This is a genomic window from Pannonibacter sp. Q-1, assembly GCF_054073275.1.
In genome coordinates, this window is sequence record NZ_JBSXNB010000002.1 from 453,129 (window position 1) to 508,422 (window position 55,294).

The window sequence follows — 55,294 nt, forward strand, 5'->3', positions numbered from 1 at the left end:
CTCTTCCGCGTTGATCATGGCGTAGAGGCTCCACTTCACCAGATCGAACCACTGGTCGTCGCCATGACGCACCACCGGGCCGAGCGGCTCCTTGGAGATGATTTCCGGCAGCACGACGTGGTCGGCCGGGTTGGCAAGCTTCAGGCGCTCGGCGTAGAGACCGGAAGCGTCGGTGCTGAACACGTCGCAGCGGCCGGCGTCATAGGCCATGATCACTTCGTCGGCCTTTTCGAAGGCCACGACTTCATACGGCATGTTGTTGGAGCGGAAGTAGTCGGCGATGTTCAGCTCGGTCGTGGTGCCGGTCTGGGTGCAGACCGAAGCGCCGGACAGTTCCAGAGCGGAGGTCACGCCCAGCGACTTGCGCACCAGGAAGCCCTGACCGTCATAATAGGTCACGCCGGTGAAGTTCAGGCCGAGCGAGGTGTCGCGCGAAGAGGTCCAGGTGGTGTTGCGCGACAGGACGTCGATTTCGCCGGACTGCAGGGCGGTGAAACGCTCCTTGGCGCTCAGCGGGGAATACTTGACCTTCTCGGCATCGCCGAAAATGGCGGCTGCAACGGCGCGGCAGATGTCGACGTCGAGGCCGCTCCAGTTGCCCTGTGCATCCGGATTGGAGAAGCCCGGCAGACCCTGGCTCACACCGCACTGGACAAAACCCTTGGCCTTGACGTCGTCAAGCGTCGCTGCAGACGCAGAGGTCGCAGCAGCCGCAGCGACGGTCGCGCCGAGCATCATGGGAATGAATTTCGCTTTCATGGATTTGCAGCCTTTTTTTGTTACCCATCTGTGTTTTGCATCAGGACCCGGATGTTCCGCATGCGCTTTTTCCAGCTGCTGGACCCCCTGCCCGGCCGTGCCGGGCTCCAGTCCTCCCTCACGCAAAACGCGAAGTCGGAATAGCGCCGCTACCCGAGCCCCAATGTGGCCATTCGATGGCATTTGACGCGACGGGTCAAGAGGCCGCAGAGTGGTAAAACGATTATTTCATCGTGATACCCGCCCCTCTTCCACCTCCCGCTGCATAGAAAGTCAACACGAGTAACAAAATGGCAGAGATTGATCAGAAACTGGACACCGTGCTTGTTCACGCAGGCCGGCATCCGGATGACTTTCACGGATTCGTGAACCCGCCGGTGGTCCATGCCTCCACCGTCCTTTTTCCCAATGTCGAGGCGATGGCACCGGGTGCGCAGAAATATTCCTACGGCCGCCGCGGCACACCCACGACCGAGGCCCTGGAAGAGGCCATCGCCGCCATCGAGGGGGCAGCCGGCGCCAAGCTCGCCACATCCGGCCTCAATGCGATTTCCCTTGCCTGCCTCTCCTGCCTGAAGGCTGGCGACCACTTCCTTGTGGCAGACACGGTCTATGGTCCTACGCGGCATTTCTGCGACGCCATCCTGCCGCGCTACGGCATCGAGGTGGAGTATTTCGAACCCTGGGCCGGCGAGGGAATCAGGAAACGGTTCAAGGCCAATACGAAGGCGGTCTTTCTTGAAGCGCCCGGCTCACTCACCTTCGAGATGCAGGACGTGCCGGCCATTGCCGCTGCGGTCCGCGAAATTGATGCTTTCGTGCTGATGGACAACACCTGGGCGACGCCGGTGTTCTTCCAGCCGCTGGCCCATGGGGTCGACCTGTCGATCCAGGCCGGAACCAAATACATCGTCGGCCACTCGGACGTGATGATCGGCACGGTGGCAGCAAGCGCAAGGGCCTGGCCGGGCCTCCTAAACATGCACGGCAACCTTGGCCTGCATGTGGGACCGGATGATGTCTATCTCGCCCTGCGCGGCCTCAGGACCATGTCGGTTCGCCTTGAACGGCACATGCGCAACGCGCTGGACGTGGCAAACTGGCTGGCGGAGCAGAGCTGCGTGGCGGCAATCCGCTACCCCGCTCTGCCGCAGGACCCCGGCCACGCCCTGTGGAAGCGCGATTTCAAGGGCGCCTGCGGGCTCTTTGCCTTTGATTTCACGCCGGACGTCACGGAGAAGCAGGCGGTCGCTTTCCTCAATGCGCTGAAGCTGTTCGGCCTTGGCTATTCCTGGGGCGGCTTTGAAAGCCTGGCCATCCCGGTGAAGCTCAAAGGCCTGCGCACGGCTGGAACGCCGGTGCCGCTCAGCCAGAGCGTGCGCCTGCATATCGGCCTTGAAGACACGCGTGACCTGATTGCAGACCTGGCGCAGGCCATGGCGGCGATGAAGGCCTGATTCAGAAGCGAGCGGCTGCCGCGATCTGGCGGCAACCGCTCCTTCTTGCAGCAAATGGAGGTGGACCAGCCGGCAGGAAGCCCCGCTCAGGCGATCTTCACATCCGCCTCTTCCAGCAGCACCGCCCATTGCGCGCCGTGCATGTCGCGGTCATTCGCGCTGCCCTGCACCACCGGGCGCGGGAAGCTGAACTTGATGACCGACAGATCCTCGATATCGAAGCGCTTCAGCAGCTGCGGTTCGGTGTGGAACAGCGCCGCCACATCCGCCGTCTTCAACGACGGCACAACCCGCCTGAACACCTCGCCGGAGCCGCAGAACACGTCGACGGTCACCCAGAAGGGACCGGCATTCTTCGAACGGACCTTCAGGACAGTATCACCCAGACGCGCCATCTCAAATCTCCGTCACATCAATGCGGAAGGCGGACATGGGGTCGTCCAGTTCCAGCACGTGGTTGAGGGCAAACTCGTAGAGTGCACCGCGGTCCGACTGGGCCGGAGAATAGGGAAACGCAAACGTCGGCAGTTCCTCGTTGTCCGTCAGCGGATAATGCAGCACGAAGGGATTGATGAGCTTGCCGATTTCAGAGGCAATCGCCTGCGTTTCAGCGGTCACGATACCCAGAACGCCGATCTCGACCGGATCGCCCTTGCGGTTTTCCATGGCCCCCAGCGCGCCGTCCACACCGATGAGGCGGAACTGCAGGTCATAGGCGCCCAGCTCCAGCCCCATGCGGGAGCGGATTTCGCCGGTGAGAAAACCGGTGAGACGGTCCACCCAGGCGCGGGCCTCGCGCACATAACGGTCATTGCGCAAAATGGCCATGATGGTGGTCTGGTAGCCAGCCACACGGGCGCCCTCCAGCTTCACCGTATATTGCCCCTCGACCCAGCGCGAACCCTCGACCCGCACCCTCCGCTCATCCAGCGCCGTGTAGCGCGAACCGCGCACATCGAGATAGCCGCCCGGCTCATAGAGCTGATAGGGATCGGAATTCTCGTAGAGCATATGGGCGGAAACGGAATGGGGCGTGCAGGCGGCATTGTCCGCCAGCGGCTCGACCGTGAAACCATCCTTGTCGAAGTCCACCATGATCACGCCGGAGGTGGGATTGGTGGAGCAGAGCGCGCCGCATTCGGCGATCTTTGCCCCATGCCAGGCCCCGCCCGGATGTTCACCGCGGGCAAGCGGCAACGCGCAGATGGTCGCCGTGTCGGTGGTGCGTCCGGCGATGACGATATCGGCACCGGTCTCAAGCGCGGCCTGGATCTGCTCGGCACCGGCCAGCGCCACGATGTTGGAGAGCGATCCGATCAGGTCTGCGGAAATCTCCGGCGCCGGTGTGAGCGGCCGGATGCGGCCCTCTGCCAGCGCCTTGAGGATGCGCTCTTTCGGCTGGGAGGAATAGACCCGTGCGATCTTGAGGCTCTGGCCAAGTTCGGCCGCCAGTTCGCAGGTGATCTCATACATCCAGTCCACGGTTGCATCGGCACCGCAGGTGCCGGCCGTGCCGATGACGAGAGGAACGCCCGCCTCGGCGCGGGCCTTCATCAGGTCGCGCCATTCGGCCTTGGTGGCGGCGCGGGAGTATTTGGAGACCCCCGCCCCGAGTGAGAAGGGGCCACTGTCGGTGGACCCGCCATCAATGCAGATGATGTCGGGGCGGAGACGCACGCCGCGAGCCAGCGCCTCCCGGTCAAACCCCAGTCCGAGGACGCCTGAAGGCACCAGCACGCGGGTGGTCATGTCTTAGTCCTTGTCTGCCGCTGCTGCGTCAGCAACGGCCGTTTCACTGTCCGGCAGCGGCTTCTTGAGGAAGCGGCGCAGGAAGATGGGGGCAACGAAGCCCAGCACGGCCGCAGTCCAGAGGCCAATGGCAATGCCTGAAGAGAACAGGTAAGTCCAGTCCCCATCCGACAGCACCATGGCGCGGCGCAGGTTGTCTTCCATCTGGTTGCCCAGCAGGATGCCCAGGATCACCGGCACGGTCGGGATGTCCAGCTTGCGCAGGATGTAGCCCAGGGCACCGAAGGCAACCATCATCAGCATGTCGAAGGACGAGCCGGTCAGCGAGAAGATGCCGACGAAGGCAATCATCGTCACGCCGGGCAGCAGGATGTAGCTCGGCACCGACAGAATCCGCACGAAGATCTTCACCATCGGGATGTTGAGGACCAGGAGCACGAAGTTGCCGATGAAGAGCGAGGCGATCAGGCCCCAGACGATTTCCGGACGATCCGTGAACAGCAGCGGCCCCGGCGTGATGTTGAGCGTCAGCAGCAGGGCCAGCAGCACCGCCGTGGTGCCGGAGCCCGGAACGCCGAGGGTCAGCATCGGAATCAGCGCACCACCGGCAGCGGCGTTGTTGCCCGCTTCAGGTGCGGCGATGCCCTTCGGATTGCCGGTGCCGAAGGTGTGCTTGTCCTTGGCAATGGCCTTTTCGCCGGCATAGGCAAGGAAAGAGCCAAGAGACGCACCAGCCCCGGGCAGAACGCCTGCAACGAAGCCGATGACAGTCGACCGCAGCATGGTCCAGCGGGTCAGCCAGATATCCGCCCACGGAATCCGCGTGGAGCCGAGCTTCACGCCGATGGCGCTGTTCTTGCCGTGGCTCTCGATGAAGAAGAAGATTTCCGAGACGGCAAAGAGCCCGACGATGGCGACGAGGAAATCGATGCCATCCATCAGATGCAGTTCACCAAAGGTGAAGCGCGGCATGCCCGTGGTCTTGTCCAGGCCGATCATGGCAATACCCAGCCCCATGGCAGCGGCAAGGGCCGCCTTGGCCTGGTTGTTCGACCCCAGACCGCCGAGCGTGCAGAACGCCAGCAGATAGAGGGCGAAATACTCCGCCGGACCAAACTGGAAAGCCACGCGTGCAAGCAGCGGCGACATGACCATCAGGCCAACGGTGGCAAGGAAAGCGCCCACGAAGGAGGCCACGGCCGAAATCACCAGCGCATCCCCTGCCCGGCCCTTGCGGGCCATGGGGTAGCCGTCCAGCGTGGTCATCATCGCCGGCTCGTCACCGGGAATGTTGAGCAGGATCGACGAAATGCGCCCGCCATACATGCAGCCGTAATAGACCGAGGTCAGCAGCACCAGCGCCGACATGGCGTCAAGGCCGAGCGTGAAGGAAATCGGGATCAGCAGCGCAACGCCGTTTGAGGGGCCAAGGCCCGGCAGCGCACCGATGATGGTGCCGAGGAAGCAGCCGACGATCGCCAGGAACAGCGTGGTCGGCGTCAGCGCCACGGAGAATCCGAGCGCCAGATTAGACAGGATATCCATGATGTTGTCCCCTCACCCAAGCAACCCGCGCGGAAACGCCACGAGGCCGAGACCGAGCACGAACTTGAAGAGTGTAAAGAGGCCGATGGAAAGCCCTGCGCCGGTCAGGAGTGCCGGGACAGGCCGGGGCTCGATCTGATAGCTGATGATGCCGGCAACGATGAAGGTCGGAATGATGAAACCGAGCGGGCGGATCATCATTGCATAGCCAATCAGCAGAAGCAGCGTGAAACCCAGCTTCGCGAGCATCAGGCCATAGGGCCACTCGACGTCCGGGTCCGGACGCAGCATCATCGTGAGGGAGGCGAGAATGGTCACGCCGCCGATCATGTAGGGAAAAATCCGCGGACCGATCGGGTCCGAGATGAAGCTGGTCTCAATCTGTGTGGCGCTGGAGAGATACCCCAGCGCCACGAGGATCATGACCAGACCGAAGATCCGGTCACCCTTCATTACTTGATGATCCCGATCTCACGGGAAATCTCCTGGATTTCCGCGATGTTGTTGGCAACCCAGCCTTCGAACTCGCCGCCGATCAGGGCGTAGGGAGCAAGGCCGTTGTCAGCCATGACCTTCTTCCACTGCTCGGACTCGGCGACCTTCTGCAGGCGATCGACCCAGACGTTGAACTCTTCGTCGGAGATGCCCTTCGGGACATAGAAGCCGCGCCAGTTCATGGCCACGAGATCAAGCCCCTGCTCCTTGGCCGTCGGAACGTCCGGGAACGCCTCGACCCGCTCTTCGGCAAAGACGGCCAGCGCACGCACATCGCCCGACTTGATGAAGCCGGAGATCTCCGAGATGTCGCCGGTCATCGCAGCGGTAAAGCCGCCCACGGTCTGGGTGATGGCATCAGCGCCGCCATCCACGCCGATGTACTTGATGGCGCGTGCGTCGGTGAAGCCGGCACGGTCCATCATCATCAGCACCTTGAGATGGTCGAAGCCGCCCACGGCCGAGCCGCCTGCGAAAGCGTTCTTGGCGGGATTGGCCTTCACGGCCTCGATCAGATCATTGAGGGTCTGATAGGGGCTGTCCTTTGCCACGACGATGACACCGGCATCGCCGCCAAGGGTGCCGAGCCAGCGGACCTGATCAGCCGTCATGCCTGCAAAGGCGTTCTGGGCAAGACGGGTGGTCGTTGCCGAGGAAGCGGCCACGAGGAGGTCAGCATCCGTGTCACGCTGCCCCACGACATGGGTGTAGGCCACACCGCCACCGGCACCGGCCATGTTGGTGACCTGGATGGGGTTCGGCACAACGCCGATCTCATACATGATCTGGGAGACCTGACGGCAGGTGAAATCCCAGCCGCCGCCGGGGTTTGCCGGTGCAATGCATTCCGTCGCAGCAGCAACGGTGGACATGCCAGCACCGATCATGACGCTGAGTGCAAGCGCCTTAAGCGTAGTTTTCATCCCTGGTTCTCCTCCCTGGGGCATTGGTATCAGTCCGCAAGGCCGATCCGGACCTCTTGCGCCCGGCCATAGTTTCGTCCAAACCTGACACAAACCTGTCACAGGTATAAATTCTGGGGGGGATGGCCTTGCGGTTCCTGCTTGTCGAGGACAATGGTGACCTTGCGCGTTCTGTTCGCGAGCGCCTGACGCTGGAGGGCCATGCCGTCGATCACGCCCCGGATCTCGAAACCGCGAGATCCTGTCTGGCGTCAGCCGATTACGATCTCATCCTTCTCGACATCATGCTGCCTGATGGAGACGGCCGGGCGTTTCTCGCAGCACAGCGCCAGAAAGGCGATGCGACACCGGTGATCGTCATGACGGCACGGTCCGCCGTTTCCGACCGCGTGGGCACGCTCGACATGGGCGCCGATGACTACATCACCAAGCCTTTCGACTTCACCGAACTGGAAGCCCGGTGCCGGGCGGTTCTGCGCCGCCGCGGCGGCACGCCCAATGCGCAGCAGCGCTTTGCCGATGTGGTGTTCGATCCGATGGCCGGCCAGGTGATCGTTGCGGGCGAGAGCCGGGAACTGCGCAGCCGCGAACTGCGGCTTTTCGAGGTTTTCCTGGCCGCGCCCGGGCGCATCCTGTCAAAGGACCATCTGTGCGACCGGCTGTTCTCCTATTCCGAACCGGTCACGGACAATGCCATCGAGGTCTATGTGGGGCGTCTGCGCAAGAAGCTGCAGGGCAGCAGCCTGCGCATCGAAACCCTGCGCGGCCTGGGCTACCGGCTGACCACCCCATGAACCGGCCCATGAACCGGCCTATGGACCGGCCCCGCAAAGGCAGAGCAGGCGGGCAAAACGCGGCCCCTTACTCCCCTTCCCTGCGGCGCCGGCTGGTCACCCAGCTCCTGGGTCTTTCCGCCATTCTCGCCATCGCCCTCTTCTTTGCCGTGCGCATCAGTTCCGAACAGGCCTCGGAAGCAACTCTTGACGGCATTCTGGGCGCGGCGACCATCGCCATTGCCGAGGAACTGCGCAGCGTCGATGGCGGCCCGCTGGTGGAACTGCCCTCCGGCACTTTCTCCATCCTCTCGGCCATGGGCGAGGAACGGATCTTCTACCGGATCATGATCGGCGGGCGCGATCTGACGGGCTACGAGGATCTGCCTGCTCCCGCAAAGGCCCCCTCTTCGCTGGAGCCGGTTTTTTACACCGCCCTCTACCGCGATGCCGAACTGCGTATCGCGGCTGTCGCCCGCAATCTGGTGATTGACGAGGGGCCGGTCCGGCTGCTGGTCATGGTCGGGCAGACACGGGAAGCGCAGAATGCCATTGCCGCGCGGCTTGCCAACCGGGCAGCCGCGCTTGGCCTTGCCGTGTTTCTCGCCGCCATTCCCCTGTCGCTGCTGGCAGCCTCGCGCCTGCTGCGGCCCATCGAAAAGCTCGCCGCAGCCATGGAGCGGCGCGGCCCGCGCGACCTGCGTCCGGTGCGCCACCCTGCCCCGGCCGAGCTTGTGCCGCTGATCTCTGCGCTCAACAGCTTCATCACGCGGCTGCGCGGCACGCTGGCACAGACGGAAACCTTCATTGCCGAGGCCGCCCATCACATCCGCACGCCGCTGGCCACCATCCGCAGCGAAGCGGAACTGGCCTTGCGCCTTGCTTCCGATGAAGCCATGCGCCAGCGCATGCGCGGCCTCATCCGTGCCGTTGACGAGGGCTCCCGCTCGACCGGCCAGTTGCTGGACCATGCGACCGTCGCCTACCGCGCCGGCCAGCAGAGTTTCAGCGAGATTGACCTCGGCCGGGTGACCGCTGCACTGGCCGAGCGGTACCGGACGGCGGCGGATCTCAAGGATATTCACATCCGGCTGTCTTGCCCGGAAGAACCACTGACCACCTTTGGCGACGCCGTGCTGCTGGAGGCCGCCATCCGCAATCTCATCGATAATGCCATCAAGTATTCTCCGCCGGACACGGACATTCACCTGACGCTGCAACGGAAGAACGAGATGGCCGAACTGACCTGCCGCGACCACGGGCGGGGCCTTGACGGCCAGAGCGGCGGCACTCTCTCCGGCCGTTTCCAGCGCGGCACCAATGTCGATGACGTGATAGGCTCGGGCCTCGGCCTGACCATTGTCAGCGAGGCGGCGGCTGTCATGGAGGGCCAGTTCAGCCTGGAGGCTGCCGAGGGAGGCGGCGCGCTGGCAACGCTGCAGCTGCCGCTTCTGGCGCAGCAGGAGGAAAGATCATGATACCTGCCCGTGATGCTGCGGCTTCCCGCGATGAGCTCAAGCGCCTCATGAGAACAGGACTGCAACTCCTTGCAGTAGCAACAATCTTTCTGATGCCGCTTAGTCAGGCCCAGGCGATGACCATCGAAGCGGAGCGCCGGTTCGGACCGGCCTCGGCGCCCAATGAAATCCGCATCGTCTCAAGCACGGACATCGAGGTGTTCCAGCCGGTGATCGAGGGCTATGTCCGTGAGCATCCCGCCGTGGCGATCCACTATATCGTCTCGCCCAGCCAGGGGCTTTACGATGCGGTGGCGACGGAACAGGAGAGGTTTGATCTGGTCATCTCTTCCGCGATGGATCTGCAGATGAAGCTGGCAAATGATGGCCTCGCGCAGCCGCTGCACGAGGAGATCATAGCCGCCCGTCCGCCCTGGGCGCGCTGGCAGGACCGGCTGGTGGGCGTGGCGCAGGAGCCGGCCGTCGTGCTCCTGGCTGACGAAGCCCTGGCGGGCGGCCTGCCCCTGCCGGGCACCCGGCGGGACCTGATCAACCTGCTGCGCGACAATCCGGAGCGCTTCCGCGGGCGCATCGGCACCTATGATCCGGCCGTTGCGGGCGTCGGCTATATGTTCGCGGCTCAGGACGCCCGCATGAGCGACACCTTCTGGCGCCTTGCCGAGGTGATGGGCCGGCTCGACGCAAAGCTCTATTGCTGTTCGGGCGAGATGATCACGGATGTGCAGACGAAAAAGATCCTCATGGCCTACAATGTGCTGGGCAGCTACCTGCCGCGTGACAAGATGGAACGCGAAGGATTCGAGGTGATCGAGCTGCAGGATTTCACCATCACTCTGCTGCGCACGGCGCTGGTGCCTGCCAACGCGCGCCAGCCGGGCCTCGCGCAGGACTTCCTCGCCTTTCTCGTCTCGCCCGAAGGCCAGAACCTGCTGACCGAGCGGACCGGGCTGCCGCCGATTGATCCGGGCGTCTATGCCGAGCGTCCGCATCTGCGCCCCATCCGCCTGGATCCCGGCCTGCTGGCCCAGCTCGACAAGCTGACGCGCGCCCGCTTTCTGGAGGAATGGAACGCGGCCATGGAACAGCCCTGAGGCTGCCTCAGCCCCCGAAGAGCGAGGCAATCGTCAGATAGACCGGGATGAAGAGCGGCGGCAGGCCGAAGAAGGCATCGCCGAACAGCACGATTTTCAGGAAGAAGAACAGAAACGCCCCATAGAGCGCGGCGGCAAAGGGCATCAGAAAGCCCGGCGTGATCGGGGCCACCAGAGCCAGAAACGGATTGGTGACCTTTCGCAGCACCACGAAGAAGGTGATCTCGCGCTCGCCGAACACAAACTCCAGAAGCCCCCTGGCAAACAGGAATGCGGCGATCGCCGACAGGGCGTAGGTGCCCCCGAGATAGACGGCGACGATGCCGGGCGCCCCGCCCGCCAGAAAGGTGACGACCGCCAGAAGATAGGTGCCGGTCAGATAGAGGACGCCGTTAAGGGCGGTTGCCTGCTGCTGCATGAGTGCTTCCCGATTCTCCTGCGTCCTGCCGCAAAGGCGAGCGGCAGAGACAAAAAAAGCGCAGGGTCCAAAGACCCTGCGCCATCTTCTCTTTTGGCAGATCAGTGCCCTGCGACCATCATGGTACCGCCTTTCGGCAGACGCAAGCGGTCAACGAAGTCCTGCATCTCCTGGCTGGGGGCAGGCGTGACCAGCGACACCACATAGGTGACGACGAAGGCCACCGGCACGCCGAAGATACCTGCCGAGATGGCCTTGACGCCAAACCAGCTGATCTCGTCGCCCGTGCCCTTGACGAAGTCAAAGCCGTACACGTTGCCGATCAGGTAGTACATGGTGACACTGAAGCCGGCGATCATGCCCATGATACCGCCCAGATTGGTCGCACGCTTCCACCAGACGCCCAGCACCAGCGGCGCAAACAGACCCGCAGCGGCGATGGAGAAGGCCCAGGCCACCATGGACAGGATGTCCGACGGCTTGGTGCGTGCCAGGAAGGCAGCAGCCAGAGCGACGACGACAAGAAGGATCTTGGAGATCATCAGGCGGCGCTTTGCGTCGGCCTTCGGATCGATCATCTTGTAGTAGACGTCGTGGGACAGGGCGTTGGCGATGGCGAGCAGCAGGCCATCGGCGGTCGACAGGGCTGCAGCGAAGCCGCCGGCACCGACGAGACCGACAACCCACACCGGCGTGCCGGCAATCGACGGGGTCGAGAGCACGATCATGTCGTTGTTGAGCCGGAGTTCGCCATAGGGGAAGCCGTTGGCAAAGCCCTTGGCCTCGCAGGCCGTCTGGATGGCTGCGATCGTTTCAGCCTTCACGCCGCAGATCGTCACCAGCTGGTGGCCGGCGATCGAACCCCATTCCAGCATCCACGCCGGGATGGCGGAATAGGCCAGCTGATACTGTGCTTCCGCCCCTGCCCCGACGAAGAGACCCATCAGGTTGAACTTCGAGAAGGCAGCGTAGGCCGGTGCCGTGAAGTACAGCAGGAAGATGAAGAACAGCGACCAGCCCACCGACTTGCGGGCTTCACGCACCGTCGGCGTCGTGAAGAAGCGCATGAGGATGTGCGGCAGAGAGGCCGTGCCGACCATCAGACAGAAGATCAGGCTGAAGTAGTCGAGCGGCGTCAGGTTGACGAAGGGTGCCACGTGCGCCTTGGCAACGCCAAGGATCGCCTCGTACTCGGCAATCTGGGTCAAGGCGCCGCCATAGGTGAGCTGCGGCAGCGGAATGCCGAATTGCACCGTCGACATCCATACGGCCGGAAGCAGATAGGCCACGATCAGCACGATGTACTGGGCCACCTGCGTCCAGGTCACAGCCTTCATGCCGCCCAGCATGGAGCAGACGAGAATGCCGGCAAGGCCTGCAAACACCGCGTACTGGAAGTCGATGCCCAGGAACTGCGAGGCGATGATGCCGGAGGCATAGACCTGTGCGGTGATGTAGGTGAAGGAGCAGGCGAACAGCACGACGATGCCGACGAGGCGTGCCGCGTTGCCGCCATAGCGGGTGCCGAGGAAGTCCGGAACCGTGTAGGCGCCGAACTTGCGCAGGTAGGGTGCCAGAAGCACGGCCACCAGCACGTAGCCGCCGGTCCAGCCCAGAACATAGGCAAGACCGTCATAGCCCAGCACGAAGAGCGTGCCGGCCATGCCGACGAAGCTGGCGCCGGACATCCAGTCGGCGCCGGTCGCCATGCCGTTGTAGATGGCCGGAACGGAGCGCCCGGCGACGTAATATTCCGAGACCTGCGCCGTTCGCGACATGATGCCGATGAAGGCATAGATGCCGATGGTCGCCGCCATGTAGCTCCACATGATGAAGCGGTCGGGAACACCCAGCGCCTCGAAAATGGCCATCAGGACTACGAAGAACGCAAAGCCGCCGACATAGACCGAATAGATCTTGCCGAGGTTGTCGGTGAAGTCACCTTTCATGCTCAATGCCATGGTGCAGCCCCCCTCAGTCTTCGGCGACGCCGAATTCCTCGTCGATGGCGTTCTGGCGGCTTGAGAACCAGAAAATCAGCACGACGAAGATGATGAGCGAGCCCTGCGCAGCCATGTAGAAGCCGAGCGGGAACCCAAGGATCACGACGCTGTTCAGCGACGTTACGAAGATGTGGATCAGGAAGCTGAAGACAGCCCAGATCGCAAGCGTGGTCCACATGAGACCGCGTGTCTTGCTCCAGTGGGCTGCTGCAACTTCCGGCGGCAGCTTGTCGGTCAAGGTCATTCCTCCCGTAAACGCATCAGAGGCCGCCACAGCCAGCATGCCGGAACGGCCCGTACCCCTCACGCAATATTCCCCTAGACTAAAGTCTAATACTTCAAGCTTTTCGCAAGAGCAGCAATTTTCTATATTGCAGTGCGGAGATACTTGCACCTTGAGACTATTCCCTTCACACTCATCATGTGAAGTTATCCTAAAGACTAATTCAGCAGGTAAACAATAGCTGAAACACGGGAGGATCGCATTCAAGTGCTTGATTTCATTGGATCCATCCTGCCGAAACGGCAGCGTTCAGACTGGGCTTCCGCAGTGGAAGCCATCCGGGCAGGCGCCGCCTTCCTGGCGCAAGGTGCCAGCTACTCCTACTTGCGGGCCCGTTCGCTGCTGGCAGGGCCGAAACTTTTCCAGGATGCGGATTTCGGATTCGCGCTGCAGATCTGCAAATGGGAAGGCTTTGCCGTTGCAGCGCAGGATATCATCCTGATCATCGAGGCGGAGGTGCGCCCCCTGCTGCCGGCGCCGCCGCAGGAGCGGGCCGCCATCCTGTCCCGCCTCTACCGCGAGGTGCTGGCCAGCGAAGACCTGCCGGAGCACCGTAAGGACCGGGGCTGGGGAGATGTGGAAGCAGAGTTTGACGCCCGGCTTGCCCACCTGATGGACAAGACGCCACTCTCGCCCGACGCCATCACCACGGCGACGGCGCTGCGGCTGCTGCAGCATGCCCCCATCACCGATGATGTGCGCGCTGCCGACAAGATGATGGTGGTCAACAACGTGGCCTTCCGTTTCATCGACTATCAGGCCACCTTGCGCAAACGGATCGACCTTCCTGCCTTTGCCCGGCAGCTCTGCGCCCTCACCGGGGAGAAGGCCGCTTGAAGCAGCCCGTCAGCCCGGTCACGCCGCTCATCGCACTCAACACCGTGGTCCTCGACACCGAGACCACGGGGCTGGATGTGCGTTCCGACCGGGTGGTGCAGATCGGGGCCGTCCGGCTCTACGGCCAGGAGATCCAGGACGAGGCGGTCTTCAACGTCATCGTTGACCCGCATATGCCGATCCCGGAAGTCGCCCGGCGCATCCATGGCCTGTCTGATGCGGATGTATCCGGAAAGCCGGGCATTGCCGAGGTTCTGCCGCAACTGGCCGCCTTCATCGGCGATGCGGTGGTGGTGGGTCATTCCATCCATTTCGACCTTGCCATCCTGCGTCACGAGGCGGAACGGCACGGGGTAAAATGGACAGAGCCCAAGGCGCTCGATGTGGCGCTGATCGTCGCCGGCCTTGACCGCGCCCTGATCGACACCTCGCTGGACAGCCTTGCCCTCAGTCTCGGCATTGCCATTGAGGGCCGCCACACGGCGCTGGGCGATGCGATGGCGACGGCCCGCGTCTATGCGGGCCTGCAGAACCGGCTGCTGGCCAGCGGCATCCGCACGCTGGCGGAGGCCGAAAACCTCTGCCGCAAGCCGCAAAGCCTGATTGCCCGCCAGGAGGAAGCCGGCTGGTTCGACCGGCCGCGCGAACAGCACGACTTCTCCCGCCTCGCCCTGAAACAGGGCACCCAGCGGGCCATCGACAGCTATCTCTACCGCAACCGGCTGGGCGACGTGATGAGCAGCCCGCCGATTTCGATCAGCGAGACCGCCGATCTGCACAGTGCCGCCCAGCTGATGGCGGCCTGCCACATTGGCTGCCTGATCGTGACGCGGGAGGGCGGAGAGCCGGGCATCCTGAGCGAACGCGACGTGCTGCATGCGCTGGCGGCGCGCGGTGCGGAGGCGGGCAAGCTGAAGGTTGGCGCCCTGATGAGCTTTCCGGTGATCAGCGCCCCGGCCGACACCTTTCTCTACCGCGCCCTCGGGCTGATGGCCCGCAAGAACCTGCGCTATCTCGGGGTGAGCGATGACGGCGGACGTCTGGCCGGCATTTTCACCCTGCGCACGCTCCTGCGCGAGCGGGCGCTGGCAACACTCACCGTGGGCGACGAAATCGCCATGGCCGGGCGCCCGCGCGATCTGGCCAAGGTGCAATCCGCCCTGCCCACTCTGGCGACCGGACTTCTCGCCGACGGGCAGGATGCGCGGCAGGTCTGCGCCATCATCTCGGCCGAGAACAAGGCCATGACCGCCCGCGCCGCCGAAATAGCCGAGGCCGAGCTGGAGGCCGCCGGGGCGGGCCCTGCCCCCGCCGCCTATGCGGTGCTGATGCTGGGCTCCGGCGGACGCGGGGAAAGCATGCTGGCCCCCGATCAGGACAATGCCCTGCTGATTGCCGATGACTACACCGGCGACCTGACCTCGCCCGATGACTGGTTCTTCCGCTTCGCCACACGGCTGAACGAAATCCTTGACCGGGCGGGCATTCCCTACTGCAAGGGCGGTGTGATGGCGCGCAACATCGAGTGGCGCCGCCGCCTGGGAGAATGGCAGCACCAGGTGGAGGAATGGGCCCATCACCCTTCTCCGCAGGCGCTGCTCAATGTGGATATTTTCTACGACTTCACCCCCGCCCATGTGTCCGGCAGCACCGGCGCGCGGCTGGCGGAGACCCTGCGCCACTTTGCGGCGGATACCGCGCGCGGCTCGCTTGCGCTGGTCAGGGCGCTGGGCGAAACCGCCGCCTCGCATGCCCCGCCGCTGGGCCTCTTCGGGCGCATCCGCAAGGATGATCAGGGGCGGGTCGATCTCAAGTCCGGCGGGCTTCTGCCCATCGTCGCCGGGGCCCGGGCGATTGCGCTGCGCCACGGGGTGACGGCCCTTTCCACGCCCGAGCGTATCCTGCAGGCCGCACATCACGCCGGACGCTCGCAGGCAGACGCGGAAATCCTCGCCAACATCCACGGCTTTCTCATCCGCCTGATCCTCACCCAGCAGATCAACGATCTGGAAGGGGGAATCGCGCCGTGCAACCGGGTGGAAGTTGCGCGGCTGAACCACCGGGATCAGGACGAGCTGCGCGAAGCCCTCGGGCGCATCGACCTCATCACCCACATGCTGCGCGACCTGCTGCAGGGGATCTGAGTTTTACAGCCGCCCCTGGCTCTGAAGAGACGTGACGCCGGCATGGACCGCTGTCATGCTGGCGAAACAGGACTCGGCTATTCGCGGCTCTCATGAAAATATCTCCCTCGACCCTTGGTCTGGGTGTTTCCATGACCATCGGTTACGGAACGCTCTATTACTCCTTCTCCGTTCTGGCGCCCGAGATAGCCCGCGCGTTCCGCTGGACGGAGAGTTTCGTCTTTGCGATCTTCTCGGCCGGGCTGTTGGCCGGGGCCGTGTCCGCCCCCGTCATTGGCCGGATGATCGACAGATATGGCGCCCGGCCGGTGATGAGCCTCGGGTCGGTCTTTGCCGCACTGACCCTCGCCCTGATTTCCGTGATGGAAAACGCCTGGCAATTCATCGTCATCGCGCTGCTCGCCGAATTCGTGGCCATTGCCGTGCAATATGATGCAGGCTTTGCGGCCCTTGCACAGCGTTATGGCCGCGATGCCCGTGCCGAAATCACTCTTGTCACCCTGATCGCGGGTTTTGCCTCCACCCTGTTCTGGCCGCTGCTGCAGTGGCTGCTGACGCTGATGAGCTGGCGGGAGGTCTATCTGGTGCTGGCCGCGATGAACCTCGTCATCGCACTGCCGATTCACCTGACCATGCCGAAGGGAAGACAGGGGCCGAAGGGAAAACAGGGCCAGCCGGACCGGCCGGAGCCGCTGGCCTCCTCTTCCCCTCCCCTGGCTCCGCAGATCTTGCAGGCGGCCTCTCCACGGCTGGGTCCCCGCCCGATGGCGCTTCTGGCCATCAGCTTTGCCAGCGGCGGCTTCGTCATGTCCGCCGTCGGAGCGGCGCTGCTGGTGCTGCTGGGGGACCTTGGCTTTGCAACGGCGACGGCCATCGCGGCGGCCAGTTGCATCGGCCCTTCGCAGGTCGCCGCCCGTTTGATTGAATATCTCCGGCGCAATCTATTTTCACCGCCAGCGACCGCCGTCATCGCCGCCTTTGCCCTGACGCTGGGGCTTGTGCTTCTGGCCGGAACCGTGTTCGCGCCGGCACCGGTCCTGCTCTTTGCCTTTGCCATCACCTATGGTGCCGGCCAGGGCCTCACATCCATCGTCCGGGGCATGCTGCCGCTGCATTATTTCGGGCCGGAAGGCTATGGACGGCGCACCGGCACGCTCTCAGGCATCCGCATGGTTCTGTCCGCGGCCGCGCCCTTCACGGTGATCTTCCTGAAGGAGCAGCTTGGCACTTCCGCCGCCCTTGCCGCCCTCGTGCTGGCAGCGCTCGTCTCCACGGTGTCGGTGCTGGCGCTGGTCCGCCTCATGGCGAAAGCCGAGCCAATCTGAGCTGCAGTACAGAGGCGGTCAGCCGGCGATGATCCGCCTCGCTTCCTCATATTCGCGGATCAGCCGGGCCACGAGGTCCCCGGCAGGCAGAATGTCGTGGATGCCGCCCGCGCCCTGCCCGGCAGACCAGACGGTCTTCCAGGCCTTGGCCTCATGCTCGAGGTTCATCTTGCCCGCCTGCGGCAGGTTGTCGGGATCGAGCCCGGCGCGGATGATACTGGGCTTGAGGAAGTTGGCATTCACGCCGCTGATGGCGGGCGTATAGAGAATGTCGCTGGCATCGCTTTCAACGATCATGTTCTTGAAGTCCGGCTCGATCGTCGCCTCCTGCGTTGCCAGAAAGCGGGTGCCGAGATAGGCCATGTCGGCGCCCATGGCACGGGCCGCGAGCACCTGCGCGCCGGTGTTGATGGCACCGGCCAGCACCAGCGTGCCGGACCAGACCGAGCGGATTTCGGAAATCAGTGCAAAGGGATTGAGCGTCCCCGCATGGCCGCCCGCACCGCAGGCGACGGCGATGATGCCATCCACCCCGGCCGCCGCCGCCTTCTCGGCGTGGCGGGCGTTGATCACGTCATGGAAGACGAGCCCGCCGTAGGAATGCACAGCATCCACCACATCCTTCACCGCCCCCAGCGAGGTGATGACCAGCGGCACCTTGTGCTCCACCGTCTTCGCCAGATCCGCTTCGACGCGGGAGTTGGACCGGTGGACGATGAGGTTGATGCCGAAGGGCGCAGCGCCTTCCACGCCATCGAGCCGCGAGGCGATTTCCTCCAGCCAGGCGGCATAGCCTTCCGTTGTGCGCTGGTTCAGCGCCGGAAACGTGCCGATCATGCCGCCCTTGCAGGTTTCCACCACCAGATCAGGGCCGGACGCCAGAAACATGGGCGAAGCAATCGCCGGGATCTTGAGACGGCCCTGGAGACTTGCGGGCAACGGCATGGCAGCACCTTTCGCATCGGATGGGAGAGCGAGAGTGCTGCGGATTTCCGTTTACGTCAAGGGAATGACGGCGCCTTACCCTACTCCCTTTGGAGGAGAGCGCCGCCCTGCCAGACGGCGGCAAGGCTGAGATCATCCGTCAGATGCAGCACATCGGCGCGGCGTCCTGCTGCCAGCGCACCATGGCTGGCGCCAAGCCCCGCCACTTTCGCCGGGCGGCTCGTGACCATGGCGAGCAGCGCCTCCGGCGGCAGGTCCGTATGCGTATTCAGATAACGCAGCGCCTGCGGCAGGCTGACATCAGCCCCCGCCAGCGTGCCATCCTCCAGCGTCAGCCGGCCAACACGGCGCAGGATCTTCCGCCCGCCAAGGGTGAAGCTGTCAAGCTCCGTCCCGGCCACGGCCATGGCGTCGGTCACCAGAAACAGCCCCTCGTCCTGTTTCGCCGCAAGAGCGATGCGCAGGGCAGGCGCGCTGACGTGGACGCCATCGGCAATGATCCCCGCCGCCACCGGCCGGTCCAGCACGGCCCCCACCAGCCCCGGCGCCCGGTTGCCAAGCTGGCTCATGGCATTGAACAGATGCGTCGCGCAGGTGACGCCATGGTCGAAGGCCGAAAGCGCCGTCTCATAAGCGCAATCGCTGTGGCCAATGCTGAGGATGGCACCGGCTTCCTTCAGCCGGACGATCTGGTCCATGCGCACGGCCTCCGGCGCAATGGTGATCATCAGCACCGGCAGATGACGGGCGGCATCGCACAGAAGCTCAAGATCGGCGTCATCCATCGGGCGGATCAGCGCAGCGTCGTGAGCACCCTTGCGCCGCACATCGAGATGCGGGCCTTCCAGATGCAGGCCGAGAAACCCCGGCAGTTGCTTGCGCGCCGCCCGGATGCCGGTTTCGATCACCGCCCGTGTGGCTTCCCGCGTGTCCGTGATCAGTGTCGGCAGCAGGCCCGCAGTGCCCAGATGGCGGTGGGCATCGAGAATGCGGGTCAGCTTGCCCTCGTCCACAGAGCCATCCAGCATCAACCCGCCGCCGCCATTGACCTGCAGATCGAGAAAGCCGGGGGACAGGATACCGCCGGGCAGTTCCACATGGGAGCCATCCAGCGACCGCGCTTCCGCCTCCGGCGCCAGCGCCTCGATTGTTTCACCGGAAAGGACAAGGCTCATCCCCTCCCGCAGGCGGGTGCCGTCAAAAATCCGGGCGCCGTGAAGAACTGTCCGCATCAGTGCGTTTCCGTGACCTTGTTGAGATGGGGCGGCACATCCGGATTGAAGCCGCGCCGGAGGGCAAAGCCTTCCACAAACCGGTAGAAGGCAGCAATTTGCAGCAGCGGCGCCGTCAGGGGATGCACGCCGTCCAGAACCGGCAGGCGGTTGCAGCCGGGCGCATCAAAGCCGGTTGCGAACACATCCGCCCCCTGCCCCGCCAGCCGCTCCGCCGTCGCCCGCGCGTGGGGCAGCGCCGCATCATCCACACCAAGCGCCAGCACCGGGAAGCGGCCGCTGGCAATCGCCGCCGGGCCGTGCAGCACTTCGGCCGAGCTGTAGGCTTCGGCGTGAAGGCCAGAGGTTTCCTTGAACTTGAGCGCCATTTCATTGGCAATGGCAAGGAGAGGCCCGCGGCCCAGCACATAGAGCGACTGCGCCCGCACCAGACGGTCAGACAGGGGCGTCCAGTCCAGCTGCAGCGCGGCGGCTAATTGCTCCGGCAGGCGGGCAACCGCCTCCCGCAAAGCTGCATCTTCCTGCCATTCGGCCAGAAGGGCGAGGCCTGCCAGAACGGAAGTGACATAGGTCTTGGTGGCAGCGACGCTCTTTTCCGGCCCGGCGCAGATCGCAAGGGAATGATCCGCCGTCTCCGCCATGGGCGAGGCGGCATCATTGGTGATGGCCAGCGTCAGCGCGCCGCCCTCGCCCGCCCGGCGCAGCATCTCGACAATATCCGGGCTGCGGCCCGACTGGGAAATGCCGATGGCAGCCGCCCCCTTCAGACGCAAGGTGCGGCCGTAGATGGAGGCAATGGATGGCCCGACGGAGGCGACCGCCAGCCCGGCCTGCAGTTCCACCGCATATTTGAGGTAAGAAGCCGCGTGATCGGACGAGCCGCGCGCCACGGTGACGAGAAAATCCGGATCCCGCTGCCGCAGCGCCGCCGCAGCCGCTGCAATGCTGTCACGGGCTTCACGCAGGAAACGCTCAGCGGCTACGGGAATTTCGGCGACCTCGCGGGCCATGTGGGTTGTGCTGGTCATCATGCGTCTCCCGCCTTCAGTTCAACGGCAAAATCATAGGCGTCCCCCCGGAACAGGGAGCGGGTGAATTCCACCGCCTTCCCGCCGGGCAAATAGGCCACGCGCTCGATCTTCAGTCCTGCCGCGCCGGGCGCCATCTGCAATAGGTCAGCCTCGGCCGCCGTCAGGTTCACCGCCGACATGCGCTGCACGGCACGGACGGGCAGAAGATCGCGGGCGCGCAAGTAAGCATAGAGCGAACCGCCCATGGCGGACGGGTCCGGCAGGACTTCGGCAGACAGAACCGATCGCTCCAGCGCCATCGGCATGCCGCCGGACCAGCGCACGCGCTCGATCCGCGCCACCTGTTCCGCCGCGCCCAGCCCCAGCGCCATCATTTCTTCGGGTGAAGCAGGGCCGGTTGCGGCGGAGAGGATCTGCGAGCAGGAATCGCGCCCGCGCCGGGCCATGTCGGCAGAAAAAGACGTGAGCTGCGACAGACCCATCTCGAACCGCTCCACCGGACGGGCCACATAGGTGCCCGAGCCGCGCCGCTGGACCAGGAGCCCCTGACGCACCAGATCGGCAATGGCGCGGCGCACGGTCACGCGGCTGAGGCCGGTGCGCGCGGCAATTTCCCGCTCCGCCGGCAGGCTGTCACCGGGCTTCAGCCTGCCCTCGCGGATTGCCGCCTCAATCCGCCCCTGCAGCACGGCATAAAGCGGGCCTGCTCCGGCAACAGGCGTGAAGACGTCATCCATGCGCTGCCAGATCCTCCGCCGCCATCCACATGGCCCCGTCGAGCGCGGAACCCAGCGGTTCGGCCTGCGGCCACTCACCGGCCAGCGCCTTTGCATAGGTCACACCCAGCCCGCCGAGGAACACCACAGGCACCTCGCCGCCCTGCTGCAACAGGGCAATCGCGGCGCGAACCTCCGCCACGCCGGCCGCCAGCACCGCCTCTGCCGCCGGGTCCCCCGCCCGCGCTGCCGCCAGAATGAGCGGCACCAGCGCGGCAAATTCGTCGGGCCGTGTTGAGGGCGCATTACGGACAATCGCCTGCGCCCCGCCGCCATGTTCCAGAATGTCACACAGGAACGGCGTGATGAGGTGGAAGCCGTCGATGGCCTTCAGTGCCCGCAGCACCGCATGGCGGCCGAGCCAGGAGCCGCCGCCCTCGTCGCCCATCACGTAAAAGCCCCAGCCGCCCACCTGCCGGATGACGCCCTGCCGCTGCACGGCGAAGATGGAGCCGGTGCCGATGGCCGCCAGAATGCCGTCGCCGCCCCTGAGCGCGCCCCTTATCGCGGCGATGCCGTCATTGACGACGCGGACGGTGGTGAAGGGCACCCGCTCCCGCAGGGCATCTGCCGCCGCAGGCACCCCGCCCCCGGCAACGCCCAGCACGGCACAGACCGGCAGCGACGCCTCTGCGTCCATCACACTCCGGCCGAGCACAGGTGCCAGCAGCGTATCAGCAGCCGCCAGAATGTTGGCGCGGGCCTGATCTGGATTGCTGACGATGTTCGCTGGCCCGCCGGAAACTTCCCCCAGCACCGTGCCATCTGCCGCCGCCAGCCGCACCCGGCACCCGGTTCCGCCCCCATCCACACCCAGAAGATACATGCTGCCGTCTCCAGATTTGATGCGGCTGAGATAATACCAAAATAAGACCAAAAGCAAGGTAGGGAGGTGTTTTCCGATAATCGGCGAACCCGGCAGTCGATGGACCATCAGTGCCAGCCGGAGAGCAGCCAGAGACCTCTCCATCCGGCATTCCCTTTCCATCGTCATCCCGGCCAAGCGTAGCGCGAGCCGGGACCGGTGAGCCACAGCATAAATTTTTCAAAAGATTAAGCTAACCCAGAGGCCTTGGCTCACCGGTCCCGGATCTCCGCTTCGCTCCGTCCGGGATGACGATGGAGAGGAAACAGGGCAGATGAAATGCCGCAAAGCAGAGCTCCAGACACCCCGGCGATCCGCGTAGTTTCTCACATCCCGCTCAACCCGGTCCCTACCAATTCAATCAATCACCAGAATCTCCGGATCATCCACATAGACCTCGTCCGGCCCGTCGCGGCTGTCGAGGCGGTAGCAGGAGGGGCTGGCGCCGAGGTGCTTCTTGAACAGGCGGGAGAAGTAGTAGGGATCGGCGATGCCGACCATGGCCGCCACTTCCTTCACCTTGCGGCCGGAGGACAGCAGGTTCATGGCCATTTCCATGCGCTTGCGCTCCTGGAATTTCTGCGGCGTCAGGCCGATGCGGGCGCGGAAGGCGCGGCGGAAATAGTCGCCGTTGAAGGGCACGGAGCCGAGCGCCTTTTCCAGCGCGGCAGCGCTCAAGGGATCGGCGGCGATGCGGGCCGCCACCAGCATGATCTGCACCGACAGCTGATCGGGACTGTCCAGCGCCCCGCCCGCCCCTTCCTTCCAGCCGAGAAACGCGCTCTCGATATAGGCGAGCAGGATCACCATGAAGAGGTGATGCTGCGCCAGCGTTGTCATCGAAAGCGGCGCCATGTCGCGGTAATGCGCCACCATGGCGCTGATCACCTGCCACTGGCGGAAGGCGGCAACGGGCCGGAGATTCATCTGGCCGATGAGATCCACCGAGCCGAACAGCGTCAGCGTGAAATGCTGGGCGACACCGGTGTAAAGCTCGTCCGAGAGCGACTCGCCAACGAAGCGGCTGCCGGCCGGGATCAGCATGGCCATGCCCGGAGCCAGCGACTGTTCCACCCCGTCGAGCTCGTAGCGCGCAGACCCGGTCAGGCAGATCACCAGATCATGCACCGCGTTGGACTTGTCGACGCGCCAGGCGCGCGAATGCTGCATCTTGATCGCCGAACGGGCCAGAGCCAGCGTCAGCGCGGCGGGCGACAGACCGGCGAGTACATCACCTACGTTTTTGTCCATCTTTTTATTTCAGTCCGTCAATTTCGGCCAGCTTGCCGGTTAGAATATCGTCTCTGTCACGAAATGACTATCGCAACCCTTGCGAGACGCACCATGGGAGGAGGCGGCTTTGCGGGCGGGAGCCCTGCGCCCTTGCGCAGCCTTGCCCCTTCGCCGGATCGGCATTTGAAAACATCAGAAAACCCTATCAGAATGGCCTGTTCCGGCGTGAATCTGACCGCTCTTGCGGCAGCAGATGCAGCGTCAGGTCTTGCAATACGGGCTACAACCAGAGCGGAGGCCATCTGACATGGGTGGAGAAAACCGCTTCCTCGGCCTGGCCTATGTCACGCCCTATGTCTTCGGCCTGCTGCTGTTCACGGCCGTGCCCTTCGGCGCGTCGCTCTATCTCGCTTTCACGGATTACAATCTCGTCAGCAGCCCGAACTGGGTCGGGATGGACAATTTCGAAAAACTGTTCACCCGTGACCGTACCTTCACCCGCTCGCTGAATGTCACCCTGCTCTACGTGGGGCTGACGGTGCCGCTGAAGCTGGCCTTTGCGCTCTTCATCGCGGTCATCCTCAATTACAAGCTGAAAGCCATCAACCTGTTCCGCACGGCCTATTACGTGCCGTCCATTCTGGGTGGCTCAATCGCCATCGCGGTGCTGTGGCGCTATCTCTTTTCCACCGAAGGCCTCGTCAACATGGCGCTGGCGGTAGTGGGGCTCGGCCCGGTCAACTGGTTCGGCGACCCGGCGAATGCGCTCTTCACCATCACGCTCTTACGCATGTGGCAGTTCGGCTCGGCCATGGTGATCTTCCTCGCCGCGCTTCAGTCCATCGACAAGTCGCTCTATGAGGCGGCGGCCATCGACGGCTCGGGCCCCTGGTCCACCTTCCGGCACATCACCCTGCCGCTCATCACGCCGGTGATCTTCTTCAATCTGGTCATGCAGATGGTCCAGGCCTTTCAGGAGTTCAACGGCCCCTACATCATCACCCAGGGCGGCCCCCTCAAGGCCACCTACTTCCTGCCACTCTACATCTACGAGCTGGCCTTCAAGAAGTTCGACATGGGCTATGCCTCCGCTGTCGCCTGGGTCCTTTTCATCATCATCATGGCGCTGACCCTCGTGGCCTTCTGGTCCTCGAAGAAGTGGGTCTATTACGCCGGCGACAAGAGGAGCTGAGATGTCCCCATCCTTCGTCGCCCCCGATGCAGGCGCGGCCGCCTTTGCCGCCCGCCAGCACCGCAGCCAGCGGATCTCGGCGATCATCCGCTACACATTGCTGACGCTGGTCGGCGTGCTGATGCTCTATCCGCTGATCTGGCTCATCGGGGCCTCGTTCAAGCCCAATTCCGAGATCTTCTCCAGCGCCGGGTTCTGGCCGCAGAACCCGACCCTTGATGGCTACATCAAGGGCTGGCAGACATCAACGCCCTACACCTTCGGCCATTTCTTCCTGAACACGGCCTGGATCATCATCCCGAAGGTCATCGCCACGGCGGTGTCCTGCACAGCTGTGGCCTACGGCTTTGCCCGCTTCGATTTTCCGGGCAAGAAGATCCTGTTCGTCACGCTGATCGCCACGCTGCTGCTGCCGAATGTGGTGACCCGCATCCCGCAGTACCTGCTGTTCCGCGATTTCGGCTGGCTCGACAGCTACCTGCCGCTGTGGGTGCCCTCGGCCTTTGCGGGAGACGCCTTCTTCGTCTTCATGCTGATCCAGTTCCTGCGGGCGATCCCGCGCGACATGGAAGAGGCGGCCCGCGTCGATGGCGCCAACTCCCTGCAGGTGCTCGTCTATATCGTCGTGCCCATGCTGGCCCCGGCGCTCATATCGGTCTGCCTGTTCCAGTTCATGTGGACGATGAACGACTTCCTCGGCCCGCTGATCTACCTGTCCTCCATCGACAAGTACCCGATCAGCCTGGCGCTGAAACTGTCCATCGACACCTCGGAAGCATTCGACTGGAACCGCATTCTGGCCATGTCGGTCCTGGCGATCACGCCCGCGCTCGTCGTGTTCTTCCTCGCACAGAAACATTTCATTGAAGGCATCTCCAGCGGTGGGGTGAAAGGCTAATGGCACGTTTGCAGATCCAGAACCTGGAAAAGGTCTATGGCAGCGGCTTCAAGGCGGTCCATGGCATCAACCTGGATGTGGAGGACGGCGAGTTCATGGTGCTGGTCGGCCCGTCGGGCTGTGCCAAGTCCACCACCCTGCGCATGATCGCAGGCCTTGAGACGGTGACGGGCGGCGCCATCCGTATCGGCGGCCAGACCGTCAACGACCTGCCCCCGGGCAAGCGCGGCATCGCCATGGTGTTCCAGAACTACGCGCTCTACCCGCATATGAAGGTGAAGAAGAACCTCTCCTTCGGCCTGCGCCTGCAGAAGAAGAAGACGGCGGAAATCGATGCCGCCACGGACGAGGTGTCCGGTATTCTGGAAATCGGCCAGCTGCTCGACCGGCTGCCCAAGCAGCTGTCCGGCGGTCAGGCCCAGCGTGTGGCCGTGGGCCGGGCGCTGATCAAGAAGCCGGAAGTCTTCCTGTTCGACGAGCCACTGTCGAACCTCGACGCCAAGCTGCGCGCTTCCATGCGGGTGCGCATCACCGACCTGCACAAGCAGCTGAAGGCAAACGGCCAGTCCTCCACGGTGGTCTATGTCACCCATGACCAGACCGAAGCGATGACCATGGGTGACCGGATCTGCGTGATGAAGGACGGCCACATCATGCAGGTGGCCGATCCTCATACGCTCTACAACCGGCCCGCCAATGCCTTCGTCGCCGGTTTCATCGGCATGCCGGAAATGAACCTCGTCCCCGCCACGCTCGGCGGCAGCGGCGACGGGGTGACGCTGACGCTGGCTGGCCAGACGCTCGGCTTCGGGCCGGAGCTCGCCCGCCGCCTGACGGCCAAGGCCGGGTCCGTCACCCTCGGCATGCGCCCGCAGCATCTCGGCCTGCTGCCCGCCGGCACGGAGAATGCCGTAACAGGCACAGTGCAGACCATCGAGTTCCTTGGCCATGAAATGAACCTGCACATCGACCTTGGCGGCACCACGCTGGTGGCCGTGCTTCCTGCGGCGGAGGTACCGCAGGGCCTGAAGCGCGGCGATGCGGTGGCGGTGCGGCCCATCGAGAGCAACCTGCATATTTTCGATGCGCAAAGCGGCGAGAACATCTCGCTGGCCCCGCTCGGCTGAGGCCGCAGCAAGTGATCAAGCCTTTCCGGAGCGGGGTTCAGACGCCCTGCTCCGGCGGAAAACGGGAGGAGAAAACCATGAGAAAGACAGCAACTGCCCTTGTGAGCCTTGCGCTCGCCTCGACCTTTGCCACGCCCCTGCTGGCGGCGGACCTGCGCATGTCCTGGTGGGGTGGCGACAGCCGCCACAAGGCGACGCAGGAAGCGCTGAAAGTCTGCGGCGAAAAGCACGGCCACACCATCGCGCCTGAGTTCACCGGCTTTGACGGGCACCTTGAGAAGCTGATGACGCAGATCGCCGGCCGCACGGAAGCCGACATCATGCAGGTGAACTGGCCCTGGCTGCCGCTGTTCTCGATCAAGGGCGACGGTTTTGCCGACCTGAACGATTTGAGCGAATATATCGACCTCAGCAACTGGACGGAGGACCAGCTGGCGTCGGGCAGCATGAACGGCAAGCTGAATGGTCTGCCCGTTTCCACCACGGGCCGCGTGTTCTTCTTCAACACCACCTCGTTTCAGAAGGCCGGGCTGCCCCTTCCCGCCACCTGGGATGATCTCTTCGCCGCCGCCAAGGTGCTGAAGGAGAAGATCGGCCCGGACGCCTATCCGATGAACGCCATCAAGGAGACGGCCGTTCTGCTCGTCTCGCTGCGTGCCACTCAGGCGACCGGCAAGGACCTGATCGACCCGGAGACAACGACCGTCGCCTGGACGCCGGAAGAGCTGGCCGCAGCCATCGATTTCTACGGCAAGATGGTCGAAGGCGGCGTGGTGATGTCGCAGAAGGATGCGGCGGCAGAGGGTAACATCAACCTGTTTGAAAGCCCGAAGTGGGCCGACGGCCGGATCGCAGGCTCCTATGAATGGGATTCCACCTATTCCAAATTTGCCGATCCGCTGCAGGAGGGCCAGAAGCTGGAGGCCGTCAAGCTGCTGGCCAGCCCGGATGCCAGGACCGAAGGCGTCTACCGCAAACCCTCCATGGTGTTCTCGATCTCGAAGAACTCGAAGAAACCGCAGGCTGCGGCCCAGATCGTCAACTGCCTGCTGAACGAGCCGGAAGGCATCAAGGCCCTTGGCAGCTCGCGCGGCCTGCCCGCCAGCAAGACGGCGGCCAAGGCTCTGGCTGATGCCGGTTCGACCGAGATGGAACTGATCGTCGCCAACGCAATCGTCACCGCAGGCGCCGGACCGACCGTATCGCCCTTCAACGAGCACCCGGAAGTCCGCAGCATCTTCATCGACGCCCTGGAGGAATTCGCCTACGGCCAGATCGATGCGCAGACCGCTGCCGAAGAGATCATCGACGGCATCAACGGAGCCTTGAAGAAGTTCCGGTCCTGAGGGGAAAGGCCGCCGGGAGTTAGCTTCCCTGGACTGCCAGTCAGGCTCCAACTCCTCTCCCCCCTTGAGGGGGAGATGCCCCCGGCAGGGGGCAGAGGGGGGTAGCGGACTGTCCATTCATACGAGAAGCAGAGCCTTGCTGAAGCGCTGATACCCCCCTCTGTCTGCTGACGCAGACATCTCCCCCTCAAGGGGGGAGAGGGGCGCTGCGGCGAGACGGCGGGCGCTTCGGGAAAAGCTCCGGCAGCCGGTAAAGCCGCGCTTCATCACAAAAACTGCCGGGAGGCATCAGGTCTCCCGGCCGCCACAACGCAGGAATACGCCCGCCATGTCCACCGAACCCGCAACCGGCTCCCTCTGCCTCAGCGCGATTTCCCCGCGGCATATCACGCTGCGCTATCACGTGCCGGGTGCGCGCTATCACCTGCCGGGGCCCGCTGCCTGGGTGCTGACGGACCAGGGCAGCGGCGAAACACGGCAAGGGGTTACCGACAGGGCGGTCTTCTCGATTTTCGGCCTTACACCCGGCGCAGACTATGTTCTTGCCATTGAAGGCGTAGAGCCTCTGACCATCCCCATGCCGAAGTGCTTCGGTCTGGTTGACGCCCGGGACCATGGCGCCGACCCGGCCCTTGCGGACAACGGCGCTGCCCTTGCCCGGGCGATTGCAGCAACGCCCTCCGGCGGCACGCTGCGCATTTCCGGCGGCACCTACCGCACCTCGCCGCTCATGCTGAAGTCCGGCATGACCCTGCAGATCGATGCAGATGCAGGCCTTGCCGCGATCCACGACCGCAGCCGCTGGCCCATTCTGCCTGCCCGGGATCAGGATGGTCTGCCCCTGTCCAGCTGGGAGGGCGTGCCGGAAGCGGCCTATGCCAGCCTTATTACAGCAACCTCCTGCACATGGCTGACCATCTGCGGCGAAGGCTTTCTTGATGGCGGCGGTGCGGAAGGCGACTGGTGGAGCTGGCCGAAGGAAACCCGCAACGGCGCGCGGCGCCCGCGCACGCTTTTCCTCAGCCGCTGCACCCATGTGACGCTGGCAGGAATCACGGTTCGCAACTCCCCTTCCTGGACCGTGCATCCGCTGTTCTGCAATGGCGTGACGGCGGCAGACCTCAGGATCTGGAACCCGTCCGACTCCCCCAACACCGATGGTCTCAACCCGGAAAGCTGTGAGGACGTCTGGATCGAAGGTGTGCATTTCTCGGTCGGCGACGACTGTATCGCCATCAAGGCCGGCAAGCCGGAGCCGGAGAGCGGAGCGCGCGATCACCTTGCCCCCACCCGCAATGTTTCCGTCCGCAACTGCCTCATGGAACGTGGTCACGGCGGTCTTGTCATTGGCTCTGAAATGGGGGGCGGCGTGCATGACGTGACCGTGGAGCATTGCAGCTTCCGCCAGACGGACCGGGGCCTCAGGATCAAGACCCGGCGCGGCCGCGGCGGGGCGGTCGGCAATGTCCGCTTCTCCGATTGCGACATGGACGGCGTGGACACGGCTTTCGTGGCCAATGCCTTCTATTTCTGCGATGCGGACGGGCATTCGGACTATGTGCAGTCCCGCAAGCCTTACCCGCTCACCGGCGAAACGCCGTCCATTGGCGCGATCACCATCGAGAACATCAAGGTCACGAACCTGCGTCTGGCGCTTGGCGTCTTCCTCGGCCTGCCCGAAGCGCCGATGGGGCCGGTCCGGATCTCCAGCGTCGAGGCCTCCTATGATCCTTCGGCCAAAGCGGACGTGCCGGTGATGGCCGATCATGTTCCGGCGATGCGCCATGAGGATCTGGTGTTCGAAGGCGCGCATGTGGAGGACCTGCGCCAGCGCCCTGCCCGCGCCAGCCCGGCGGCCTAGCTGCCCTTTCCCGCCAGCCCCGCGAAGGCTGGCCACAGATTTCGCAGCGCCGGATGGCCTGCATCACACTTCCAACCGGAAAGACGGACACGGATGCTGTGCCCGGATGCTTTCCCTCGCAGTCAGGACGGCCCCATGACCCCGCGCTATTTCAAGGAATATCTTTCCCGCTACACCTACGCCAAGGACGGCAGCTGGTGCTACGAGGACGGCTGTGTCTACCGCGGGCTGGCGCTGCTGTATGACCAGCAGCCGCAGGAGATCTGGCGGGATGAGCTGCTGCGGCTGATCGGACCGCAGGTCGGCGAGGATGGCGCGCTGGCAGGCTATACCCAGGATGAGTTCAACATCGACCACATTCTGGCCGGGCGCGTGCTGTTCTTCCTCGAAAAGGCAGCCCCCGGTGCCCACTGGAGCCTTGCCATCGAGCATCTGGCCGGGCAGTTGACCCGTCACCCGCGCACGGACGGCGGCAATTACTGGCACAAGAAGCGCTATCCGCAGCAGGTCTGGCTCGACGGCCTCTACATGGGTCTGCCGTTCCAGATCGAATACGGCCTCTCCCGCAACAGGCCGGACCTGGTGGACGATGCCCTTGCACAGCTGAACCGGGCGCTGGACCTGACCCATGTGGCGGCAACGGGCCTCTACGCCCATGCGATTGATGAAGCCCGGGCGCAGGACTGGGCCGATCCGCAAACCGGCCTCTCCCGCGCCCACTGGGCCCGCGCCCTTGGCTGGCTGGCGATGGCTCTGGTGGATGTGACCGGCCTCATTGGGCCGGAAAAAGCCGCCTCATCCGGGCTTCCAGAGCGGGCGTCCGCCCTGCTCACCCGCATCGCCGCCCTTGCCCGGCCGCAAAGCGGGCTGTGGCTGCAGGTGATCGACCAGCCGGAGCTTTCCGGAAACTACGAAGAATCCTCGGCCAGCGCCATGTTCGCCTATGCGCTGATGAAGGGGGCAAGGCTGGGCCTCGGCATGCAGTTTGCAGCACCCGGCCTGAAGGCGCTCGCCAGCCTCGAAACCACCCAGCTTTACGCCGGAGATGACGGCATCATCCGCCTGCAGAATGTCTGCGAGATGGCCGGGCTCGGCGGCTTCGGTGGCCGCGTGCGCGACGGCTCGCCCGCCTATTACCTCAGCGAACCGCTGCGCCCCGACGACCACAAGGGCACCGGCGCGCTGATGATGGCCTATGCCGAACGGCTGGCCTCGGCCAGCGCCGAAGCGCGGCGGGCCGCGAGCTGACAGGCAGAACCACAAGGGCCGCAAGCGACTGCGGCCCTTGTTTTTGGGAGAGGCGGCATTGGTCTTGCCGCCTCCTCAGAAGAATATCCACTCACAAGCTTATAATGTTTCGTCATGCCATGACTTGATCATGGCATCCATTCCCTGATCTATCCATAAAGACGGTCTCTGAATATGCATTTCCAGGACCTGACCTCAATCTCCAGCAGGTGAAAAGCGAGAGGTAACGGCATGGATGCCATGATCAAGTCATGGCATGACGGAGCTGAGAGGAAGGAGGTCTTTCATGAAAAACATTCTCTTCCCCTCACCTGATCCGGCGGCCTGCCTCATCTGCCGTGAAATACATCGCCTGCGCCGGATCGAAGCTGATACCGGCTTGATCACCTGCACGAAGGCCCATCTCCTCGCGCTGCTCGACAATCAGCTTGCTGCCGTTGGCGGCCATCAGATGCACGTAGGAAACGCCGCCCAGCGCCTCGACCATGTCCACCTTGTGCGTGGTGCCGGAGCGCTCGATGTGCAGATGCTGCGGGCGCAGGCCGAAGGTGACCGGGCCATCAGCGACCGCCACCGCCGGACGGGCAAAGATGGCATCGCCAAGGCCCGGAACCTTGAGCCCCTCGCCGCTGACGCTGGCGTCGAGGAAATTCATGGCCGGTGAACCGATGAAGCCCGCGACGAAACGGTTGTCCGGATCGTTGTAGAGATCGAGCGGCTTGCCAACCTGTTCGATCTTCCCGGCGCGCAGCACCACGATCTTGTCGGCCAGCGTCATCGCCTCGACCTGATCATGGGTCACGTAGATCATCGTCGCGCCGATTTCCCGGTGCAGGCGGGCGATTTCGACGCGCATCTCGACGCGCAGCTCGGCATCAAGGTTCGACAACGGCTCATCGAAGAGGAAGACTTCCGGCCCGCGCACGATGGCGCGGCCGATGGCGACGCGCTGGCGCTGGCCGCCGGAGAGTGCCTTGGGCTTGCGCGCCAGCAGCGGCTCCAGCTTCAGGATCTTCGCGGCCGCCGCCACCTTGGATTCGATTTCCGCCTTGGGATGGCCGGTCATCTTCAGGCCGAAGCCCATGTTTTCCGCCACCGTCATGTGCGGATAGAGCGCATAGGTCTGGAACACCATCGCCACACCGCGTTCGGCCGGGTCAAGGGCGGTCACGTCACGCGAACCGATCCGGATTGCACCGGAACTGGTGCTTTCGAGCCCCGCCACCATGCGCAGCAGCGTGGACTTGCCGCAGCCCGAGGGGCCGACGAAGACACAGAATTCGCCATGCTCGATGGTCAGGTCCACCCCGTGGATGACACCGACTTCGCCGAACTTCTTGACCACGTTCTCGAACGAGACGCCAGACATGAATATCCTCCCTCAGATCTGCTTGCGTTCCGGAAACCGCCAGGCCTCCACGTCTGCAGCAATGGCGCTGGCGCAGGCCTTGAGCTGCGGGGCCAGTTGCTCCAGCCCGTCGAGGCTGTTCCGGGTTGTTGTGGATGTGACCGAAAGCGCACCCAGCACGCTGCCACCCGACGACAGAACCGGCACGGCAAGGCAGATGATGCCCGGCTCGTGCTCCTCCCGGTCGAAGGCGTGGCCGCTCTTGCGGATTTCCTCAAGCTCGGCGAGAAGCTCCTCGCGCGAGCCGAGCGTCTTCGGCGTGAAACGGTAGAAGGACTGGCGCGCAACGGCCTGCTGCTTTGCCGCCTCCGGCAGGAAGGCAAGCATGGCCTTGCCGACACCGGTGCAATAGGCAGGCCCGACCTTGCCGGCCTGGCTGAACATTTCCACTGGCCGGGCGGCGTTGCGCTTGTCCACATAAAGCACCTGCCCCTGATCCAGTTGCGCCAGATGCAGGGTTTCGCCCAGCTCTGCCGACAGCCTGTCGAGCCAGGGGCGTGCCAGAGGTGCCAGAGAACTCTGCGACCAGGCCGCATGGGCAAGCCGCACCAGCCGGACGCCGAGGGCATAGTTCTGGCTGTCCGCATCATAGGCGAGCATGCCCTGATGGGTCAGGGTCTGCAGCAGCCGGTAAAGCGTGGCCTTGGGATAGGGGCTGATGGCCAGAATATCCGTGAAGCGCACCGGGCGGCCGGCCTGCGCCACAAGATCCAGCACGGCCAGAGCCTTGCCGACGGTGCCATCACCGCCCTGCTCCGCCTCCGCCCCGCTGATGCCGGGCCCATCCGCCTTTGGCTGTTTCGTGCTCATCGTCTTGCAAACCCTCGCCCGGCACACCGGGGTGCGCCTGCTGCTTGACAGTCCTAAAGCTTCGCATCATAGTTTTCAATATGCAAGACTTGGTTTCATTATTTGGAACCTCCTTGCCAAAGAACGCAGTCCGGGAGGAGACAAGATGACTGTTACACCGCTCAAGCTGGCGGCCTTTGCCGCTGCGCTGATGATGTCCGGTTCGGCGCTGGCCGCACAGAGGACCCTCGTTTTCAACACCGACATGTCGGACCCGGCGCCGAAGGCTGCGCTGGAAGAACTGGTCACCATGTTCGAGGCGGAAAACCCGGACGTGAAGGTGAAGGTCAACATCTTCGACCATGAGGGCTACAAGACCGCCATCCGCAATTTCATGACTGCAGATGCGCCGGATCTGGCCAGCTGGTACGCCGGCAACCGCATGGCGCCCTTCGTCAAGGCCGGGCAGTTCATGGATGTCAGCGATGTATGGGAAGCGAACGGCCTCGGCCAGAAACTCTCGGCCTCCAAGGCTTCGATGACCATCGACGGAAAGCAGTGGGGCGTGCCCTATACCTATTATCAGTGGGGCATCTACTACAACAAGGACGTCTACAAGCAGGTTGGCGTTTCCGAGCCGAAGACCTGGGACGAGTTCATCGCCAACTGCGCCAAGTTCAAGGCGGCAGGCATCGACTGCGTGACCACCGGTTCCAAGGCCCTGTGGCCGGTTGCAGGCATCTTCGACTATCTGAGCCTGCGCACCAACGGCTATGAATTCCACATGGACCTGACATCCGGCAAGATCGCCTGGACGGATGACCGGGTGAAGGCCGTCTTTGCCGAATGGGCGAAGCTGGTGGAACCGGGCTATGTCACCGCCAATCACACGGCCATTGACTGGCAGGATGCCGTTTCCCTTCTGGTTCAGGGCAAGGCCGCCAACTATGTCATGGGCAACTTTGCCGTCGCCGCCTTCAAGGATGGCGGCATGACCAATGACAATCTCGGCTTCATGGTCTTCCCCGAGATCACCCCGGGCCTGCCGCGTGCTGAAGAAGCCCCGACGGACACGATCCACATTCCGGCAGGCGCCAAGAATGCGGAGGACGCCAAGACGTTCCTCGCCTTCGTCACCCGTGCCGACGTGCAGACCGCCCTCAACAAGCGCCTCGGCCAGCTGCCGGTCAACAACGAGGCCACGGTGGATGCGGCAGATCCGTTCCTGAGCCAGGGCTTTGAAACGGTGTCGACCGCTTCGGCCGTTGCCCAGTTCTTCGACCGGGACGCCCCGGCCGAGATGGCCAAGGCTGCCATGGAAGGCTTCCAGGAATACATGGTCAAGCCCGACCGGCTGGAGCGTATCCTCGACCGTCTCGAGAAAGTGCGCCAGCGCGTCTACTGAGCCCCGCACCGCCGCCCCTTGCAGGCAGCGCTCCCAGAAACGTCCTCCGGAGCTGATCCGGGGGACATGTTCCCGAAAGATCCGAGGCCGAGATGACCGCCTTCTGGAAAGCGCGCCAGCGCATGCTTGCCCCGTGGCTTTTCCTTGCGCCCGGCGCACTGATGTTCGTTTTCTACGTGATTGCGCCGGTCTTCCAGTCGGTCAGCATTTCCTTCTATGACTGGGACGGCATCGGCACGGCCCGGTGGATTGGCGCTGACAACTACGCCGAGCTGCTGGATGACGAGGCCTTCTATGTCTCGCTGAAGAACAACGTCATCTGGCTTGCGCTCTACATGCTGGCCATTCCGGCAGGCCTGATGATCGCGATTTTCCTGAACCAGACGGTCTGGGGCATCCGGGTCTACAAGTCCCTGTTCTTCTTTCCCTTCGTCATCAGCCAGGTCGTTGTCGGCCTGATGTTCTCCTGGTTCTATGCCCCCAATTTCGGCCTGTTCTACAAGCTGATCGAGGCGGTGACCGGTCAGGGTGTTGCCATTCTGGCGGAAGAGAACCTCGTCACCTATGGCATCATCGCTGCGGGCCTGTGGCCGCAGATCGCCTATGTGATGATCCTTTATCTCACCGGCCTCAACAATGTGGCGCCCGATCAGATCGAGGCAGCGCGGCTGGACGGGGCCAAGGGCTGGAAGATGCTCTGGTACGTCATCCTGCCGCAGCTGCGTCCGGCCACCTTCATTGCCGTCATCGTCACCGTGATCGGTGCGCTGCGCTCCTTCGACCTTGTATCGATCATGACATCCGGCGGCCCCTTCGGCTCCTCGCGGGTGCTCTCCTTCTACATGTACGAGCAGGCCCTGTCCGAATACGGCTTCCGCATGGGCTATGGCGCGGCCATTGCCGTTGTCCTCTTCGCCATCATGATGATCTTCATTTCCGGCTTCATCTGGAAGATGTGGCGCGACGAGAAGGAACACTGAGCATGTTTCCCCGTCCCATCCAGCAACTCCCGGCCCCGGCCCGGGCGCTTTACAAGGCGGCCCTGCCGGTTGCGCTCGTCCTGTGGTTGCTGCCGCTTCTGGGCGTGGCGCTCACCTCGCTGCGCCCCTCCTCCGATCTGGCGTCCGGCAACTATTTCGGCATGCCCTCGGCCATCGCCTTCGAGAACTATGTCACCATCTTCCGCAACTCGCCCATCGCGGCCTATATCCTCAACAGCTTCAAGGTGACGATCCCCACCGTCATCGGTGCCGTGGCGCTGTCCTGCATGACGGGCTTTGCGCTCGCCATCTACAGGTTCCGCTCCAACCTGCTTGTCTTCTTCCTGTTCGTGGCGGGCAATTTCGTGCCCTTCCAGATCCTGATGGTGCCGGTGCGCGACCTGACGCTGCAGATGGGGCTTTACGACACGATCACCGGCCTTGCCCTGTTCCACATCGCCTTCCAGACCGGCTTCTGCACCCTGTTCATGCGCAACTTCATCAAGGCCCTGCCCTATGAGCTGATCGAGGCGGCGCGGGTGGAGGGCGTGAGCGAAGTGAGAATCTTCTGGTACGTGGTCATGCCCCTGATGCGCCCGGCCATTGCCGCCCTGTCGGTGCTGATCTTCACCTTCATCTGGAACGACTATTTCTGGGCCATGGTGCTGACCACCGGCGCCGACACCCAGCCGGTCACCGCCGGGCTCAACTCGCTCAACGGCCAGTGGATTGCCGCCTGGCACCTCGTTTCCGCCGGGTCGATCATCGCCGCCCTGCCCCCTGTGCTCATGTTCTTCCTCATGCAGAAACACTTCATCGCCGGCCTGACGCTGGGAGCCGTGAAATGACCGGGAACACCGCACAGCACTGGCGCCTTGATTGCGCAGGACAAAGCCTTGTCCTCACCTCCTCCGGCGGCGTGCCGGAGGCCATCTACTGGGGTCCGGCCCTGCCGCAGGAGGAGGACCTTGAAGCTCTCGTAGCGGCCAGCCGGTCTGATCTCACCGGCGGCATGCTGGATGCCCTGCCCCCGCTCAGCCTCTGTCCGGTGCAGGGCAACGACTGGCAGGGCCAGCCGGGCCTCGTGCTGCGCTCTGCTGAGGGTGAGCTGCTGCAGCCCCGCTTTGCCTTCCGTGAAGCGCGCCAATGCGCCGGACGGCTGGAACTGATCTCCGCCGCCGCAGGCCTCACCCTCACCCATGTGATCGAGGCGGCTGAGACCGGCGTTCTCGTGCTGCGCACCCGGCTGGAGTCCGTTGCGCCTGTCCGCGTCGACTGGCTGGCCGCGCCCGTGCTGCCAGTGCCGCAGAGTGCAGACCAGATCCTTGATCCGGCCGGCAAGTGGATCGGCGAATTCCGCATGCAGTCCACGCTCTGGACCACCGGCATCCGCCAGCGCGAAGCGCGCACCGGCCGCTCCGGTCAGGAACACCCGCCCTATGCGCTGTTCACGGAACCGGGCTGCCGCAACACCTCAGGCGAGGTGCGCGCCCTTCATTACGCCTGGCCCGGCGGGCACCGCTTTGTGGCCGAAGAGCTTTACGACGGGCGCAGGCAGGTGCAGTTCGGCCATGCCAGTAACAGCGAGCGCGAAGCTGGAACCTGCTTTGAAACGGCAGCCCTCATCGCCGCCGTTTCCACGTCCGGCCTCAACGGCATTGCCACGCTCTTCCAGCGCGACATCCACGACCGGGTGGTGACATGGCCCGATCCGGCCCGCCCCCGGCCCGTGCATTACAACTGCTGGGAAGCCATCTACTTTGACCACGAACTTTCCGCCCTCACCGAAATCGCCGCCAAGGCGGCCGCCATCGGGGCGGAGCGTTTCGTGCTGGATGACGGCTGGTTCGGCCGGCGCGATGATGACACCACGAGCCTTGGCGACTGGGTCGTCGACCGGCGCAAATGGCCGGACGGGCTGACGCCGCTGATCGAGGCCGTTCACAAGCTGGGGATGCGTTTCGGCCTGTGGTTCGAGCCGGAAATGGTGAGCGAGGACAGCGACCTTTACCGCGCCCATCCGGACTGGATCCTTGGCCCCGCAAACCAGACCCGCGGACGCAACCAGCTGGTGCTGAACATGGCGCTGGAGCCGGTGCGCGATCACCTGTTCGGGGCGATCTCCGCCCTGCTCTCCACCTACGCCATCGACTACATCAAGTGGGATCACAACCGCCTGCTTCCCGTGGTGGACGCAGCGCAGGCGCGCGGCACGCTGTCGCTGCTGGCACGGCTGCGCGCCGCTCATCCGGCGGTCGAGATCGAAAGCTGCGCCTCCGGCGGCGGGCGGATTGATGCCGGCATCCTCACCCACACCCAGCGGGTCTGGCTTTCGGACAGCAACGACGCACTTGAGCGCCTGCGCATCCAGCATGATGCGGCGCTGTTCCTGCCCGCTTCAGTCACCGGCAGTCATGTGGGCCCGCGCCACTGCCACACCTCGGGCCGGGTTCTGTCCATGAGCCTGCGCGCCCGCGTGGCCGCCCAGCGGCACATGGGTTTCGAGATGGACCTGCGCGAGCTTGATCCGGAAGAGACGGCCGTTCTGACCGCCGTCACCGGTTGGTGGAAGGCCAACCGGGACTGGCTGATGCGCGCGGACATCCTGCGCCTTGATGCGGCGGACCCGTCCGTCACCGCCGAAATGCAGCTGGCGCGGGATGGCAGCCGCTTCGTGCTGTCCTCCGGTCAGGCGGCAGCGCCCGCACAGGCCCTGCCCCGCCAGCTGAAGCTGACCGGGCTGGATCCGGCGGCGCGCTACCGGCTGACGCTGCTCAACCCGGAAGATGCACCGCCCCAGTCGCGCGGGGCCTGCGCCCTGAAGAGCGGGCCGGTGACGCTCTCCGGGGCCGCGCTGATGCAACAGGGCATCATGCTGCCCGTGGCATGGCCGGGCACGCTTTTCACGGTGGAAGGAACCCGTCTGTGAGGCCGGACGGCTTGTCCGGCCGGTCTTTCCTTTCGCATAAGGCATGGACTGAAATATCAGAGGCGGCAAGCGCAGCAGCGAAGTCCGTCCGCAGGAACCTGAAGAGGCTACATCATGAACGCACAGCCGGTCTTTCCCGATCTCAAGGGCGCATCCGTTTTCATCACTGGCGGCGGCTCCGGCATTGGCGCAAGTCTGACGGAAGCCTTCCTGCGGCAGGGCTGCAAGGTGGCCTTCGTGCAGCGCTCCGATGCCTCGGGCTTTTGTGACGAGATGGAAGCAAAAACCGGCAGCCGCCCGCTGTTCCTGCCCTGTGACATCACCGATATCGACGCCCTGAAGGGCGCGATTGCCAAGGCGGCGGAAGCCCATGGCACGATCACCGTGCTCGTCAACAACGCCGCCAACGACCAGCGCCACAACACGCTGGACGTAACGCCGGAGTACTGGGACTGGGCCATGGCCATCAACCTGAAGGCCTATTTCTTTGCGGCGCAAGCGGTCATCCCCGGCATGCAGAAGGCGGGCGGCGGCTCGATCATCAATTTCAGCTCCATCAGCTACATGATGGGCAATGGCGGCTATCCGGCCTACACCTCTGCCAATTCCGGCATCAACGGCCTGACCCGCAGCCTTGCCCGCGACTTCGGCCCCGACCGCATCCGCGTCAACGCACTCGCCCCCGGCTGGGTGCTGACGCAGAAGCAGAAAGATCTCTGGGTGACGCCGGAAGGCCTTGCCGCCCATGTGGAGCGCCAGTGCCTGAAGGACACGCTGGCGCCGGAAGACATCACCGGCGGCTGCCTGTTCCTGGCCTCCTCCGCCTCGAAGATGATGACCGGACAGGCCCTCGTCATTGACGGCGGCGTGGTGGTGACGGGATGAGCGAAGAGGTTTCCCCTGAGTGGATTGCCGCTGACTGGGGCACAACGCATCTGCGCGTCTTCGCCATGGAAGGAGCCCGCGTTCTGGCGCAGGCCTCCTCGCCCAAGGGCATGGCAAGCCTTGCAAGAGACGAGTTCGAGGGCGCGCTGCTGGAACTGATCGCCGATTGGCTGCCAGTGGGACGCAAGACGCTGGTGATTGCCTGCGGCATGGTCGGCAGCCGTCAGGGCTGGGTCGAAGCACCCTATGCCACAGTCCCCTGCCCGCCGCTGCAGGCCAGCGCCATGGTTGAGGCCCCCGTTGCTGACCCGCGCCTGTCGGTCTGGATCATTCCAGGCCTCAGCCAGACCATGCCTGCCGATGTGATGCGCGGTGAGGAAACCCAGATCGCCGGTTTTCTGGCCGGCAACCCCGGCTTTTCCGGAACGCTCTGCCTGCCCGGCACCCACAGCAAATGGGTGCGGATCGATGGCGGCACGGTCACGTCCTTCAGCACCTTCATGACGGGCGAACTCTTCGCGCTTCTGTCCAAATCCTCTGTTCTGCGCCATGGCATGGCGGATGAGGGCTGGGATGCGGAGGCCTTTGCAGGTGGTGTGACAGCCAGCCTTGCCCGGCCGGACATGCTGGCAGCCGCCCTCTTCCCGCTGCGGGCAGAGGGACTGCTGCATGGCCTTGGTGCAGCTTCGGCCCGTGCGCGCCTGTCCGGCCTCATCATCGGCGCGGAGATCGCGGCAGTGCGGCAGGACGTCTCAGGAGACGTCACGCTGATCGGCGCCCCGGCGCTTTCGGCGCACTATCTGGCGGCGCTGAAACTGGCGGGCCTTGACGCGCGCGCAACGGCGGGCGAAAGCCTGACACTGGCTGGACTTGGGCTTGCGCGCCGGGTCCTCACGGAAAACCAGAAAGGCTGACTGATGCGTCCCTTGATTGCCATTCTGCGCGGCATCACCCCCGCCGAAGCCCTGCCGGTGTGCGAGCGCCTGATCGCTGCCGGTTTCACCCGCATCGAGGTGCCGCTCAACTCGCCCGATCCCTTCACCAGCATCGCCGCCATGGTGCGCGAGTTCGGCGACAGCGCCATCATCGGCGCAGGCACCGTGCTGACGGTGGAGGACGTGATGAAGCTCTCCGACACCGGCGCCCGCATGGCCGTGTCGCCGAACTGCGATCCGTCCGTCATCCGCGCCACCAAGATTGCCCGCATGCAGTCCTTCCCCGGCGTGATGACCCCGACCGAATGTTTCGCCGCCCTGCAGGCGGGCGCCGACGGGTTGAAGCTCTTCCCGGCCGGTCTTCTGGGCTCTGAAGGCGTCAAGGCCATCCGCGCCGTGCTGCCGAAGGAAACCCGGCTCTATGCGGTGGGCGGCGCCGGACCGGACAATTTCGCCGACTGGCTGAAGGTGGGCGTTGATGGCTTCGGCATCGGCACCGCACTCTATGTGCCGGGGCTGACGGTCGGAGACGTTGAAACCCGCGCCCGCGCCATGGTGCAGGCCTTCGACATTGCCAAGGGGGGCGCAAGATGAGTTCTGCAGCTTCCCCCGTCTTCGATGCCACCGTCTTTGATGCCACTGTCTGCGAACTGGGCGAAGGCCCGCTGTGGCACCCGCTGCGCCGCCAGCTTTTCTGGTTCGACATTCTGAACAAGAGCCTGCTGACCCAGGAAAACGACCACACCCGCATCTACCGTTTCGAGACGCTGGTTTCGGCGGCCGGATGGGTGGACGAGCGCAAGCTGCTGATCGCCAGCGACCGGGAGCTGTTCTCCTTCGACGTCGAAACGGGCGCGGCCCGCACGGTCTGCGCGCTGGAAGCGGACAATCCGGCCACTCGCTCCAACGATGGCCGCGCCGACCCCTATGGCGGCTTCTGGATCGGCACCATGGGCAAGAACGCCGAAAAGGATGCCGGTGCCATCTACCGCTGGTACCGGGGCGCACTGCGCAAGCTGTTTGCGCCCATCACCATTTCCAATTCCATCGCCTTTGCCCCGGATGGTGAGACGGCCTTCTTCTCCGACACGGTCACTGGCCGCGTCATGCGCGTGGCGCTGGATGAGGCCGGCTGGCCGAAGGGCGAGCCGGAGGTCTTCCTCGACCTGACCTCCGAAGGCCGCAATCCGGACGGGGCCGTGGTAGATGAAAGCGGTCTTCTGTGGCTGGCGGAATGGGGCTCCTCCCGCGTTGCCGCCTACGCGCCGGATGGCAGCTTCGTGCGGGCCATCACGTTTGATGCGCCCCATACCAGCTGCCCGGCCTTTGGCGGGGATGACCTTGGCACCCTGTTCTGCACCAGCGCCCGTCAGGGCCTCGGCGCCAGTGCAAGGGCTGCAAAGCCGCTTTCCGGCATGACCTTTGCCGCCGCCAGCGGGGCGCGCGGCCAGAAAGAGCATCGAGTGAACCTGTGACCGACCGTACCCGCGCCCTTGGCGTCTGCTACTATCCCGAACACTGGCCCGCTGCCCAGTGGGCCGAAGATGCGGCCCGCATGAAGGAGATCGGCCTCACCTATGTGCGCATCGGCGAATTCGCCTGGGCGCGCATCGAGGCCGAGCCCGGCGCGCTCGACTGGAGCTGGCTGGACGAAGCCATCGGGGTTCTGGGCAAGGCAGGCCTCAAGGTGGTGCTGGGTACGCCGACCGCAACGCCGCCGCGCTGGGTGCTGAACCGCCATCCGGACATGATCGCGCTGGACGCGCAAGGCCGCCCGCGCGGCTTCGGCTCGCGCCGCCATTACTGCTTCTCCCATGAAGGCTACCGGCAGGAATGCGCCCGCATCGTCGCGCTGATGGCCGAGCGCTATGGCCGCAACGAACATGTGGCCGCCTGGCAGACCGACAATGAATACGGCTGCCACGACACCATCCTCAGCTATTCCACCGCTGCCCGCGATGCCTTTCGCAACTGGCTGGCGCGCAAGTATCAGTCGCCGCAGGCGCTGAACCGGGCCTGGGGCAATGTGTTCTGGTCGATGGACTATGCCGGTTTCGAGGAAATAGACCTGCCGAACCTGACCGTGACCGAGCCGAACCCGGCCCATGTCATGGACTTCCGCCGCTTTTCCTCCGATCAGGTGGTCAGCTTCAACCGGCTGCAGACGGACATCATCCGCCGCCATTCCGATGCGCCCATTGCCCACAACTACATGGGCCGCATCGTCGAATTCGATCATTTCGCGGTGGGCGCCGACCTCGACATCGCCAGCTGGGATGCCTATCCGATCGGCTTCCTGTCCGACCGGCTGGAGGCAAGCCCCGAGCACAAGCGCCGCTATCTGCGCCAGGGCGATCCCGATTTTCAGGCCTTCCACCACGATCTCTACCGCGCCGTCGGCAAGGGCCGCTGGTGGATCATGGAGCAGCAGCCCGGCCCGGTGAACTGGGCGCCCTACAACCCCGACCCGCTGCCCGGCATGGCACGGCTCTGGGCCTGGGAAGCCTTTGCCCATGGGGCGGAAGCGGTGTGCTATTTCCGCTGGCGGCAGGCACCTTTCGCGCAGGAGCAGATGCATGCCGGCCTGCTGCGCCCCGACAGCGCCGCCGCCCCCGCCTATCATGAGGCAGCACAAGTCGCCGATGAGCTGAAGGCCCTGCCCGTCACCGCTGTGGCAAAGGCAAAGGTGGCTCTCGTCTTCGACTACGAAAGCGCCTGGGCCTGGACAATCCAGCCGCAGGGCAAGGATTTCGATTACTTCGCCCTGCTGTTCCATGTCTACAAGGGTCTGCGCCGCCTTGGCCTTTCCGTCGATATCCTGCCGCCCACGGCGCAGGATTTCAGCGGCTACAGCCTTGTGCTGGTGCCGGGGCTTTTCACCCTGACAGAGACGCAGAAGGGCGCGCTGGCTGGCTCAGGTGCCACCGTCATTGCCGGGCCGCGCTTCAATTCCAAGACGCCGGACTTCACCATACCCGTGCCGCTGCCGCCCGCCCTGCCGGGGCTGGACTGCCTTGTGGCCCGCGTCGAAAGCCTGCCGCCTACGGCGCCCGTACCGCTTGTGTCGGGCGGTGCCTTCACCGGCTGGCGCGAAGTGCTGGAAGGAACTGCAGAAGTGGTGGAAGAGGCCGTGGACGGCACGCCTGCCGCGATGCGCGCAGGCAACATGACCTATCTCGGCGGCTGGCCTGACGAGGAAGCCCTCGACCGCATCCTGCGCAGCGCCGTCATCGAGGCCGGGCTTGAGTTTACGGACATGCCGGAAGGCATCCGCCAGCGCGACACGGCCACGCACCGCTTCCTCTTCAACTACGGCCCCGAACCGGTCCACTTCGCCGGGCACCACATTCCGGCAGCCGGTGCGGTCTGGATGCCGCTCGTCTGAGAAGGCAGGTCAGGACAGAAGCTCCCCCACACACAAGAAATGTGATGGGGGACTTTCTGATGGCCAGCGCCTTTTCAGACATGCAATCTTGGATCGAGAGCAAAGCGCTCCTGCTGCACGTCCTCAAAATGCCCTGCCGCACGCACCGCATCGAAGATCAGGTTCCAGCTGTGTCGGGACACAGCGGAGGGCACCAGCAAGAACAGATGCTCACGCAGCAGCTTATCACCGAAGGCCTGCTGGCCCGGCCCGTGGCTTCCCGGTACGAGCCAGTTGGGATTGGGAACATCATCCGGCTGAACAATATGAACGCTGGAGAGGTCAATCACCCGTGCGCAGGTCAGGACATGGGGCACGGTATCCAGCGCCTTGAAGCCTTTGTGGACCGCAACCTCAAGAATGGCGGTCGAGGGATCAACCGATGTGTAGACCGCCCGCACGCCCCTTGAATTCCAGCGGCCGCCGGCCAGAAAAGCCCCCTCGCCCGAACTCCAGCTGCCGGCATGCCGCTCATGGTCCAGCCGCCAGAAACGCAGCTCAACCGGCCCCAAGGGAGCGGGCAAGCGCATCAGGTATAGACCCCGTATTCCAGCCGCGTCAGATAAGTGCCGACAGCCTCTGCTCCTGCGGCCGAGGCCAGCAGATCCACCGGCCTACGGTTGTTGAGCCCGATGGCAGGTTCGACAAGCCACATTTCTGCCGCGTCCTGACTGCCCAGAATGTCCGTTGCCTGTGCCAGGATCTCGGCAAACCGCCACGCGCGGCTGCTCTGTTCCGGTGACAGCAGCGTATCCTGCGCATCCGCTTTCCGGCGCTGCAGGGTGCGGATGCTGATGCCGATGGCCTTGTTGAGCACGTCCCCCGTCGACAGCACGCGCACGCCATCGACGAGATGAAGCAGCGACCTTGCCGGAATCCCCTCCACGATCATGTCATGGGCATCAAGCTGGTCATGGACTGCGCGCTTCATGATCCTGCGGCCGCCCAGCAGGTGGAAGGCGCGGACCGTTCCGCTCCCGGACTTGGGGGCGCGGCCTCTTGGGGATGGTGTGTCTTGCAGGACTGTGGCCGTCATCAGGATCTCCCGTCGCCATGTGTCACTAACAAGGTGACACTCGTCGCAGGCCGTTTCAAGGCAATCCTGCGGGCGGAGAGACACAGCCCGCTCAGGAGACCTTGATCAAAGGAGACTTGCAGAAGGTAAGGTGTGGCGGCCGGCGCGGGACTGCCAATCCGAGGAGGCCACTCATCGGGCAGACACCGCGCCGGCCTTGCCCCACGGACCCAGGAGATGCGGCGGACCCAGGCGCTCCGTAGGGTATTCAGTTCAATCAGCTGAAATAAATGCCCTGCTTTCCCGCAGGTGCCCTTTAAATACAGGAATTACAGTAGCGAATCGGCATGGGAAATCAATCAGCGCAGCTGCCACATCAGTCAAATCGTAAAAAGTTAGTAAACTTGTAACCTTAATTCACGCACCAGCCCTTGCGGAAACCCGTGAGCCTCCGCAGAAGGTGCAGAACGGCGTGAGGATCACGCCTCTCCCAGATAGGAGCGCACCGTCTCCAGGAACTTGGTCACGGAGATCGGCTTGGAGATATAGGCCTCGCAGCCCCCCTGCCGGATGCGCTCTTCATCGCCCTTCATGGCGAAGGCGGTGACGGCGATGACCGGGATGGTGCACAGGTCGTCGTCTTCCTTGATCCACTTGGTCACTTCCAGCCCCGACACTTCGGGCAGCTGGATATCCATCAGAATCAGGTCCGGCCGGTACTTGCGGGCCAGCTCCAGCGCTTCAATGCCGGTGCGGGTCTGCAGCGTGCCATAGCCATGTGCTTCCAGAAGGTCGTGAAACAGCTTCATGTTGAGTTCGTTGTCTTCAACGATCAGCACGGTCTTGGACATGCAAAACAGCCTTCGCCGGTCACGGCACGGAGGGAAACGGCAACAGGAGAGATGACGGCGCAGCACCGATTGGCTGGCGTCTCTCCCCTGCCCGCATTACTTAAGAACAAATGGTAGCGCGGATTCGTTTCGGAAAGGCAAAAATGCAATGGCAATTCCTGAGTCTCGGAGCATGAGCTTTGAAAAAGCAGAAGAAATGGCCTTGGACGCGCTTTTGCACCTGACGCGCGACCCGGAATTGACGGGCCGGTTCCTTGCGCTCTCCGGTATCGGGCCGGAATCGATTCGCTCTGCGGCTGCGGAGCCTGGATTTCTGGCAGGTGTTCTTGAGTTTTTCATGACGGATGAGCCGCTGCTTCTCACCTATTGCGAGAATTCCGGCGTCCGCCCCACCTTGATTGCCGCCGCGCGCTATGTGCTGGCCGGCGACCCGGACGCCTGAGCGCCCCATGTCCACATTAACCGCCCCCGGCCGGGGTGTCCTCGACCAGATCTCCCTGCTGCCCCGCTCTCCCCGCCCGCTGATCATCTGCGACGTGGACGAGGTGGTGCTGCACATGATCCTGCATCTGGAGGAATTCCTGGCCGCGCGCGGCCTCGTGTTCCTCGCCTATAGCTACCGGCTGACCGGCAACATCGCTGAAGAGGCCTCCGGCCGGCTGCTGGGCGCGGACGAAGTGCACCGGCTGGTACAGGGATTTTTCGAGGACATCGCGGACCGGCAGACCATCGTCGATGGCGCAGCCCCGGCCCTCACCCGCCTGTCGGAAGCCTTCGAGATCGTCTTTCTCACCAATCTGCCAGGCGTTGCCAACAAACCCTTGCGCGAAAAGCTGCTGGCCGCCCATGGGCTGACCTTTCCGGTCGTCACCAATTCCGGCCCCAAGGGCGGAGCTGTCGCGGCGCTCTCTGCCGGGCGCGGCCAGCCGGTCGTCTTCATCGATGACAGCCCGCAGAATCTGCAGTCGGTGGCGCAGGCGCTGCCCTCGGCGCGGCTGATCCAGTTCGTGGCCGATGCCCGTTTCCGCCAAGCGCTCGATCCCCTACCCGGCCTTGATCTTGTCTCCGGCGACTGGCTTGAGACAGAAGCCCATATCAGGACTATGATCGCCTCCCGGTAGGATCAGGGCCAAAGGCATGGGTGAAGCGGGCAGCACAGACGCAGCAGCGGCGGGGCAGCGCCCCCGGCCGCTTTGCCGTGACTGCGGCGCAAGGCCGGAGCCCGGACGCCAGCGCTGCAAGGCCTGCGGCAGCCCGCGCCTTGTCAGCCATCCGGAGCTGGACCAGCTCGCAATCGCCCATATCGACTGCGACGCCTTCTATGCCTCCATCGAAAAGCGCGACAATCCGGAGCTGCGCGACCTGCCCGTCATCGTCGGCGGCGGCCAGCGCGGCGTTGTCTCCACCTGCTGCTACATCGCCCGCATCCACGGGGTGCGCTCGGCCATGCCCATGTACAAGGCGCTGGAAGCCTGCCCGGATGCGGTGGTGATCAAGCCCAACATGGCCAAATACGCCGAAACCGGGCGGCTGGTACGCGAGCGGATGCTGGCGCTGACGCCGCTGGTGGAGCCGCTGTCCATCGACGAGGCGTTTCTCGATCTCACCGGCACCACCCGGCTGCATCACGCCACGCCCGCCGAAGTGCTGGCCCGCTTCATCCGCGAACTGGAGAGCGAGGTGGGCATCACCGCCTCCGTGGGCCTTGCCCCCAACAAGTTCCTCGCCAAGATCGCCTCGGACCTCGACAAGCCGCGCGGCTTTTCGGTGATCGGCTCGGCGGAAGCCAAGAGCTTTCTGGCGGAACGGCCCGTCGGCCTCATCTGGGGCGTCGGCAAGGTGTTTCAGGGCAAGCTCGCCAGCGACGGCATCACCACCATCGGCCAGTTGCAAGGAATGGACCCGTCCGACCTCATCCGCCGCTATGGCACCATGGGCCTGAGGCTTGCAAAACTCTGCCAGGGCGAGGATGACCGCAGCGTCTCGCCGGAGCGGGAGACCAAGAGCATCAGCGCCGAAACCACCTTCGACAAGGATATCGCCCAGGTGCCGGTGCTGCGCCCCATCCTGCGCGACCTGTCGGAAAAGGTGTCGCGGCGCATGAAGAAGGCGGGCTTTGCCGGACGCACCGTCACGCTGAAGCTGAAGACGGGCGACTTCCGCACGATCACCCGCTCCCGCCAGCTGTCCAGCCCGACGCAGTTGGCCGGACGCATCTTCGCGCTGGGGGACGAGCTTCTGGCGGACGCCGCCAAGGGCCAGCACTTCCGTCTCATCGGCATCGGCCTGTCGGATCTATGCGATGCAGACCTTGCCGATCCGGCCGATCTTGTCGATCAGGAAGCCGGCCGTCAGGCAAAGGCCGAGCGGGCCATCGACGCCTTGCGCGAGAAATTCGGCCTCACTGCCGTCGAAACGGGATTAACTCACGCAGCCAAGCTGAAACGGCGGCCGGAGGTGGAGTAAACCCGCCCTTTCCTCCTGCCTGAACAAAGCACCCAGCCCCTCTCCATCGTCTTCCCGGACGCGCTTGCGCGATCCGGGAGCGGTGAGCCGGGGTGTTGGTTGGATTTCGACGGACCAGAGCCGAAAGGCCTTGGCTCACCGGTACCGGATCTTCGCTTCGCTTTCGTCCGGTATGACGAAGGAGAGGTTGTACCTGCCTCGCAGGCAGCTCTCCCCCGCGCTTACTTCTTGCAGGGAGCGGCCGCCGGGAGGGCCTCGAAATTGGTCAGCTTGCCTTCCAGCTTGAAGTCGCCGTAGTCGAGCTTCAGCTTGCGGCTGACGCCGTTTTCATAGAGAAGGAAGCTGATCTGGTAGACGGGCGTTGCCTCGCCGCCATGGTCGAGTTCCGGATCGAAATAGGCAATTGTCACCGGCCAGCGCTGGCCCGCCCCGATGCCGGACACGGCCTTGGCCTCTTCCTCGCCCGGCGCATCCTCACCTGATTGCGGCGCGCCGATGACGGCCGCGGTGCCATAGACCTTTTCACCCGTCTCCGCCCCGTCGAACACATCCGCCTCGAAGAAGGAGCCGCCCTCTCGGGCCGCGTTGATCAGCGCCTGAATGTGGGAGATCGGGTAGTAGACATCCTTGCCCGTCTCGACCTTCTTCTCCTCAGGCTCGGTGAGGCTGATGGTCAGGCGGTTGTCCTTTTCCTCGGCCGTGCCACGGGTTTCCATGGTCAGCGTCTGGCCGGAATAGGTCTGGCTGAGGAACTCCAGCGTGTTGGCGTCCGGTTCCTCAAAGGTGGAATTGCGCAGATCGGTGATGCTGGAGGTGCCGCTGTCATCCACGAAGCGGGTGACGATGCGCAGATTGACCGAATAGCCCTCGCAGGCCGAGCCCGTCATTTCATAGACCATACGCCCGGTGATGTCGGAAATGCTGACACCATCGCCCGCATCCGACAGCTTCATGTCATAGACGGCGCGGTGCGGAATCAGCGGCAGTGGTCCGGACTGGGCGGAAGCAGCGGCGCTGCCCGCCCCCGCAAGCCCGATCATGCCGGACAGAAAGATTGGCCAGGCGCGCCAGGATCCCTTGAAGATAGGAACGGCTGCTCGTTTTCCCGACATCAATCACTCCTCATCGAACCCATGAACTGTCAGCCAACAGCCCTTTCCCTAGCACACTCGCTGGCAATTCGGGCAAGTTTGAAGCAGCGCGGAACAAGTTTGCCCCCAAAGATGCTGCAAGTCAGCTTCCCGCCCTCAGTTTCGGACGGCTGAAAGCCCGGAAGCCCTTGCCGGGCGTGTAAATTTGCGCAATCACTGGCGCCGGTTCCCGCCCCTTTTCAGAGGAAGATTCCATGTCTGGTACCATCGAAGCCCGCCTTGCCGAACTCGGCGTCACCCTGCCGGTTCCCGTCGCGCCGCAGGCCAATTATGTTCCGGTGGTGCGCACCGGCAACCTGCTGTTCATCGCCGGCCAGATTCCGATCGGCCCGAACGGCATCGAATATGTCGGCAAGGTCGGCGCGGAATTCAGCGTTGAGGAAGGTGCCGCCTGCGCCCGCCTGTGCGCGATCAACATCCTCGCCCAGACCAAGTCCGCCATCGGTGACCTCGACAAGGTCGTGCGTGTCGTCAAGCTGACCGGCATGATCAACTCCACGCCGGAGTTCATCCAGCAGTCGCAGGTCGTCAACGGCTGCTCCGACTTTATCGTCGACGTGTTCGGTGACAAGGGCCGCCATGCCCGCACCTCCGTCTCCGTCGCCTCCCTGCCCTTCGGCGTTGCCGTCGAGGTCGAGGCTGTCATCGAAGTCGAATAATCTTCGGCTAAAGCTCCGGGCGGGCAGCCCGCCCGGACCTGTTTCCCCCTTGCTGCGGCCATTGCCGCCATTCCGGATCATTCCCCATGACCGATCATTCCTGGATCGTCTCCCGCCCGATTGCCCACCGCGGCTTCCATACGGCTTCCGCCGGCATCATGGAAAACAGCCCCACCGCCATTGCCGAGGCGATGACGCGCAACTACGCCATCGAGGTGGACGTGCAGGAAACCGCCGACGGCCGGGCACTTGTGTTCCATGATGATGATCTGGACCGGCTGGCGGAAGGCACGGGGCCTGTGCTCGCCCGCACCGCTGCCGAGCTGACCGCCATCCGCATGCAGAAGGGCACGGACCGGCTGTGGCTGCTGGAAGAGCTGCTGGAACAGGTGAACGGCAAGGTGACACTGGTCGTCGAGATCAAATCCCTGATGAAACCGGATGCCCAGGCGGATTTCGTGCGCAGTGTCGCCGATACGGTGCGCGGCTACAAAGGCCCGCTGGTGCTGAAGTCCTTCGATCCGGACATGCTTTCGGTGCTGCGTGAGCACGCCCCGGAAATCCCGCGCGGCATCGTTGCCGACAGCACGCCCAACAAGGGCGAATACCGCCAGCTGACGCGCATGCAGCGCTTCATCCACCGCCACCTGCTGCACGCCCCGCGCACCCGGCCGCATTTCATCTCCTATCATTACAAGGACTTGCCGATGATGGGGCCGAGCATCCTGCGCAAGTTCTTCAACCTGCCGATCATGACCTGGACCGTGCGCGACCCGGCCGACCGCCAGCGCGCCCTCGCCTTTGCCGATCAGATCATTTTCGAGGGCTTTGACACCGACAAGGTGTGACCCTCTCCCGGCCGGACCCGGACACCCGCAAAATCTGCGCCCTCCCCCTTGCGCCGCGCTCTACAGGCTCTACCCTTTGAGCGGGGCGCAAACCTCCCGCGCCAGTCAGCCTTGAGGATAGCGGTCGCATGAGCGGCAACACACCGGCAGATCAGGACGGCGGCCTTGCGGTGACGCTGCGCATTGCCAATGGCCTTGGCGGCGTTGCGGCAGAGGACTGGGACAGGCTCGCCAATCCCGGCTGGGTCATGGGTCCGGGCGGCCACCTCAAGCCTTCAGAAACTGAATCCGGCGCGGACTTCAACCCCTTTATCTGCCACGCCTTTTTGCAGGCGCTGGAGGAATCTGGCTGCGCTTCGGCGCGCACCGGCTGGGCACCGCGCCATCTGCTGCTGGAAGCGGCAGACGGCACGCTGCTGGGTGCGGTTCCGGCCTGGCTGAAAAGCCATTCGCAGGGCGAATATGTGTTCGATCACGGCTGGGCCGAGGCCTTTCACCGGGCGGGCGGGGAATATTACCCGAAGCTCCAGGTCAGCGTGCCCTTCACGCCCGCAACGGGCCGCCGCTTCCTCACCCATCCGGATCTTGACCGGGAGACCGGCATCGCGGCCCTGTCGCAGGGGCTGGTGGAGGTCTGCCGCCAGTCGGGCGCGTCCTCCGTCCACGTCACATTCCTGACGGAACCGGAATGGAACCAGCTGGGTGATGCCGGCTATCTCCTGCGCACCGACCAGCAGTTCCACTGGGAGAACCGTGGCTACGCGAGTTTTGACGGCTTCCTGGAGGAGCTTGCCTCGCGCAAGCGCAAGGCCATCCGCAAGGAGCGCAAGGAAGCCCTGTCTGCCGGCATCGAGGTGGAATGGGTGACGGGCCGCGATCTGACCGAGGCCCATTGGGATGCCTTCTTCGCCTTCTACATGGACACGGGCGCGCGCAAATGGGGCCGTCCCTATCTCAACCGGCGCTTCTTCTCGCTGGTGGGCGAGCGCATGGCGGAGCGTATCCTGCTGGTCATGGCCAAACGCGAGGGGCGCTACATCGCCGGGGCGCTGAATTTCATCGGCTCGGACACGCTGTTTGGCCGCAACTGGGGCTGCACGGAACATCACCCCTTCCTGCATTTCGAGCTTTGCTACTATCAGGCCATCGACTTTGCCATCGCCCACGGGCTGAAGGTGGTGGAAGCAGGCGCGCAAGGCGAACACAAGCTGGCGCGCGGCTACCTGCCCCGCCTCACCCGCTCCGCCCACTGGATCGCCCATCCGGGCCTTCGGGCCGCCGTCGCCGATTATCTGGAGCGGGAGCGGCGGGCGGTGGAGATGGATGCTGCCCTCCTCAGCGAACATGCCCCCTTCCGGAAGGGCGGCCAAGATCAGGCGCCGGAGGCCGCATGTGACGCAGAGTCCTCAGAGAGTTGAGAACCGCGTTTCACACACTGAGTCAGCGGCTTCACAAACAGAGTCAATGCCCCGCAAATGCCCGTTGCCCGGCTGCAAGGGTGCCGTTAGGGTGCCCGCAAACACCCTTGAACGGAGAGACTGATGACCAGCCCTGCCTATGACGACAGCAACGTCTTTGCCAAGATCCTGCGCGGCGAACTGCCCAGCCACAAGCTCTATGAAGACGGCAAGACGCTGGTGATCATGGACATCATGCCCCGTGGCGACGGCCATGTGCTGGTGATCCCCAAAGCGCCTTCCCGCAACATTCTGGATATCGCCGAGGACGACCTCTTCGCCGTCATGGCCACCGTGAAGAAGATGGCACAGGCCGTGATGAAGGCCTTCAGCGCTGACGGGACGACGATCCAGCAGTTTTCGGAAAGCGCCGGCGGTCAGGTGGTGTTCCACACCCACTTCCACGTCATCCCGCGCTTTGAAGGCGTCGCCCTGCGCCCCCACACCAGCGCCATGGCCGATCAGGCCGTGCTGGCCGAACAGGCGGAGAAGATCCGCGCCGCGCTGGCCTGAGCCACGGACGGCTGAGTTGAACGGCAAGGGCCGGAGGCAAAGACTTTACCTCCGGCCCCTTATGGGAGTTCAGCGGCCCGCCGGATCAGCCTGCGCGCGCTGCGGCAAGGGCTGCAGCAGCCGCCTCATGCTCGGCGTCCAACCGGACCTCATCGTCCAAAACCTTCTGGAAGCTCGGACGGCTGGTGATCCGTGCGGCATATTCCGTGAAGACCGGAAGCTCCGGCACCAGCTTGAACATCAGGAGCCAGCGGAAGGCTGCGCCCCAGATGATATCGGCCACCGAGATCTGGTCCCCCAGCATGTAGGGCGCCCCCTCCAGATGCGCCGCAAGGATCTCGATCACCTTGTCATATGAGCCGTAAGGCGCCGTTTCCGGCGGGATCACATTGCCCACAGCCCTGTCGACGACAGCCGGCTCGAAGGAAGCGGCATAGAAGACCATCCAGCGCATGTATTCGCCGCGGCGCGGATCGGTAAGCGCCGGCGTCAGTCCGGCCTGCGGATAGAGATCAGCCAGATAGAGCGCGATGGCAATGGCTTCGGTGACGATCGTATCGCCATGCTGCAGCGCCGGAACCTTGCCCAGCGGGTTGATCGCCCGATAGGCCGGCGACTTCAATTCGCCTGCCCGCATATTGAGGACATGGAGGTCATAGGGCATGCCGAGCTCATCCATCAGCACGCGGATGGTGCTTGAGCGGCTGCGGGGGGCATAATGAAGGATCAGCTTGCTGTCGGACATGTCGGGTTCCTGTTGTCTTGCCAGGCGGCGGATTGCCTCTTGTAGCTGCTCCCTCCTGACAGTTTCTGTCAGGAGCCTGTTAGAAGCCAGCCGCCGATGAGAACAGCTTCGGCGGCAAGAACACCGGCGAACACGGTCTGCCGGGCGGCATGGAAGGCGGCAAAGCCGCATACTGCGGCGGCCACACGCAGCCAGGCGGAGGTCTCGGCCAGCGCTCCGCTCGGGAAAAGGATCAGCTTCGAGATCACGCCCGCCACCAGAGCCGTCGCGATGGAGCGCACGAAGATCAGGATTTCGCTGTCCTCGCGCAGGTTTCCCGCCGCCAGAACGCCGAGCCAGCGCCAGATATCCGTCGCCAGCCATCCGGCGAAGATGATCATCACATAGGGCCACCACGCTGTCACGCCCTGCATGAAGGCTGTATCTGCCGCCATCATCCGGCCCCCCACCCTGCCCGGCGGGCGATCCGCACGGCAAGATAGGCCGTGGTACCGCCGGCCGCGCCGGTGATCAGCAGATCCGGCCCCGGCACAAGCCAATAGACCAGCGGCCCCAGCACGAGGCCGAGGATCATCGCCAGCTTGTCGGTGGGCAGGCGCCCCGCCGTCCACAGCGAGCAGAGGAAATAGACCGGTGTCAGCAGGAACAGCGCTCCGGCCACCATCGGCGGCATGGCGTCGATCAGCACATAGGAAACACCGGTAACCACCGTCACCGTGCCGGTGAGGAAACAGGCAAAGCCGAGGAAGAACGGCAGCCGCCCGGATCTTGGCAGATCCGGCAGGTTGCGCATGGCAAAGACCCAGGCGGTGATGGCAACGAAATGCGAGGCAAAGAGCAGCAGCCAGGTTGGCGCTTTCTTCTCCGCCCGCAACACCGGCATCAGCGCGACGGCCATGGGCATCAGGCGCACGGAGGCCAGCGCCACGGCAATGGCCGCCGGGATGAGCCCCATCCCGGAGGCAATCGCCCCGGTCAGCACCACGATGCTGGGCAGCGCCCAGACGAGGCCGGCCATCATCAGCGTCTGCGGCAGCGTCAGCCCGCTTTCCCGCGCCAGCCCCGCATAGCCGACGAAGGCAGCCGCCAGAATGAAGCCCGGAATGGAAATGGCGGCCCGGGCGCCCCTGAAAGCCCAGAGCCGCGCCGGAAGAACCGCCTCAGTCTCCGGTGCAGGGGCTGCCCCTGTTCCCGTTCCGGGAGGCGGCATGTCTGATTGCGTCATGATCCGTGATCCGTCCGGATGGACCCCGGCCGGAGCCAAGCACCCCAGACCACGGCAGCCCACCCGCTTGCAGAACATTGGCACACACGGAAGCGGTGTGCGGCAGGTGGCCTATTGGTAGCACCGCCAAGCCGCACGAGCCAAGGCCGGGAACGGGGAAAAGGGTTCTGTTCAGGGGACATTGAAGATGCGGCAGGCATTCTCAGCCGGGTTCGTCCTTCGGCAGGGCATAGCGGAGAACGCGCAACTCATCGTCACTTTCAAGAGAGACTTCCAGCACCTGGTTGATGAGATCCGGATTGGTCGTCAGTTCTTCCAGTGCCAACTCGAAAAGTTCAATCTGCATCCCGAGATCCATACCTGGCGGGCCGTTGAGGCAGATCAGCCCGGCGTGGATGGCAACAGCAGCATATTGCCCCTTCGTTCCGGGCGCCTCTTTCGGCCCCCGGAAATCAACCGAGTTCTTTGTGACGAAAGTCCAGTCGCCGTCGATAATGATAGGCTTCAATTCCCAGTCCTTGCGCCCAGAAAGACCCAGCCAGACAATATGACTTGCATCGGAATGCCCTTTGCCG

54 protein-coding genes (2 of these 54 only partly in view) are annotated in these 55,294 nt (G+C 64.1%); 29 read left to right on the plus strand and 25 right to left on the minus strand.

The features are described from left to right. A protein-coding gene (locus tag ACVNHC_RS06035; RefSeq protein WP_457166917.1) for an amino acid ABC transporter substrate-binding protein crosses the window boundary here: on the minus strand, positions 1-738 show its 5' portion. Its footprint begins 261 nt before the window's first position; the window shows 738 of its 999 coding nt (coding positions 1-738); its start codon is at positions 736-738; the stop codon falls past the left edge of the window. Positions 739-1,049: 311 nt separating this feature from the next. Here ACVNHC_RS06035 and metC point away from each other — a divergent pair, with 311 nt between their 5' ends. Further along, complete coding sequence (gene metC, locus ACVNHC_RS06040) at positions 1,050-2,216, plus strand: cystathionine beta-lyase (RefSeq protein ID WP_457166721.1); 1,167 nt, start codon at positions 1,050-1,052, stop codon at positions 2,214-2,216. Positions 2,217-2,302: 86 nt separating this feature from the next. On the opposite strand, the gene ACVNHC_RS06045 is transcribed toward metC, so the two are convergent. From ACVNHC_RS06045 to ACVNHC_RS06065, 5 genes are read right to left on the minus strand one after another with little or no spacing between them, the layout of a single operon-like run. After that, the gene (locus tag ACVNHC_RS06045) at positions 2,303-2,611 is read right to left on the minus strand and encodes a DUF4387 family protein (RefSeq protein ID WP_050471777.1); all 309 of its coding nucleotides are present in this window, start codon (positions 2,609-2,611) and stop codon (positions 2,303-2,305) included. Position 2,612: 1 nt separating this feature from the next. Further along, complete coding sequence (locus ACVNHC_RS06050) at positions 2,613-3,965, minus strand: acyclic terpene utilization AtuA family protein (RefSeq protein ID WP_122519901.1); 1,353 nt, start codon at positions 3,963-3,965, stop codon at positions 2,613-2,615. Positions 3,966-3,968: 3 nt separating this feature from the next. Continuing rightward, positions 3,969-5,510: a tripartite tricarboxylate transporter permease gene (locus ACVNHC_RS06055; RefSeq protein WP_050471779.1), complete on the minus strand. Its 1,542-nt coding sequence runs from the start codon at positions 5,508-5,510 to the stop codon at positions 3,969-3,971. A 12-nt stretch (positions 5,511-5,522) separates the two neighbouring features. Further along, on the minus strand, positions 5,523-5,963 hold the full coding sequence (locus tag ACVNHC_RS06060) for a tripartite tricarboxylate transporter TctB family protein (protein WP_050471780.1): 441 nt from the start codon (positions 5,961-5,963) through the stop codon (positions 5,523-5,525). Next, positions 5,963-6,928, minus strand: coding sequence for a Bug family tripartite tricarboxylate transporter substrate binding protein (locus ACVNHC_RS06065; RefSeq protein ID WP_050471781.1), 966 nt, complete (start codon positions 6,926-6,928; stop codon positions 5,963-5,965). The genes ACVNHC_RS06060 and ACVNHC_RS06065 overlap by 1 nt, the downstream gene beginning before the upstream one ends. Positions 6,929-7,050: 122 nt before the next feature. On the opposite strand from ACVNHC_RS06065, the gene ACVNHC_RS06070 reads away from it, so the two are divergent. The 3 genes from ACVNHC_RS06070 to ACVNHC_RS06080 all read left to right on the plus strand — a co-directional run bounded on the left by ACVNHC_RS06070 (position 7,051) and on the right by ACVNHC_RS06080 (position 10,270). Then, positions 7,051-7,722 carry a response regulator transcription factor gene (locus ACVNHC_RS06070; RefSeq protein WP_457166722.1) on the plus strand — a complete coding sequence of 224 codons (672 nt, stop codon included), beginning with the start codon at positions 7,051-7,053 and terminating at the stop codon, positions 7,720-7,722. An 8-nt stretch (positions 7,723-7,730) separates the two neighbouring features. Continuing rightward, the gene (locus ACVNHC_RS06075; protein WP_457166723.1) at positions 7,731-9,179 is read left to right on the plus strand and encodes a sensor histidine kinase N-terminal domain-containing protein; all 1,449 of its coding nucleotides are present in this window, start codon (positions 7,731-7,733) and stop codon (positions 9,177-9,179) included. Positions 9,180-9,271: 92 nt separating this feature from the next. Then, a complete protein-coding gene (locus ACVNHC_RS06080) occupies positions 9,272-10,270 on the plus strand; it encodes an ABC transporter substrate-binding protein (RefSeq protein WP_457166724.1) in 999 nt (332 codons plus the stop codon). A gap of 7 nt (positions 10,271-10,277) precedes the next feature. Here the strand turns inward: ACVNHC_RS06080 and ACVNHC_RS06085 are convergent, their stop codons facing one another. From ACVNHC_RS06085 to ACVNHC_RS06095, 3 genes are all read right to left on the minus strand, one after another. Beyond that, positions 10,278-10,688: a hypothetical protein gene (locus ACVNHC_RS06085; RefSeq protein ID WP_050471784.1), complete on the minus strand. Its 411-nt coding sequence runs from the start codon at positions 10,686-10,688 to the stop codon at positions 10,278-10,280. Between the two features lie 101 nt (positions 10,689-10,789). Beyond that, complete coding sequence (locus tag ACVNHC_RS06090) at positions 10,790-12,649, minus strand: sodium:solute symporter family protein (protein ID WP_457166725.1); 1,860 nt, start codon at positions 12,647-12,649, stop codon at positions 10,790-10,792. Between the two features lie 13 nt (positions 12,650-12,662). Next, positions 12,663-12,935 (minus strand): DUF4212 domain-containing protein, encoded by a 273-nt coding sequence (locus ACVNHC_RS06095; RefSeq protein ID WP_050471786.1) that lies wholly within the window; start codon positions 12,933-12,935, stop codon positions 12,663-12,665. 246 nt (positions 12,936-13,181) lie between these two features. Here ACVNHC_RS06095 and ACVNHC_RS06100 point away from each other — a divergent pair, with 246 nt between their 5' ends. The 3 genes from ACVNHC_RS06100 (at position 13,182) to ACVNHC_RS06110 (ending at position 17,280) form a co-directional block, all read left to right on the plus strand. Further along, positions 13,182-13,811 carry a hypothetical protein gene (locus ACVNHC_RS06100; RefSeq protein ID WP_050471787.1) on the plus strand — a complete coding sequence of 210 codons (630 nt, stop codon included), beginning with the start codon at positions 13,182-13,184 and terminating at the stop codon, positions 13,809-13,811. Then, positions 13,808-15,955 carry a DUF294 nucleotidyltransferase-like domain-containing protein gene (locus tag ACVNHC_RS06105; RefSeq protein ID WP_457166726.1) on the plus strand — a complete coding sequence of 716 codons (2,148 nt, stop codon included), beginning with the start codon at positions 13,808-13,810 and terminating at the stop codon, positions 15,953-15,955. The genes ACVNHC_RS06100 and ACVNHC_RS06105 overlap by 4 nt, the downstream gene beginning before the upstream one ends. Positions 15,956-16,086: 131 nt before the next feature. Further along, positions 16,087-17,280 carry an MFS transporter gene (locus ACVNHC_RS06110; RefSeq protein ID WP_457166727.1) on the plus strand — a complete coding sequence of 398 codons (1,194 nt, stop codon included), beginning with the start codon at positions 16,087-16,089 and terminating at the stop codon, positions 17,278-17,280. An 18-nt stretch (positions 17,281-17,298) separates the two neighbouring features. On the opposite strand, the gene ACVNHC_RS06115 is transcribed toward ACVNHC_RS06110, so the two are convergent. The 6 genes from ACVNHC_RS06115 to ACVNHC_RS06140 form a co-directional block, all read right to left on the minus strand. Continuing rightward, on the minus strand, positions 17,299-18,225 hold the full coding sequence (locus ACVNHC_RS06115; protein WP_457166728.1) for an NAD(P)H-dependent flavin oxidoreductase: 927 nt from the start codon (positions 18,223-18,225) through the stop codon (positions 17,299-17,301). A gap of 80 nt (positions 18,226-18,305) precedes the next feature. After that, positions 18,306-19,457 (minus strand): N-acetylglucosamine-6-phosphate deacetylase, encoded by a 1,152-nt coding sequence (gene nagA / locus ACVNHC_RS06120; RefSeq protein ID WP_457166729.1) that lies wholly within the window; start codon positions 19,455-19,457, stop codon positions 18,306-18,308. Then, positions 19,457-20,485 carry an SIS domain-containing protein gene (locus ACVNHC_RS06125; RefSeq protein WP_208991371.1) on the minus strand — a complete coding sequence of 343 codons (1,029 nt, stop codon included), beginning with the start codon at positions 20,483-20,485 and terminating at the stop codon, positions 19,457-19,459. The genes nagA and ACVNHC_RS06125 overlap by 1 nt, the downstream gene beginning before the upstream one ends. Beyond that, a complete protein-coding gene (locus tag ACVNHC_RS06130) occupies positions 20,485-21,225 on the minus strand; it encodes a GntR family transcriptional regulator (protein WP_058900090.1) in 741 nt (246 codons plus the stop codon). The genes ACVNHC_RS06125 and ACVNHC_RS06130 overlap by 1 nt, the downstream gene beginning before the upstream one ends. Further along, positions 21,218-22,090: a BadF/BadG/BcrA/BcrD ATPase family protein gene (locus tag ACVNHC_RS06135; RefSeq protein ID WP_457166730.1), complete on the minus strand. Its 873-nt coding sequence runs from the start codon at positions 22,088-22,090 to the stop codon at positions 21,218-21,220. The genes ACVNHC_RS06130 and ACVNHC_RS06135 overlap by 8 nt, the downstream gene beginning before the upstream one ends. A 396-nt stretch (positions 22,091-22,486) precedes the next feature. Beyond that, complete coding sequence (locus ACVNHC_RS06140; RefSeq protein ID WP_094462934.1) at positions 22,487-23,380, minus strand: helix-turn-helix transcriptional regulator; 894 nt, start codon at positions 23,378-23,380, stop codon at positions 22,487-22,489. Between the two features lie 289 nt (positions 23,381-23,669). Here ACVNHC_RS06140 and ACVNHC_RS06145 point away from each other — a divergent pair, with 289 nt between their 5' ends. The 6 genes from ACVNHC_RS06145 to ACVNHC_RS06170 all read left to right on the plus strand — a co-directional run bounded on the left by ACVNHC_RS06145 (position 23,670) and on the right by ACVNHC_RS06170 (position 31,034). Beyond that, positions 23,670-24,554: a carbohydrate ABC transporter permease gene (locus ACVNHC_RS06145; RefSeq protein ID WP_094462933.1), complete on the plus strand. Its 885-nt coding sequence runs from the start codon at positions 23,670-23,672 to the stop codon at positions 24,552-24,554. 1 nt (position 24,555) lies between these two features. After that, complete coding sequence (locus ACVNHC_RS06150) at positions 24,556-25,452, plus strand: carbohydrate ABC transporter permease (protein WP_050471797.1); 897 nt, start codon at positions 24,556-24,558, stop codon at positions 25,450-25,452. Further along, on the plus strand, positions 25,452-26,579 hold the full coding sequence (locus ACVNHC_RS06155) for an ABC transporter ATP-binding protein (RefSeq protein ID WP_457166731.1): 1,128 nt from the start codon (positions 25,452-25,454) through the stop codon (positions 26,577-26,579). The genes ACVNHC_RS06150 and ACVNHC_RS06155 overlap by 1 nt, the downstream gene beginning before the upstream one ends. Before the next feature lie 77 nt (positions 26,580-26,656). Beyond that, positions 26,657-27,925: an ABC transporter substrate-binding protein gene (locus ACVNHC_RS06160; RefSeq protein ID WP_457166732.1), complete on the plus strand. Its 1,269-nt coding sequence runs from the start codon at positions 26,657-26,659 to the stop codon at positions 27,923-27,925. A 328-nt stretch (positions 27,926-28,253) separates the two neighbouring features. Further along, positions 28,254-29,786: a polygalacturonase PglA gene (pglA, locus tag ACVNHC_RS06165; RefSeq protein WP_457166733.1), complete on the plus strand. Its 1,533-nt coding sequence runs from the start codon at positions 28,254-28,256 to the stop codon at positions 29,784-29,786. A 135-nt stretch (positions 29,787-29,921) separates the two neighbouring features. Further along, positions 29,922-31,034, plus strand: a complete 1,113-nt coding sequence (locus tag ACVNHC_RS06170; protein WP_457166734.1) for a glycoside hydrolase family 88/105 protein — start codon at positions 29,922-29,924, stop codon at positions 31,032-31,034. Between the two features lie 307 nt (positions 31,035-31,341). Here ACVNHC_RS06170 and ACVNHC_RS06175 read toward each other — a convergent pair whose 3' ends face one another. Together ACVNHC_RS06175 and ACVNHC_RS06180 are read right to left on the minus strand one after the other, a co-directional pair. After that, a complete protein-coding gene (locus ACVNHC_RS06175) occupies positions 31,342-32,403 on the minus strand; it encodes an ABC transporter ATP-binding protein (RefSeq protein ID WP_457166735.1) in 1,062 nt (353 codons plus the stop codon). Positions 32,404-32,415: 12 nt separating this feature from the next. Beyond that, positions 32,416-33,252: an IclR family transcriptional regulator gene (locus ACVNHC_RS06180; RefSeq protein WP_457166736.1), complete on the minus strand. Its 837-nt coding sequence runs from the start codon at positions 33,250-33,252 to the stop codon at positions 32,416-32,418. A gap of 145 nt (positions 33,253-33,397) precedes the next feature. Here ACVNHC_RS06180 and ACVNHC_RS06185 point away from each other — a divergent pair, with 145 nt between their 5' ends. The 9 genes from ACVNHC_RS06185 to ACVNHC_RS06225 all read left to right on the plus strand — a co-directional run bounded on the left by ACVNHC_RS06185 (position 33,398) and on the right by ACVNHC_RS06225 (position 43,750). Then, complete coding sequence (locus ACVNHC_RS06185; RefSeq protein WP_457166737.1) at positions 33,398-34,636, plus strand: ABC transporter substrate-binding protein; 1,239 nt, start codon at positions 33,398-33,400, stop codon at positions 34,634-34,636. Between the two features lie 92 nt (positions 34,637-34,728). Further along, entirely contained in the window at positions 34,729-35,616 is an 888-nt protein-coding gene (locus ACVNHC_RS06190; RefSeq protein WP_197717594.1) for a carbohydrate ABC transporter permease, read from the plus strand. A gap of 2 nt (positions 35,617-35,618) precedes the next feature. Next, positions 35,619-36,464: a carbohydrate ABC transporter permease gene (locus ACVNHC_RS06195; protein WP_457166738.1), complete on the plus strand. Its 846-nt coding sequence runs from the start codon at positions 35,619-35,621 to the stop codon at positions 36,462-36,464. After that, positions 36,461-38,545 (plus strand): alpha-galactosidase, encoded by a 2,085-nt coding sequence (locus ACVNHC_RS06200; protein ID WP_457166739.1) that lies wholly within the window; start codon positions 36,461-36,463, stop codon positions 38,543-38,545. Before ACVNHC_RS06195 ends, ACVNHC_RS06200 begins: the two co-directional genes overlap by 4 nt. A 114-nt stretch (positions 38,546-38,659) precedes the next feature. Continuing rightward, positions 38,660-39,430: an SDR family NAD(P)-dependent oxidoreductase gene (locus tag ACVNHC_RS06205; RefSeq protein ID WP_050471806.1), complete on the plus strand. Its 771-nt coding sequence runs from the start codon at positions 38,660-38,662 to the stop codon at positions 39,428-39,430. Then, on the plus strand, positions 39,427-40,344 hold the full coding sequence (locus ACVNHC_RS06210) for a 2-dehydro-3-deoxygalactonokinase (RefSeq protein WP_457166740.1): 918 nt from the start codon (positions 39,427-39,429) through the stop codon (positions 40,342-40,344). The genes ACVNHC_RS06205 and ACVNHC_RS06210 overlap by 4 nt, the downstream gene beginning before the upstream one ends. Positions 40,345-40,347: 3 nt before the next feature. Further along, positions 40,348-40,959 (plus strand): 2-dehydro-3-deoxy-6-phosphogalactonate aldolase, encoded by a 612-nt coding sequence (locus tag ACVNHC_RS06215; protein WP_081626031.1) that lies wholly within the window; start codon positions 40,348-40,350, stop codon positions 40,957-40,959. Beyond that, positions 40,956-41,840: an SMP-30/gluconolactonase/LRE family protein gene (locus ACVNHC_RS06220; RefSeq protein WP_457166741.1), complete on the plus strand. Its 885-nt coding sequence runs from the start codon at positions 40,956-40,958 to the stop codon at positions 41,838-41,840. Before ACVNHC_RS06215 ends, ACVNHC_RS06220 begins: the two co-directional genes overlap by 4 nt. Continuing rightward, a complete protein-coding gene (locus ACVNHC_RS06225; RefSeq protein WP_457166742.1) occupies positions 41,837-43,750 on the plus strand; it encodes a beta-galactosidase in 1,914 nt (637 codons plus the stop codon). Before ACVNHC_RS06220 ends, ACVNHC_RS06225 begins: the two co-directional genes overlap by 4 nt. Before the next feature lie 74 nt (positions 43,751-43,824). Here ACVNHC_RS06225 and ACVNHC_RS06230 read toward each other — a convergent pair whose 3' ends face one another. From ACVNHC_RS06230 to ACVNHC_RS06240, 3 genes are all read right to left on the minus strand, one after another. Further along, a complete protein-coding gene (locus ACVNHC_RS06230; RefSeq protein WP_457166918.1) occupies positions 43,825-44,322 on the minus strand; it encodes an RES family NAD+ phosphorylase in 498 nt (165 codons plus the stop codon). After that, on the minus strand, positions 44,319-44,825 hold the full coding sequence (parS, locus tag ACVNHC_RS06235) for a type II RES/Xre toxin-antitoxin system antitoxin (RefSeq protein ID WP_058900109.1): 507 nt from the start codon (positions 44,823-44,825) through the stop codon (positions 44,319-44,321). Before parS ends, ACVNHC_RS06230 begins: the two co-directional genes overlap by 4 nt. A gap of 458 nt (positions 44,826-45,283) precedes the next feature. Beyond that, positions 45,284-45,655 (minus strand): response regulator, encoded by a 372-nt coding sequence (locus ACVNHC_RS06240; protein ID WP_050471810.1) that lies wholly within the window; start codon positions 45,653-45,655, stop codon positions 45,284-45,286. A 148-nt stretch (positions 45,656-45,803) separates the two neighbouring features. On the opposite strand from ACVNHC_RS06240, the gene ACVNHC_RS06245 reads away from it, so the two are divergent. The 3 genes from ACVNHC_RS06245 to ACVNHC_RS06255 are packed head-to-tail and all read left to right on the plus strand — an operon-like array spanning position 45,804 to position 48,121. Beyond that, entirely contained in the window at positions 45,804-46,097 is a 294-nt protein-coding gene (locus ACVNHC_RS06245; RefSeq protein WP_050471811.1) for a DUF3572 domain-containing protein, read from the plus strand. Positions 46,098-46,104: 7 nt separating this feature from the next. Beyond that, positions 46,105-46,776 carry a hypothetical protein gene (locus tag ACVNHC_RS06250; protein WP_457166743.1) on the plus strand — a complete coding sequence of 224 codons (672 nt, stop codon included), beginning with the start codon at positions 46,105-46,107 and terminating at the stop codon, positions 46,774-46,776. A gap of 16 nt (positions 46,777-46,792) precedes the next feature. Then, on the plus strand, positions 46,793-48,121 hold the full coding sequence (locus tag ACVNHC_RS06255) for a DNA polymerase IV (RefSeq protein WP_457166744.1): 1,329 nt from the start codon (positions 46,793-46,795) through the stop codon (positions 48,119-48,121). A 221-nt stretch (positions 48,122-48,342) separates the two neighbouring features. Here ACVNHC_RS06255 and ACVNHC_RS06260 read toward each other — a convergent pair whose 3' ends face one another. Then, complete coding sequence (locus tag ACVNHC_RS06260; RefSeq protein ID WP_457166745.1) at positions 48,343-49,233, minus strand: cell envelope integrity EipB family protein; 891 nt, start codon at positions 49,231-49,233, stop codon at positions 48,343-48,345. Between the two features lie 233 nt (positions 49,234-49,466). Here ACVNHC_RS06260 and ACVNHC_RS06265 point away from each other — a divergent pair, with 233 nt between their 5' ends. The 4 genes from ACVNHC_RS06265 (at position 49,467) to ACVNHC_RS06280 (ending at position 52,749) form a co-directional block, all read left to right on the plus strand. Then, entirely contained in the window at positions 49,467-49,931 is a 465-nt protein-coding gene (locus ACVNHC_RS06265) for a RidA family protein (RefSeq protein ID WP_050471815.1), read from the plus strand. Positions 49,932-50,017: 86 nt separating this feature from the next. Next, a complete protein-coding gene (locus ACVNHC_RS06270; RefSeq protein WP_457166746.1) occupies positions 50,018-50,779 on the plus strand; it encodes a glycerophosphodiester phosphodiesterase family protein in 762 nt (253 codons plus the stop codon). A gap of 128 nt (positions 50,780-50,907) precedes the next feature. Continuing rightward, entirely contained in the window at positions 50,908-52,197 is a 1,290-nt protein-coding gene (locus tag ACVNHC_RS06275) for a GNAT family N-acetyltransferase (protein WP_457166747.1), read from the plus strand. Between the two features lie 123 nt (positions 52,198-52,320). Further along, the gene (locus tag ACVNHC_RS06280; protein ID WP_457166748.1) at positions 52,321-52,749 is read left to right on the plus strand and encodes an HIT family protein; all 429 of its coding nucleotides are present in this window, start codon (positions 52,321-52,323) and stop codon (positions 52,747-52,749) included. An 85-nt stretch (positions 52,750-52,834) separates the two neighbouring features. On the opposite strand, the gene ACVNHC_RS06285 is transcribed toward ACVNHC_RS06280, so the two are convergent. From ACVNHC_RS06285 to ACVNHC_RS06300, 4 genes are all read right to left on the minus strand, one after another. Continuing rightward, positions 52,835-53,494, minus strand: a complete 660-nt coding sequence (locus tag ACVNHC_RS06285) for a glutathione S-transferase family protein (RefSeq protein ID WP_457166749.1) — start codon at positions 53,492-53,494, stop codon at positions 52,835-52,837. A gap of 68 nt (positions 53,495-53,562) precedes the next feature. Continuing rightward, on the minus strand, positions 53,563-53,931 hold the full coding sequence (locus ACVNHC_RS06290) for an AzlD domain-containing protein (RefSeq protein ID WP_094462920.1): 369 nt from the start codon (positions 53,929-53,931) through the stop codon (positions 53,563-53,565). Continuing rightward, positions 53,928-54,719, minus strand: a complete 792-nt coding sequence (locus ACVNHC_RS06295; RefSeq protein ID WP_457166750.1) for an AzlC family ABC transporter permease — start codon at positions 54,717-54,719, stop codon at positions 53,928-53,930. The genes ACVNHC_RS06290 and ACVNHC_RS06295 overlap by 4 nt, the downstream gene beginning before the upstream one ends. A 202-nt stretch (positions 54,720-54,921) precedes the next feature. Continuing rightward, on the minus strand, positions 54,922-55,294 hold the 3' portion of the coding sequence (locus ACVNHC_RS06300) for a DUF5615 family PIN-like protein (protein WP_058900118.1). It continues 53 nt past the right edge of the window; 373 of the gene's 426 nt are visible here — the last part of the coding sequence; its start codon lies off the right edge, out of view — the gene reads right to left on this strand; its stop codon occupies positions 54,922-54,924.

Bases quoted from the DNA above. Each gene is read 5' to 3' on its own strand.
- metC (WP_457166721.1), top strand. From the start codon at position 1,050: ATGGCAGAGATTGATCAGAAACTGGACACCGTGCTTGTTCACGCAGGC.
- ACVNHC_RS06045 (WP_050471777.1), bottom strand. From the start codon at position 2,611: ATGGCGCGTCTGGGTGATACTGTCCTGAAGGTCCGTTCGAAGAATGCC.
- ACVNHC_RS06050 (WP_122519901.1), bottom strand. From the start codon at position 3,965: ATGACCACCCGCGTGCTGGTGCCTTCAGGCGTCCTCGGACTGGGGTTT.
- ACVNHC_RS06055 (WP_050471779.1), bottom strand. From the start codon at position 5,510: ATGGATATCCTGTCTAATCTGGCGCTCGGATTCTCCGTGGCGCTGACG.
- ACVNHC_RS06060 (WP_050471780.1), bottom strand. From the start codon at position 5,963: ATGAAGGGTGACCGGATCTTCGGTCTGGTCATGATCCTCGTGGCGCTG.
- ACVNHC_RS06065 (WP_050471781.1), bottom strand. From the start codon at position 6,928: ATGAAAACTACGCTTAAGGCGCTTGCACTCAGCGTCATGATCGGTGCT.
- ACVNHC_RS06070 (WP_457166722.1), top strand. From the start codon at position 7,051: ATGGCCTTGCGGTTCCTGCTTGTCGAGGACAATGGTGACCTTGCGCGT.
- ACVNHC_RS06075 (WP_457166723.1), top strand. From the start codon at position 7,731: ATGAACCGGCCTATGGACCGGCCCCGCAAAGGCAGAGCAGGCGGGCAA.
- ACVNHC_RS06080 (WP_457166724.1), top strand. From the start codon at position 9,272: ATGCCGCTTAGTCAGGCCCAGGCGATGACCATCGAAGCGGAGCGCCGG.
- ACVNHC_RS06085 (WP_050471784.1), bottom strand. From the start codon at position 10,688: ATGCAGCAGCAGGCAACCGCCCTTAACGGCGTCCTCTATCTGACCGGC.
- ACVNHC_RS06090 (WP_457166725.1), bottom strand. From the start codon at position 12,649: ATGGCATTGAGCATGAAAGGTGACTTCACCGACAACCTCGGCAAGATC.
- ACVNHC_RS06095 (WP_050471786.1), bottom strand. From the start codon at position 12,935: ATGACCTTGACCGACAAGCTGCCGCCGGAAGTTGCAGCAGCCCACTGG.
- ACVNHC_RS06110 (WP_457166727.1), top strand. From the start codon at position 16,087: ATGACCATCGGTTACGGAACGCTCTATTACTCCTTCTCCGTTCTGGCG.
- ACVNHC_RS06115 (WP_457166728.1), bottom strand. From the start codon at position 18,225: ATGCCGTTGCCCGCAAGTCTCCAGGGCCGTCTCAAGATCCCGGCGATT.
- nagA (WP_457166729.1), bottom strand. From the start codon at position 19,457: ATGCGGACAGTTCTTCACGGCGCCCGGATTTTTGACGGCACCCGCCTG.
- ACVNHC_RS06125 (WP_208991371.1), bottom strand. From the start codon at position 20,485: ATGACCAGCACAACCCACATGGCCCGCGAGGTCGCCGAAATTCCCGTA.
- ACVNHC_RS06130 (WP_058900090.1), bottom strand. From the start codon at position 21,225: ATGGATGACGTCTTCACGCCTGTTGCCGGAGCAGGCCCGCTTTATGCC.
- ACVNHC_RS06135 (WP_457166730.1), bottom strand. From the start codon at position 22,090: ATGTATCTTCTGGGTGTGGATGGGGGCGGAACCGGGTGCCGGGTGCGG.
- ACVNHC_RS06140 (WP_094462934.1), bottom strand. From the start codon at position 23,380: ATGGACAAAAACGTAGGTGATGTACTCGCCGGTCTGTCGCCCGCCGCG.
- ACVNHC_RS06145 (WP_094462933.1), top strand. From the start codon at position 23,670: ATGGGTGGAGAAAACCGCTTCCTCGGCCTGGCCTATGTCACGCCCTAT.
- ACVNHC_RS06150 (WP_050471797.1), top strand. From the start codon at position 24,556: ATGTCCCCATCCTTCGTCGCCCCCGATGCAGGCGCGGCCGCCTTTGCC.
- ACVNHC_RS06155 (WP_457166731.1), top strand. From the start codon at position 25,452: ATGGCACGTTTGCAGATCCAGAACCTGGAAAAGGTCTATGGCAGCGGC.
- ACVNHC_RS06160 (WP_457166732.1), top strand. From the start codon at position 26,657: ATGAGAAAGACAGCAACTGCCCTTGTGAGCCTTGCGCTCGCCTCGACC.
- pglA (WP_457166733.1), top strand. From the start codon at position 28,254: ATGTCCACCGAACCCGCAACCGGCTCCCTCTGCCTCAGCGCGATTTCC.
- ACVNHC_RS06170 (WP_457166734.1), top strand. From the start codon at position 29,922: ATGACCCCGCGCTATTTCAAGGAATATCTTTCCCGCTACACCTACGCC.
- ACVNHC_RS06175 (WP_457166735.1), bottom strand. From the start codon at position 32,403: ATGTCTGGCGTCTCGTTCGAGAACGTGGTCAAGAAGTTCGGCGAAGTC.
- ACVNHC_RS06180 (WP_457166736.1), bottom strand. From the start codon at position 33,252: ATGAGCACGAAACAGCCAAAGGCGGATGGGCCCGGCATCAGCGGGGCG.
- ACVNHC_RS06185 (WP_457166737.1), top strand. From the start codon at position 33,398: ATGACTGTTACACCGCTCAAGCTGGCGGCCTTTGCCGCTGCGCTGATG.
- ACVNHC_RS06190 (WP_197717594.1), top strand. From the start codon at position 34,729: ATGACCGCCTTCTGGAAAGCGCGCCAGCGCATGCTTGCCCCGTGGCTT.
- ACVNHC_RS06195 (WP_457166738.1), top strand. From the start codon at position 35,619: ATGTTTCCCCGTCCCATCCAGCAACTCCCGGCCCCGGCCCGGGCGCTT.
- ACVNHC_RS06200 (WP_457166739.1), top strand. From the start codon at position 36,461: ATGACCGGGAACACCGCACAGCACTGGCGCCTTGATTGCGCAGGACAA.
- ACVNHC_RS06205 (WP_050471806.1), top strand. From the start codon at position 38,660: ATGAACGCACAGCCGGTCTTTCCCGATCTCAAGGGCGCATCCGTTTTC.
- ACVNHC_RS06210 (WP_457166740.1), top strand. From the start codon at position 39,427: ATGAGCGAAGAGGTTTCCCCTGAGTGGATTGCCGCTGACTGGGGCACA.
- ACVNHC_RS06215 (WP_081626031.1), top strand. From the start codon at position 40,348: ATGCGTCCCTTGATTGCCATTCTGCGCGGCATCACCCCCGCCGAAGCC.
- ACVNHC_RS06220 (WP_457166741.1), top strand. From the start codon at position 40,956: ATGAGTTCTGCAGCTTCCCCCGTCTTCGATGCCACCGTCTTTGATGCC.
- parS (WP_058900109.1), bottom strand. From the start codon at position 44,825: ATGACGGCCACAGTCCTGCAAGACACACCATCCCCAAGAGGCCGCGCC.
- ACVNHC_RS06240 (WP_050471810.1), bottom strand. From the start codon at position 45,655: ATGTCCAAGACCGTGCTGATCGTTGAAGACAACGAACTCAACATGAAG.
- ACVNHC_RS06245 (WP_050471811.1), top strand. From the start codon at position 45,804: ATGGCAATTCCTGAGTCTCGGAGCATGAGCTTTGAAAAAGCAGAAGAA.
- ACVNHC_RS06250 (WP_457166743.1), top strand. From the start codon at position 46,105: ATGTCCACATTAACCGCCCCCGGCCGGGGTGTCCTCGACCAGATCTCC.
- ACVNHC_RS06255 (WP_457166744.1), top strand. From the start codon at position 46,793: ATGGGTGAAGCGGGCAGCACAGACGCAGCAGCGGCGGGGCAGCGCCCC.
- ACVNHC_RS06260 (WP_457166745.1), bottom strand. From the start codon at position 49,233: ATGTCGGGAAAACGAGCAGCCGTTCCTATCTTCAAGGGATCCTGGCGC.
- ACVNHC_RS06265 (WP_050471815.1), top strand. From the start codon at position 49,467: ATGTCTGGTACCATCGAAGCCCGCCTTGCCGAACTCGGCGTCACCCTG.
- ACVNHC_RS06270 (WP_457166746.1), top strand. From the start codon at position 50,018: ATGACCGATCATTCCTGGATCGTCTCCCGCCCGATTGCCCACCGCGGC.
- ACVNHC_RS06275 (WP_457166747.1), top strand. From the start codon at position 50,908: ATGAGCGGCAACACACCGGCAGATCAGGACGGCGGCCTTGCGGTGACG.
- ACVNHC_RS06280 (WP_457166748.1), top strand. From the start codon at position 52,321: ATGACCAGCCCTGCCTATGACGACAGCAACGTCTTTGCCAAGATCCTG.
- ACVNHC_RS06285 (WP_457166749.1), bottom strand. From the start codon at position 53,494: ATGTCCGACAGCAAGCTGATCCTTCATTATGCCCCCCGCAGCCGCTCA.
- ACVNHC_RS06290 (WP_094462920.1), bottom strand. From the start codon at position 53,931: ATGATGGCGGCAGATACAGCCTTCATGCAGGGCGTGACAGCGTGGTGG.
- ACVNHC_RS06295 (WP_457166750.1), bottom strand. From the start codon at position 54,719: ATGACGCAATCAGACATGCCGCCTCCCGGAACGGGAACAGGGGCAGCC.